Below are 57,671 nucleotides of genomic sequence, written 5' to 3'. Positions count from 1 at the left end.
CTCGTCGGGAAACCTACAATTTGTAGACCGTTCCCTTTTAAATGCAGAGTTTAACATAGACCGCGACATAGGCCTCCAGCTAAGACATCACTTTTATACTGGGCAAAATTTTTTAATACGTGAAAAATTTGCCTTTTCCCAAGGTGAAGGAAGAAACGTGACCGTTGGAAATATAGGCGGCTATCAGTATACGTCCAGAATCGAACTTTTGCCTTTTGGTGCTTTTGAAGGAAACAACGAATACCAGGGCTCTGCTTTAAAACGGGAAAATAAACCCAAGTTAATGATAGGTGCGACATACGACTTTAACGACGATGCCATAAAAACCCGAAGCAATATGGGCACTTTTATGGAAACCGATACAAAACCTTATGAAACCGATATTTCTACCCTTTTCCTCGATATAGTTTTTAAATATAAAGGCTTTTCGTTTTTAAGTGAATATGCCAACAGAAATGCAGACGACCCTATTGCAAGAAATTCCGATGGCACCCCAACAGGCGACGTAGTTGAAGTTGGAAATGGCTTTAATGTACAGGCAGGATATTTATTTAATAGCAATTGGGAAATAAGTGGGCGTTATACCAATCTGGACATGGACGAAATAGGTGAATATAGAAAAAGTTATGAAGACCAATATACATTTGGCATTTCCAAGTATATTGTCGGGCATAAATTAAAAGTACAAACAGATGTAAGTTATTTGTCTGCCTTTCAAAGTGGCAACGAGATCATGGCAAGATTACAAATGGAATTACATTTTTAAATTAAAAAACTGAATATTAAATAGTTATATAAAAAAGAATAATTTATATTTAAAGTTATGGAGAATATCTATTTGTTAATGATCTTCGCACTGGCCATTCTGGCAATTGCAGATTTAGTTGTCGGTGTCAGTAACGATGCCGTTAATTTTCTAAACTCGGCCATTGGCTCGAAAGCTATTTCTTTCAAGTCGATTATGGTTATCGCAAGCATAGGGATTTTTATTGGAGCTGTATTTTCCAGCGGAATGATGGAAGTAGCCCGTAAAGGTATTTTTGTGCCAAAAGAATTTATGTTTAATGAGATTATGATCATTTTTATGGCGGTCATGATTACTGATATTCTCTTGTTAGACTTTTTCAATACCTTGGGAATGCCAACATCTACTACGGTTTCCATTGTTTTCGAACTTTTAGGTGCTGCCGTGGCATTGGCACTTATTAAAATTGCAGGTAACGATGGGGAAACGGTTGCCGACCTCTCAAAATACATCAACTCGGACAAAGCCTTGGAAATTATAATGGGCATTCTCCTATCTGTAGTAATTGCATTTACAATAGGTGCCATTGTACAGTTTCTATCCAGATTGATTTTTTCTTTCCAATACGAAAAGAAGATGAAGTATTTCGGAGCACTTTTTGGCGGAGTTGCACTTACAGGAATTACATATTTTATCTTCATGAAAGGGCTCAAGGGAACTCCTTATTATGAAAATCTTAAGGGCGTTACGGAAGGAAACGAACTATATGTCCTCATTATTAGTTTTATTGTTTGGACCCTGTTCTCTCAACTATATGCTACCCTTTTTAAAAAGAATGTGCTGGTTGTGGTAATTGCCATGGGAACATTTGGACTGGCATTGGCATTCTCCGGCAACGACCTTGTAAACTTTATAGGCGTTCCAATGGCTGCATACCACTCGTATGAAGCCTGGGTGGCCTCAGGTGTTGCGCCAGATCAGTTTGCCATGGGGTCCTTGGCACAAAAAGTGCCTACCGAGCCTATGTTGCTCTTTATTGCCGGAGGCATTATGGTTTTAACCCTTTGGTTTTCTAAAAAAGCAAGATCTGTAGCCGAAACAGAAATTGGACTATCCAGACAGAATGAAGGAAAAGAAAAGTTCCAGCCAAATTTACTGTCAAGGGCAATTGTACGGGCAGCAACCAAAACAAGCCAAGGCATTAACTTTTTTTTACCGAAAACCGTACAACGTAAAATTAATGCGCAATTTGAAAAACCTGTTGTTACCGTTAATAAAAGTAAAAGCCAAGACCTTCCAGCATTCGACCTCATCAGGGCATCGGTCAACCTAATGATTGCCGGGATATTAATATCCATTGCCACATCAAACAAACTACCTCTATCTACCACTTATGTAACTTTTATGGTAGCTATGGGTACCTCTTTGGCCGACAGGGCTTGGGGACGCGAAAGTGCCGTTTATCGTGTTGCGGGTGTGTTTAATGTAATTGGCGGATGGTTTTTTACCGCTATTATTGCCTTTGTTGCCGCCTCTATCATGGCATACCTTATTTATATAGGCGGCCCAGCCATTATAGCCGTTTTACTTTTCTTTGCCGTTGTATTATTGGCGAGAAATTACATTAACTATAAGAAAAAATCACAGGTCACAAAAGAAGAAGACAGCTTAAGCAGGGCCGAAAGTAGTTCCATTCAAGGTGTTATTGAAGAAAGTGCCGATAACATTGCCGCTGTAGCCAATCGCGCACATAAAATATACACCGGAGCCATTACAGGGCTCTCCAAAGAAGACCTTAAGCAACTTAAAAAAGCCAAAAAAGGGGAAGCCAAGCTTACCTCGGAGATTGACGAGCTTCAGGAAAGTGTATTCTATTTTATTAAAAATCTAGATGAATCAAGTGTAGGTGCAAGTCATTTTTACATCAACATATTAGGGTATCTGCAAGACATGGCGCAATCGCTCGAATATATCGGGAAAGCTTCCTATAAACACGTAAACAATAATCACAAAAAATTAAAATACAATCAAACACGCGAATTACTGGACCTTCAAAATGAAATGCAATCGCTCTTCAGCAATATAAAAAAGAGTTTTGATGCACGTGCCTTTGAAGACATCCATATGCTCCTTCAGGAAAAACAAGGTCTGATGGAAAGTGTTAGCAAGAAAATTGAAAAGCAAATTTCAAGGACCAGAAGCGAGGAATCCAGTCCGAAAAACACCTCCTTATATTTTAGCTTGCTTACCGAAACCAAAGACTTGGTAGTCGCTACCATGAACCTTTTAGAGTTGTATCACGATCAATACGACAGCTCTGTACCAAAAGCAGAAATTACGGCCACTGAAGAAGAATAAGTGGTTTGTTTATAAGCACTTTTTTATAAATCGGGTAGTTTTTTAACATGTTACCCGATTTTTTTTATGGGCATACGTCTCGTAATATCTTTTCTTTTGACTTATTTCATAGAGGAGTAAACCTCTTTATATCTGGAAACAATTAATTATCCAAAAAAAAGGAAGCTGTAAAACAACTTCCCCTTTCCTCAATTATTATATAAATGAAAAGATCTAAGATCCGCACATAAGGCAATCGTCGTCTTCTGCATCTCTCGATTTTGCCAACATTTCTTTTAATTCCTGTGGCGATAAAGGTTCTACCGCAACGGGGGTTGCCGCTGCCGGTTTTGCTTTTACCTCGGCTGCTTCGGCTGGAACTTTTTCGGTCTTTTTGGTATTGTCCAATGTAAATTTAATGGCATCTACCGCCGATTTTGTCCTTAAGTAGTACATGCCCGTTTTTAAGCCGCTTTTCCATGCATAGAAATGCATCGAGGTAAGCTTCGCATAATTGGCGCCTTCCATAAACAGGTTAAGCGATTGCGACTGGTCTATAAAATATCCTCTGTGGCGTGACATATCGATAATGTCTTTCATGCTCAACTCCCAAACCGTTTTGTAAAGGTCTTTTATATCTTGTGGAATAATCTCTATATGCTGAATAGAACCATTGGCACGCATTAATTCCTGTTTTAATTCTTCGGTCCATAAACCGAGGTTCACCAAGTCTTCCAACAAGTGTTTGTTTACAACTATAAACTCGCCCGAAAGCACCCTTCGCGTATAGATATTGGACGTATATGGCTCAAAACATTCATTATTACCCAGTATTTGCGATGTAGAGGCCGTTGGCATTGGTGCTACCAACAGTGAGTTTCTTACCCCGTGTTTTTTTACGTCTTTACGTAGCTTTTCCCAATCCCAGTTTCCAGAAAGCTCTTTGTCTTTAATCCCCCAAAGGTTGTGTTGAAATTCTCCTTTGGAAATTGGCGATCCTTTGTACGATTCGTATGTGCCCTCCTCTTTGGCCATTTCCATAGAAGCTGTAACTGCTGCATAATAAAGGGTTTCAAAGATATCCTGATTAAGTTTCTTAGCCTCATCCGAAGTAAAAGGCATGCGTAATTTAATAAACGTATCTGCTAGCCCCTGAACTCCCAATCCTATTGGCCTGTGGCGGAAATTGGAATTCCTGGCTTCTTCTACCGGATAATAATTTCTGTCAATTACCCTATTTAAGTTTTTGGTAACCCTTTTGGTTACTTTGTAGAGTTCTTTATGATCAAACTCGTTGTTTTTTACAAACATTGGTAAAGCAATAGAAGCCAAATTACAAACCGCAACTTCATCTGGTGAAGTATATTCAAGGATTTCCGTACAAAGGTTGGAAGAACGGATGGTCCCCAAATTCTTTTGGTTCGATTTTCTGTTGGCAGCATCTTTGTATAGCATGTACGGAGTTCCTGTTTCTATTTGAGATTCCAGGATTTTCTCCCACAATTCACGTGCTTTAATGGTTTTTCTTCCTTTACCTTCTTTTTCGTATTTGGTATAAAGTGCTTCAAATTCTTCGCTGTGCACATCGCAAAGCCCCGGGCATTCGTTAGGGCACATTAGTGTCCACTCCCCGTTTTCCTCTACCCGTTTCATGAACAAGTCTGACATCCACATGGCATAGAAAAGGTCGCGTGCACGCATTTCTTCTTTTCCGTGGTTCTTTTTAAGGTCTAGGAAATCAAAAATATCGGCATGCCAAGGTTCAATATAAATAGCAAACGATCCTTTACGTTTTCCCCCACCTTGATCTACGTAACGTGCGGTATCGTTAAATACTTTTAGCATGGGCACGATCCCGTTGGAAGTACCGTTGGTTCCTGCGATATAACTTCCCGTTGCGCGTATGTTATGTATAGAAAGCCCAATACCGCCAGCCGATTGCGATATTTTGGCCGTTTGTTTAAGCGTATCGTATATTCCGTCAATACTGTCTTCTTTGGCTGTAATTAAAAAGCAGGAAGACATTTGCGGTTTTGGGGTTCCAGAATTAAATAAGGTAGGAGTAGCGTGTGTAAAATATTTTTTAGACATGAGTTCGTAAGTCTCCAAAGCACTGTCTATATCGTCAAGGTGAATTCCAACAGAAACCCTCATTAACATATGCTGTGGGCGTTCGGCAATCTTTCCGTTTAATTTTAACAGATATGAACGCTCCAATGTTTTAAATCCAAAATAATCATACCCGAAATCGCGGTTATAAATAATCATGGAATCCAGTTTGTCGGCATTTTTCTGGATTACTTCATAAACCTCGTCTGAAAGTAGCGGTGCTTTTTTCCCAGTTCGCGGGTTCACGTATTCATAGAGATCGGTCATGGTTTCAGAAAACGATTTCTTCGTGTTTTTGTGAAGGTTGGACACAGAAATCCTAGCGGCCAATCTTGCATAATCCGGATGTGTTGTGGTCATTGTTGCGGCAATTTCTGCTGCAAGGTTATCCAGTTCGGATGTGGTAACACCATCATATAGCCCTTCAATAACTCTCATGGCTACTTTTACGGGGTCTACTAATTCGTTTAGCCCATAGCAAAGTTTACGGACCCGTGCCGTAATCTTATCGAACATAATGGGCTCTTTTCTGCCGTCTCTTTTAATTACATACATACGCTACAAAATTTTATGGTTAAAGGATAGTCAATTGCCTTGTGGTTCGCCCCAAGGCACATACTAGGAAAACTATTAAAACATTTCGATACTGTGCCTGCCATGAATATCGGGCAAGTAAGCACCGGAATTTTTGTCCCGAAACTCCCAATGGTTATCGGGCAAGCCCACTATGTGAGCCAATCCAGTCCGTGTTTTCCTAAATCCGGACTTTCTAAAAATTATTATTAAACGGGGGTTCCTTGATTTTCTTTGTTTGCTTCAATATAATCTAGAAATCTGCGTCGAAGCTAATTTTTTGGTCTTCGTCGTCTTTGTTAAGCACGCCTGCTTTTTGGTATTCTGACACTCGTTTTTCAAAGAAATTTGTTTTTCCCTGTAACGAAATCATATCCATAAAGTCAAACGGATTCGTGGAGTTGTACACTTTCTCGCATTCCAATTCCACCAAGAGCCTATCTGTCACAAACTCCAAATACTGTGTCATTAAAGTGGCGTTCATCCCAATTAAGCTTATCGGGAGCGATTCGGTAATAAACTCGCGCTCGATATCCAGGGCATCTATTATAATTTCTTTGATACGCTCCTTGCTCACTTTATTTTTTAAGTGATGGTTATGAAGGTGTACCGCAAAATCACAGTGCATCCCTTCATCACGGGAAATCAGCTCGTTTGAAAAGGTCAATCCCGGCATTAAACCACGTTTTTTCAACCAGAAAATAGAACAAAATGCCCCCGAAAAGAAAATTCCTTCAACGGCCGCAAAAGCAATTAACCGTTCGGCAAAACTTGGGGACTCGATCCATTTCAAGGCCCAGTCTGCTTTCTTTTTAATAGCAGGAAAATTTTCAATAGCCTTAAAAAGAGTACTTTTTTCCTTTTCGTTTTTCACATAGGTGTCTATTAACAACGAATAGGTTTCAGAATGGATGTTTTCCATCATGATCTGGAAACCATAAAAGAATTTAGCTTCAGAATACTGCACCTCATTCACAAAATTTTCGGCCAGATTTTCATTCACGATACCATCTGAAGCAGCAAAAAATGCCAATATGTGTTTTATAAAATATTGCTCGTCGGCGTTTAATTTACTGTTCCAATCTGTTAAATCCTGATGTAGATCAATTTCCTCCGCAGTCCAAAAACAGGCCTCTTGTTTTTTATACCACTCCCAAATATCGTGGTGTTGTATTGGAAAAATAACAAACCGGTCTTTATTTTCTTGCAAAATTGGCTCTACTGCTGCTGACATTTCTTCTGATTTTTAGCGTTTTATTATTTGATTTTTTATTGTGACTTGGGACTAACAAAGATTGAAAAATGACGGCGAAAATGAAAGGTTATTAACATGAATTGTTGTAAAAGTTTTTAACATGAATTGTTGAAATCTATCTTCAACACCCATAAACAGGGGCGTGTTAAGATATTGTTAATCAATTTGTTGAAACTGAAACTCAACCATAAAAAACATCGCTAAAAAAACGCGCAATATCCCGATAAAACACCCAAAATACTGAAAGCAAGCAGTATGCGATGTAAAAAAATATCGCTAGAGGAACTTTTCCTAAAATCTCTTTTTTTAATTTTACCGAGAAAGTCTTTTTACACAGGCAACGGCTAAAAACACCCGCTTATGAATGCCCCAGGTCTTTGGCGACCTGCTCTAATTCTTCGTACCATTCTATGCCGAACTTTTCTATGAGCGCATTTTTAACAAACTTGTATACGGGCACTTGAAGCGTTGTGCCAAGCGTACATGCATCGTCGCAAATATGCCATTTATGATAATTTACAGCTGCAAATTCTTGATACTGCCTAATACGCACCGGATACAGGTAACAAGAAATGGGTTTTTTCCAATTAACCCCCCCCGCGTTATAGGCTTGCTCAATACCGCAAAGCGCCGTACCATTTTCGGCAAAAGTAACATAGGCACATTCGCTGCCGTTAACCAAAGGGGTCTCCCATTCGCCATCCAGTCCTTTTACATACGTGCCCTGCCTTTCAATGGCCTCGATGCCTTCTTTTCTTAAATAAGGCTTCACTTTGGGGTAAATTTCTTCCAGTATTTTGGTTTCATCATTTTCAACCGGAGCCCCGGCTTCCCCATCAACACAACAGGCCCCTTTGCAGGCCGAAAGGTTGCAAACAAAATCGTTTTCCAGTATCTCTTCAGATACAATAGTTTTCCCTAATTGAAACATGCTGCAAATATACTTTTTTTAAAGACACAGGTGCGACCTGTTCATGGATATTCGAAGATTTTCCAACGATTCTGAGAAATAAAGAGATAGAAAAATTTTCCTGCTTTTTTAATAAAACTATTCGTTAGAAATCAATTAGTTATTTATAGCTTTGCACCGATTTTTAAAGCCCATTTAAAATGAATTTTGATCTAAAGGAAATTATAACCGCCGGCATGATTTTATTTGCCGTAATCGATATCGTAGGAAGTGTTCCAATAATTGTAGATTTGCGAAATAAGGTAGGTCATATACAATCGGAAAAGGCCTCCATTGTGGCTGCCGTTATCATGATTGCCTTTTTGTTTATTGGAGAAACCATTCTTTCGCTTATCGGCATTGATGTAAACTCGTTTGCCGTTGCCGGATCTTTTATCATTTTCTTTTTGGCCATTGAAATGATTTTGGGCATTACCCTATATAAAGACGATGCGCCAGAAACAGCTTCCATAGTCCCTTTGGCCTTCCCGTTAATTGCCGGGGCGGGTACCATGACGTCTATTCTATCGCTTAGGGCAGAATACCATGTGGAGAACATTATAGTGGCCATTATTGTCAACATTATTATAGTTTACCTTGTATTGAAATCTTCCAGTAAAATAGGTAAGATTCTAGGTAAATCGGGTTTGGCTGTGATACGTAAAGTTTTTGGCGTAATTTTGCTGGCCATAGCCGTTAAGCTGTTTGCCACCAATGTAACCGGCTTGTTTTAAGGCGATTTTTTAACGGTATTAAAAAAAATAAATCTATTTCAAATGAAAATTTTAACTATAATCCTCATTCTATTTGCCGTTGCCATGATTGGCTTTAATGTAACCATGTTGGATTTCGACAGCCCGTTTCAAGGAGACAGCTTAATTGCGGTTATAGGAATTATAGCCTCGTTATGCGCGATTTTATTATTGTCGATATTCTATCAGTCTAAAAAAATTCAAGACAAACTCAAAGAACAGGAAAAATAATGTTTGATGCGCTTATAATTGGCGGAGGGGCTTCGGGAATGCAGTGCGCACTGGTTTTGGGCTCTGCCCATAAAACAGCATACGCCAAGGACAAAAAAATAGGGATTGTAATGCACCAAAAAGCTTCGCACCTCCAATCGGCATTGCTCAACAATGTTCTAGGAATTCCACCGGGGACCAGCGGGCTCGAAATCCTGAATGAAGGAAAAAAGCAACTTGCAAATCTTTATCCACAGATTGAGCAAATTGAAAAAGAAAAAGTTCTTTCCGTACAAGAAGAAAACGGCATATACACTGTTTCCACCAACAAAAGCACCTATGTCACCAAAATTGCGGTTATTGCCATAGGATATACCAACTTATTTAATATTGAAGGCCTAAAAGGCTATATAGAGCCACATGCTTTAAGCCCTGCCGAAAAAAACAGGGTTCAGCTTAAAAATTACAATCATTTAATTAAACAAGGGCTTTATGTTGCCGGCACGCTTGCCGGATGGAGAAGTCAATTTGCCATTGCGGCGGGTAGCGGGGCACAAGTAGCAACCGACATCCTTACGTTTTGGAACGACGGCAAGCATACAAAAGTGCACGACAAGCTCGATGTTTGAGATGTAGTTTTTTATAGTTGAAGTTTATATCTCCGGAGAAATAACATATACCTGAGTTCGATTATTCTGTTTCTTGATATTGTGCCGTTTCCACATCAGCTTCATCAGCCTCCGCAACATGTAGGACGGCTTCAAGCATGGCATCATTTTGCTTTAGGATCTGCTGCTGAATGTTCTCGTCGTACAATTGCTCTGCCATAGTGGCTTTAATATAGAGTTTCAGGTTCTCCTTGTAAGGCGTTAAGTCGATATTCAGGCCACGGTCTTCGGCATAATACATAAAATCGTCTACCATTTCGTCGTTCACCACAAAGTTCAATATAAATTCGTTGGGTGAAATTTCATTGTAGGTATTTCTATGCATATCTAAATATTCAAAAACATAAAAAGACATAAATCCAGAGTCGAGCATACTGTTTACCCACGCTTCTTCCTGGGTAGCATTAATAGGCACAAAGATATCGGGGATAATGCCCCCCCCACCGTAAACTATTTTTCCTTTGGGAGTTTTAAAAACCAGGGAATCAGCTATTTTAATACTATCGGCCGAGCGCATTTCGCCGTTCTCGTACCTTTTATAAAACTGTTTGTAATAATCTTCGGTACCATTTTCGTAAGAGCGCTGAATAGACCTTCCTGTAGGGGTATAATATCTCGATACGGTAAGCCTCACCGAAGATCCATCGCCTAAGCCCATTTCGCGCTGCACCAGTCCTTTTCCAAAAGAGCGTCGCCCGATTATGGTCCCACGGTCGTTGTCTTGCAATGCACCAGCTACGATTTCGCTAGCAGAAGCCGATTTTTCATTGATAAGCACATAAATTTCTCCATCTTCAAAATTCCCCCTTTTAGAAGCATATGCTTTTTCTATGGCACCACTTTTGTTTTTGGTAAAAAGTATTAGTTTATCATCTTCCAGAAATTCATCGGCTATTTGTTCGGCTATGCCCAAATACCCGCCAGGGTTATCGCGCAAATCCAAAGCAAGTTTTGTTATGCCCTGTTTTTGAAGTTGGTTAAGCGCACTTTTAAATTCGCGGTACGTACTTTCGGCAAAGCGGTTAATTTTAATGTAACCCAGATCTGAAGCCAATAAATAATAGGCATCGACACTTTGTAGGGGTACCTCGGCCCGTTTTAGGTCTATTTTTAGTGTTTTCTTTTCAGAAGGCCGGTATACCAGTAATTTTATGGATGTTTTATTGTCGCCTTTTAATTTGCTTACTATTTCCCGGCTACTTAATTCCTTTCCGTAAAGGGTATCGTTATCGGCCATTAATATCCTGTCTCCGGCCCTGATCCCCGCCTTCATGCTCGGACCGCCCTCTATTGGCCTGATAACGGCCAGCGAGTCTTTGTACATGTAAAAGCTCACGCCCACGCCCACAAAGTCGCCTTTCATGTTTTCTGCAACTTTTGCCGCTTCCCTTTTTGGAATATACACAGAATGGGGGTCCAGCTTGTTTAATATATTGTTTACCGTTACGTCTACAATGCTATCTGTATTTACATCATCTACATATTCGTAATCTATATAATCGATAAGCCTGTTTAATTTGTCTTTTTTAGAATTTGTTGAGAAAAGTTTTTCGGGGGTATCGTTAAAGTTTAACTTTCCGCCAATAAAAATTCCAACCGCCAATGCAGCCGCAATAATGAGGGGCAATAAATAGTTTTTGTTTTTCAGCATTTAATCTTCTTCTAAGTTCTCCATATGGACCAGCTCTACGCCGGCCTTTTCTAAAAATTGTAGTCCTTCGCTATCTTTATATGCATGTATGTACACAACCCGTTTAATTCCTGCCTGGTGCACCAGTTTGCTACATTCCTTGCACGGAGACAGGGTTATATAGAGTGTTGCTCCATGGCATGACTGCGTAGACGATGCTACTTTAAGTATGGCATTTGCCTCGGCATGCAGGACGTACCATTTGGTAAAACCTTCTTCGTCTTCGCATACATTTTCGAATCCGGTCGGGGTGCCATTGTATCCATCAGAGATAATCATTCTATCTTTAACAATAATTGCGCCAACTTGTTTTCTTTTACAATGTGACAGTTTTCCCCATTCCTGAGCCATCCTTAAATAGGCCCTGTCGTATCTTGCCTGCTTTTTATCAATCATAGCATTTGTTGAAGCAACTGGCCCGGGCACGCCCAAAAGCCATCTCAATTAAATTATTTATTGGCAAGCCACCAATAAAGCATGGTCCCGCCGTGTTTTAAGTTTTTGAAAACCTCACTTAGTGAGTTAAAAAAAGCAACACTAATTGATAGGTTGCCTATTTCGAGACGAAGATAAAGGCTTTGAACCTTAATTACAACTTGAATACAGTTAATTTTAACCTAATTAAATGCACATGAGTCAATTAACATGGGAATTACAAATCCTATTACTATTGCTGAAATGACCATAATCCAGTCTCTTTTATTAAACCGAAAGATAGTCTGCACCAAAAATCCAATGATCAACACTATTATAACCACGATAATCTGCGAAGCCTCGATGCCCAATGCAAATTCCAGCAGTGGCACCAATTTGTTTGAAGCACTGGCCACTATTTGCTTAAAATATGTAGAAAACCCTAACCCGTGTATGAGTCCAAAAAACAAGGTAGCAAAAAATGCCAAGCCAAACTTTTCCCGTTTTGCCCCTTTTCCGGCAGTAAAAATATTAAACACGGCCGTAATAAATATGGTAATTGGTATTAAGCATTCTACAAGTCCGGAACTAACCGTAACAACACCATATGTGGCCAATATAAGTGAAAGTGTATGCCCCAACGTAAAAATAGTGACCAACCATAACACCCTTTTCCAATTGCTAAAGGTATAAGGCACCGTTAATACAATGAAAAACAATACATGGTCGTATGCATTGATATCGAGTACGTGATTAAGCCCGAGCTTAAAATAGAACCAAAACTGATCCATATTGCATTTAGATTTATGGGTTTGTCAAACTTACAATTATTTTAAAAAATCCGTTAAAATTCTAACAAACATTCGCTAAAATTTCACATTTCCTAAAAGTGCCTTTTTTAATTCTTTGATACACAGATAAAAAATAATCCAATCTTTATTTACATCCCCCGTTCTTTTTGAATCTGCTCGTAAGCCATTTGCACTTCCTTAAATTTATCCTCGGCCCCTTTTTTTATAGCTTCATCGTTTGTACGTACTTTATCGGGATGGTATTTTTTTACCATTTGCCTATAGGCGGCCTTTACATCGGCATCACTGGCATCTTTGTCGATTTCTAGAATTTTATAGGCCGTATCTGCCGATTTGACAAACATGGCCTTGATACTTTCAAAATCCCTGTAATGAATTCTAAAATAGCCCGCAATCTCACGAATTTTAAGCCGTTCCGATTCCGTTACGGCACCATCGGCTTGGGCAATCCCAAAAAGAAAGTGCAATAATTGCAATCGGACTTCATATCGTGTCCGTTGGTTTAAATAGCCACAAATACGTTCGGCAGAAACCTCTCTTTTTTTAACAATTTCATTAAAAGTTTTAAAAATGGCATTTGCCTTGTCTTTCCCATACGTTGCAATAAAGTAGCTGCGCACGTATTGCAGTTCGTTTTGGTTGACTTTTCCGTCGGCTTTGATTACAATCGAACAGAGCGAGAGCAGATTCAGCTCGAAATCGGCCGGGGAAACTTCGTCTCTATCATTAAAAATCGTGTCAATACGTATCCCGCCCTTTCTTTGGCTATCTATTAAACTGCCAATAATAAACCCGATAACAACACCTGGAATCCGCAAAAAAAAGTATCCGGCAAATGCCAAGACCCATTTAAACATAACATTTTTTTTATAAGCTTCAAATATAAGGCTATTTTGTTGGTTGCTATATGAATTGATGTTTATTAAAATTTACATGCAACCAGCGACATTCAGGTCAGCTTATAAAAAAATTAACTTAAGGCCATTTAACTTCAATAAAAACCGGCAAAATCATAAGCCTTAAATCAACATAAAAAGTGTATGTTTTTCTTTATCTTTGCGACTTAATTAGTTAACTGAAATAAAAATATTAAAATATAGCGATTATGTATCCAGCAGAATTAGTAAAACCCATGAAAGACGACCTTGTAGCTGTAGGTTTTGAAGAATTACTCTCGACTGAAGCCGTAGATGCCGCCATGAAAAAAGAAGGTACAACACTAGTGGTCGTAAATTCCGTTTGCGGTTGTGCCGCGGCCAATGCAAGACCCGGTGCAAAAATGAGTTTGAGAAATGCAAAAACCCCAGATAATTTATATACGGTTTTTGCAGGCTTTGACAAAGAAGCTACCGACAAGGCACGGGAATATATGTTGCCGTTCCCCCCATCTTCACCTTGCATGGCTTTGTTTAAAGACGGCGAATTGGTACATATGCTGGAAAGGCACCATATTGAAGGGAGACCAGCAGAAATTATTGCCGATAACCTTACCGAAGCATATAACGAACATTGCTAAGCAAAATAGTATGCTTTTTAACCGTATTCAAGCCACGTTTTTACACGTGGTTTTTTTATTTTTGCCAATAAATACCATTACACATTTGGAACATAGAATACTATTTATTTGTACCGGAAATTATTACCGAAGCAGGTTTGCAGAAATTTTATTCAACGAGCTCTGCCAAGAAGAAGAGATTCGGTTTCGGGCTTTTTCAAAGGGACTCCGGTTATCCAGCAACAACAAAGGGCCCCTTTCCATACATACCAAAAACTATATGGAAAAGTTACGCATAGACATATCCCACCAGTTACGGATGCCCATTCCTGTTACTGCTGATGACTTTGACTATTACCATACGGTTATTGCCATGGATGAAAACGAACACCGTAACTTGATGAAAGAAACTTTTCCAGAAATGGAAAATAAAATATCGTACTGGCTTTTTGCCGATGATTATATAGAAGCCCCCGAAAAAGTACTTCCGCTGTTGGAAAAGAAAACCCGGGAATTTGTAGAACAATTAAAAGAGGAGCTCCATACAAAAAAGTAAGGTTAAATGAAAAAGATACTTTCCTATCCATTGTCTGTTATTTATTTTATATTCTTTGGGCTGTTACTCGTTATTTTCCATCCCATTCAATGGATATGCCATAATTTATTGGGTTATCAGGCCCATAAAAAAAGCGTCGACATACTAAATTGGTTTTTAATGCGGAGCCTGCTATTGTTGGGAACGACCGTTTCGTTTAGAAACCCTCATAAAATTGCAACAAACCAGCCGTGCATCATTGTTACCAACCATCAAAGTATGTACGATATTTCTCCCATTGTCTGGCATATGAGAAAACATCACCCTAAATTTATCAGCAAAAAAGAACTGGGCAAGGGCATCCCGAGCATTTCATACAATTTAAGGCACGGAGGGTCTGCTTTGATAGACAGGAAAGACAAAGAGCAAGCATTTAAGGAGATACTAAAAGTGGCCAATTATGCCAAGGAAAACAACAGGTCGGTTGTTATATTCCCCGAAGGGACACGCAGCAGGGACGGCAAGCCAAAACGTTTTCAAACAGGAGGGCTTAAAATATTGCTTAAAAAAATCCCCAATGCAACCGTTGTGCCCATAAGCATCAATAATTCATGGAAAACCCTGCGCTACGGTAAATTTCCAATGGGCATAGGCACCCATATAACTTTTGATGTCCATACGCCTATTGGGGCCAGGGACCTGCCTCCAGATGAGCTTATTGCCAAAATTGAAGAAACCATTAGCAGCCATATAAATTATTAATATGACCAATACAGAAACCATTGAACACACCATTGCCTTTGTAAAGGAGGCCCTAATAAATGCTGAAGGTGGCCACGATTGGTTTCATATACAACGTGTTTTTAACAATGCCCTGCTTATTGCCAAAGACGAAAAAAAAGCCGACCCACTGATAGTTGGGCTTGGTGCACTTTTGCACGATATTGCCGACGCCAAATTTCATGATGGCGACGAAACCATTGGGCCCAAGACCGCCGAGACTTTTTTAAGAAGCATTAAAGTAGACGAAACCACCATTGAACACGTAAAAAAGATTATAGAGAACATCTCTTTTAAAGGAGGTAATTTCAATCAGCAGTTCAAATCCTTGGAACTCGATATTATTCAGGATGCAGACCGGCTGGATGCCATTGGCGCCATTGGCATTGCCCGGTGCTTTAATTACGGTGGGTTTAAAAACAGAAAACTGTACGACCCCGAAATTGCTCCGAAAATGAACATGAGCAAAGCCGAATACAAAAAAAGCCAATCCCCCACCATAAATCATTTTTACGAAAAACTATTGCTTTTAAAAGACCGGATGAACACTAAGACCGGAAAAAAAATTGCCCAGAAAAGGCATGAGTACATGGAAGGTTTTTTAGAAGAATTTTACAACGAAGTTAATGGCCGATTATAACTTTTTAACCATAGAAGATCAATGGCATGGAACAGGTGATTGATGTAGTAATCAATCCAAGTTGCGTAAAAATTCTTGCAGTTTGTATTCGGGCGATATAAGTGCGCTTTCAACCGTACATAATGTTTTTCTGGATAAGAATGTGTACTTTACGGAACAATAACCTCATCGCAAGGAGATTTTGGGGGCGATTTAAAGTGGCATTTAAAAAATGTAATTATAGGTTCCATGCGAAATTGGAGCAAAAATGCCCTTGAATGGAATTTGGCCAACAACGAATATTACGAGCCTCATACCAATGGGGGGTGTACTGTTTGCAAAGGTGGATTAACTATAGACAACGCCGGAAATATTACCCGAAATGTTGGGTATTATATTGTTGGGCATGCCTCTAAATTTGTTCCGCAGGGATCTGTTAGCATTGAAAGCAACATAAATGGAACGCTACAAAACGCTGCGTTCTCCACCCCAAATGGCAAAATTGTGCTTATTGTGGAAAACGATGGCGGCAACGACGAATCTTTTAATGTAAAATACAATGATAAATGGTTTACAATAGCGCTTCCAGCGGGGGCCGTTGGAACCTTTATTTGGAAATAAACAACAACATAATGAAGAATTTAATTAATATCTTATTTCTGGCCATAACAGCAATTGGTTTTTCACAAAACCTGCATACCGATGGTCAAAAAATTGTAAACGAAAAAGGCGAAAATATATTGCTGAAAGGAATTGGCCTTGGCGGACACATGCTCCAAGAAGGTTATATGCTTAAAGTTCCCTTCTCAGGTCAGCAACATGTTTTTAAACAACATATTGAAGCATTAATTGGAAAAGAAGCTACGGCAGAATTTTACAACCGTTGGCTTGCCAACCATACCCAAAAAACCGATATCGATTCGTTAAAGAGCTGGGGGTTTAACTCTGTTAGGCTTCCCATGCATTACAATCTTTATACGCTCCCCATAGAAGACGAACCCGTAAAAGGCAAACAAACATGGCTGGAAAAAGGTTTCCAGATGACCGATTCTTTATTGCAATGGTGCAAAGGGAATAAAATGTACCTCATTCTAGACATGCATGCCACTCCGGGCGGACAAGGACACGACCTAAACATATCCGACCGCGACCCCTCTAAACCTTCCTTATGGGAAAGTAAAGCCAATCAAGAGAAACTCGTTGCGCTTTGGCAAAAATTGGCCGAAAGGTACAAAGACGAAGCATGGATTGGCGCCTACGATATTATTAACGAGCCCAATTGGGCATTTACCGGAAAACATAAAAACGGGATAGACGAACAGGAAAACAAACCGCTTAAAAAATTAATGGTAGAAATCACCAAAGCCATTAGGAAAGTAGATAAAAAACACATCCTCATTATAGAAGGAAACGGCTGGGGAAATAATTACAACGGCGTTCTTCCCCCATGGGACGACAATATGGTAATTAGTTTCCACAAATACTGGAACTACAACACCCAAGCTGAAATTCAAGGTTTTTTGGATTTTCGGAAAAAATACAATACCCCTATTTGGTTAGGCGAAACCGGGGAAAACTCGAATGTATGGTTTACCGATGCTATTACTTTAATGCAGCAGAACAATATTGGTTGGTGCTGGTGGCCGCTAAAAAAGCTGGGCTTCAACAATCCATTGGAGATTAAGGTAAACCCGGGCTATCAAAAATTGTTGGATTATTGGGCTGATAAAGCCGATAAACCCACTCAAAAAGAAGCTTATGACGCACTGATGCAACTCGCCGAAGATGCTAAAATTGAAAACAATATTTTCCATAAAGATGTTGTAGATGCCATGATGCGCCTACCATTAACAAACGGAACAAAACCATACAAAGCAGTAAATATTGATGAAGATACATTGATAAAGGCAGTAAATTACGACCTTGGAAAGCTTGGCATTGCTTATTTTGATACCGATTATGGAAATTATTACGTTTCTACCGGAAAAGAGCGCACAGGATGGAACAATGGCCGCACCTATAGAAACGACGGCATTGATATTTACAAAGACGAAAGCGGGTATTATGTAGGCGATACCCAACGTGGCGAATGGCTTCAATATACTTTTGAAGCTTCAGAAGAAGGGGATTATGAAATTGCATTTACTACAAAAACTACTTCGGAATGTTCTGTTTTAATAGAAAACAAGGATGGATATTCTGAAGTAATTACAATTGCCAAAAACTTATCTTGGAACACTTCAGAAGCAAAAAAAATAACGCTTAACAAAGGTTTCAATCAACTCAAAATTACCGTTCTTAAAGGTCGGCCGGACCTAAAGGAAATTCTTATCAAAAAATAAAAAATGCTACAAAAATATAACTTACTGTTACTGGGAATTGCTTTTATTGCATTTTCTTGTTCAACTAAAAAAGAACAACAAAACAACGATGCATCGTTATGGGTTACTTCCCTGGATAAATCTGTATTGTTAAAAAAAGTCCCGATTGAAAACCATTCTGAAAAATCCCCCGGAAATGCAGTTATTATAAATATCGATACCACAAAAACCTACCAAACCATGGATGGGTTTGGGTACAGCTTAACAGGCGGTAGCGCCATGCACCTTTATAAAATGAGCGATTCTGCCCGGATAAAAATCTTGGAAGAGCTTTTTGGCACGGGCAAAAACAGCATTGGAGCAAGTTATTTGCGGATAAGCATTGGTTCTTCGGACCTTGATGAGAAACCTTGGTCTTATGATGATATTGCCGAAGGAAAAACCGATGAAAATTTAGAACACTTTTCTTTGGCTTACGACACGCTTTATTTAATTCCGGTATTAAAGGATATTCTAAAAATAAATCCCGATATAAAAATAATGGGCTCGCCATGGTCGCCCCCAAAATGGATGAAAACCAATAACGATACCCGTGGCGGAAGCTTAAAAGAAGCATACCATGAAGTATATGCCCAATATTTTGTAAAGTATCTCAAGGCGATGGAAGAACACGGGATTACCTTGGACGCCATTACCGTACAAAACGAGCCCCTGCACCCCGGCAACAACCCCAGCACGCTTATGCTGGCGGCACAACAGGCCGATTTTATCAAACACAATCTGGGACCTGCTTTTAATAAAAATAACATTACGACCAAAATTGTGATTTACGATCATAATGCCGACCGGATTGATTACCCTATTTCTATTTTAGACGATCCCGAAGCTGCCAAATATATAGATGGCGCTGCATTTCATTTATACGGCGGGGAAATTGATGCACTTTCCAAAGTACATCAAAAGCATCCGGATAAAAATCTTTATTTTACCGAACAATGGGTGGGTGCACCGGGCGATTTTGAGAAAGAAATGGAATGGCATACCGAAAATCTTATTATTGGCGCTACGCGAAACTGGTGTAAAACGGTTTTGGAATGGAACTTGGCCGCTGATGAAAAAATGGACCCACATACGGACAGGGGCGGATGCGATATTTGTCTGGGCGCCATAACCATTAAAGGCGACTCTGTAACACGAAATCCGGCATATTATATTGTAGCACAAGCTTCTAAATTTATACCCCCTGGTTCGGTAAGGGTTGCCTCCAGCACCAATGATACGGTTCCTAATGTAACTTTTAAAACCAAAGAAGGAAAGATTGTTTCTGTCATGTTGAATAAAACCGACCAACCTCAGCAAGTTCAAATAAAAATAGGCCATACAAATATGTACGTTCAAGTTATGGCAAGAGCTGTAGCAACACTTGTTCAATAAAATTATTCCCTAACCTACATCTTTTTATGCAGAAAAGAGGCCAATTGGCCTCTTTTGTTTTATTCCCCAGGGAAATCCGCTTTTCGTTTTTCTAAAAATGCGGTGGTGCCTTCCTTAAAATCTTCGGTGCCAAAACATTCGCCAAAAGCTTCAATTTCTTTACGGTAACCATTACTGCCAAATCCTGCGTTTATGGAAGCTATGGCCGATGAAATTGCCATAGGGGAGTTATTGATAATTTTTCCGGCTATTTTTTCACAAAAAGGAATTAACTGCTCCTGGGCAACCATATGGTTGATGAGCCCGGACATCAAGGCTTGCTCGGTACCAATCATTCCGGCAGTTAAAATCATTTCCATGGCCCTTCCTTTTCCTACCAATTGCGGAAGTCTTTGCGTACCTCCATAACCGGGGATAACGCCCAAAGAAGTTTCCGGAAGCCCCATTCTAGCATGGTCGCTTGCCACTCTAAAATGGCACGCCATTGCCAATTCCAAACCACCCCCCAATGCAAAACCGTTAATGGCAGCAATTACCGGGGTGCTAAGGTTTTCTATTAAATTAAAAAGCAGCTCTTGGCCTTTTGCGGCCAATTGCGACCCTTCATACACCGAAAAGTTGGCAAATTCTGCAATATCGGCACCTGCAACAAATGCCTTTTCCCCTGCTCCGGTTATAATAATAACCCGTACATCGGGGTCTTCTTCAAGGTTTTTAAAGGCTTCGTGCAGTTCTTCAATAGTAGCTTTATTAAGTGCATTTAATTTTTTAGGGCGGTTAATGGTAATTAAACCAATATGTCCCTGAATATCGATTAAAATATTTTCAAAGCTCATAGATGTCTTATTTATATTTTTTATTCTGATTTCTCTTTAAATTTAGGAAAAGATACGGTAAAAACAGTTCCTTTTCCCAAAACAGACGACATACATATATGCCCGTTGTAGGTTTCAACAATATTTTTTACCATTCCTAGACCAAGCCCCATTCCGCTGGTCTTGGTGGTAAACTTCGGTTCGAATATTTTTTCTTGGTTTTCGGGGGCAATGCCAATACCATTATCGGCTACAGAAATTTTTACCAGGTCTTTATCAGAGTAGACGTTCACTACAATTTTAGGTTCCCTGTCTGGTGCCAGTGCCTGCGTTGCATTTTTTACCAAATTTGTAATTATCCTTATTAACTGGGTCCTGTCCAGTTTTGCTATAATTTCTTTTTCTTCTGAAAAAAACGTTATATAGTCTTCGTTGAAAATATCGACCGACAACCGCACCACCTCAATAACATTTAGTGTCTCGTTTTGCTGTGCCGGCATCTTGGCAAAACTTCCAAAGGCCGAAGCAATATTGCTCATGGTATCGATTTGCTGAATTAATGTTTTTGAGAATTCGTTTATTTTATTTGATGCATTTTCGTCGTCCGGGTCGAATTTTCGCTGAAAGTTTTGCACGCTCAGGCGCATGGGGGTAAGCGGATTTTTAATTTCGTGGGCCACTTGCTTAGCCATTTCGCGCCATGCCTGTTCACGTTCGCTTTTGGCCAGCAATGTAGCACTGTTTTCAAGTTCGTCTATCATACCGTTGTAGGCATTTACCAAAGCGCCAATTTCTTCACTGGGATCGTCCAGATAAATTTTTTGGTTCTGCTTGCTAAGCCTGGTCTGGTATAGTTTTTCGCTAATGGCTTTTAGGGACCGTGTAATATATTTAGAGATAACATAGGCAAGCATTACCGCAAGGGCAAGTAAAATAAGGTATACGGCACCGAGCCTTAGCAAAAACTCTTTTAACTCGCTGTTATTAAAAGTATCGTCTTCGTAATAAGGGATATGAAGGATGCCGATCGGTTTAAATTTAGGGTCTAAAATATAACTATAAGAAGATTGAAAACGGTCGCCGGCCGCTTTGGTCTTTTCTATATAACGCTTGGTAAAACTGGAAGCCAGTCCGTGAATAATGCTTTGATCCAATTGATTATTGGTTTCGTCCAGGCCAATTCTAGGTTTTGAGCTTATTATTAGGTTTCCTTCCAGGTCGTATACATTAAAATTGATGTCCAAAACATCTGAAGCCTCATAAATGGCATTTTTATATTCCAGAATATACATAAGGTTTTCGGTTTTAACCTCCCAAGTAGTATTCTTCAACATATAATCTATTTGAGCGTTGAGCTGGTCTTCTTTTCTTTCAAGGTATTCTTTGTGGTAATCTTCGGCCTGTTCTTTGTATTGATAAATAGTAACCCCGGCGATAAGCACAGATGCCAGCACCACTATAAAAATCATGGTAATGAATATGCGTGTCCGAAGCGAAAGTTTATTATACACAATTGCAATTTTTCAATTTTAAAGATAACAATAATTACACCAATGTTTTTATAAATATCCAACCTTTAAATACGTCAGGCCTCCGGATTTTTATCGCGAATACGTTTATACAAACGTATGCCCAGCATGAGCAAAATTGCCAAAATAAAAATACCGACAACGCCAAACACCCAATTAAGGCTATCTTTTAAAATTACTAGAAAAACTACCGAAAACAAGATGATGGTGGATCCTTCGTTCCAAATACGCATAGATTTGGAGGTGTATTTTACCTCGTCCCGCTGTAGTTGCTTAAAGATTTGATGTGTTTTTAAATGATATAAAATCAGCAAAAAAACAAAAAGGAGCTTTATGTGCATCCACCCCTGTTGAAGCCATCCCGGCATTATTACCAGCAACAATATTGCAAAAAAAAGGGCTAAAATAGCCGACGGCCAGGTAATGATGAACCACAAGCGCTTGGCCATTAATTTAAGTTGTTTGCCCAAAATTTCCTTTTCGGGCGATGGTTTGTGGAATGCTTCAATTTGATAGACAAACAACCTTGGAATATAGAACAATCCTGCAAACCAAGTAATAACAAAAATTAAATGTAATGCCTTTATGTAGTTGTAATATTCGGCCATCTTGCTTTAAAATTAATTATTCTCTGTAATAACCAGTTCTTTTCGCACTTCTTTATTCAAAAAATATCCAGTAACGATGGTAGAAAGAACATCTGCTATAGGAAAGGATATCCAAACCCCGATTTCACCGTAAAACTTGGGCAAGATCAATATCAACGGTATAAAAAAGAACCCCTGCCGTGTCAAGGTAAGCAACAATGCCGGTTTGGCTTTTCCAATGGCTTGAAAATAAGCCGACCCTATTAATTGTATCACCACAATTGGCGTAGCGGCAAAGACCCAACGCATGGCTCCGGGTGTCTCGGCCAAGACTTCCTTGTCGTGTGTAAACACATTGGTTATTGCCTCGGGGAACAACATTATCAATATAAAAATGGCAAAGCCTAAAATTACGGCATATTTAATAGCCGTATTAATAGATTCCCGCACTCTTTGGTATTGCTTGGCCCCATAATTAAATCCTGCAATTGGCAAAAAACCTTGGGTAATACCCAGCACCGGAAACAATGCAAACATAAGCATGCGCCCAATAATGGCATATACCGTAACCGACGATTCGCCGCCCAGTTCAAACAGGATATTGTTTAAAAATAAATACGTAATGCTTACCACGGCCTGTCTTGCAAGGGTAACCCCGCCCAATGAAGCAATTTCGAAAACAATACTTTTATTTAGCCCAAAATGGGACCAGTTTATTTTAAGCTCGGAATTTTTTGATAAAAAATACCAAACTATGTAAATAAAGCAGCACATATAAGATCCCGTCGTGGCCCATGCCGCACCATACATTCCGTAGTCCAGCACATTTATAAATATATAATCGAAGATTAAATTACCCGCCGATGGGATAATCATGGCGATCATGGCAAACTTTGGCCGTCCTTCTGCCCTTATTACATTATTCCCCAGCATGCACAATGCCAAGAAAGGAACCCCATAAAGTACTATTTTGTAATAGATCTTTGCCGGATCGAATATTGCACCCTTTCCACCAAAACTTGGTATTATGGTATCTACAAATACCAAACCAACAATTACAAAAACCGATGTTAGAAGAAAAGTAAGCGTAATTTGATTTCCAAAGGTTTTTAGTGCCTTTTTTGGTTCTTCGGCACCTAATGCCCTGGAAATTATGGAAGAACCGCCAATCCCGATTGCCATTCCCAAAGCGGCTATAAAAAACGAGACCGGGAGCACCACATTAATGGCCGCAATAGCTACAGAACCAATCCAGTTCCCCACAAAAATGGTATCGACCAATATATTTAGCGACATTACCAGAATACCAATGGAGGCCGGCACTGCTTGACGCACCAATAATTTGCCTATGGAATCTGTTCCCAATTCTTTTGAAGTAGCTTTTGCCATATTTTTTTAACTTACTAAGTAAGGTTGATAGGTTCCATGCTTTCTTGTGCAACATATGTTTGCCAGCAAGCGCAGGACATTTATTCTTTATTTTTCAATGGGGCTAAGTGCCCATTCATCGATCCAACGGGATAATACTTTTACCCATGCTTCATCATCGTTCAAGCAGGCGAGCATATGAAACGTTTTGCCTCCATTTTGTTGAAATTCATGCCGGGCCTCCATTCCAATTTCTTCTAAAGTTTCTATACAATCTGACACAAATGCGGGGGTAACCACGGCAAGCTTATCGACGCCTTCGCTTGCAAATTTATTAATTGTTTTGTCGGTAAAAGGTTGCAACCAAGGATCTATACCCAATCTTGATTGAAAAGAACTTGAGTATGTCCCTTCCTTTAACCCTAAATAAGCGGCCACCTGCCTTGTGGTTTCCAAACATTGGTGACGGTAACAAAATTGATGCGCAGGAGAAGCGGTTTGGCAACATTGCCCGTCTATTTTACAATGCGACTTTGTAATATCAGACTTTTTGATGTGCCTTTCCGGAACCCCGTGGTATGAAAACAGCAAATGGTCCCACTCCTTATTTTCCAATTGCGATTGAATGGATTCGGATAACACGCGCACATAATCCGGGTGATTGTAAAAAGCCGGCACATTGGTAAACTGCATTTCCGGAAAATGCCTTTGCCGCAATTCTTCGGCCTTGACCAAAATGGTTTCCGTTGTGGCCATGGCAAATTGTGGGTATAGGGGTATTAATAAAACATCGGTTACGCCTTCGTTATAAAGTGTTTGCAAACCGTTTTGTATGGATGGGTTTCCGTAGCGCATGGCCAAAGCCACGGGAACCTGTGTTAAATGGTCTATTTTTTCCTGCAATCTCTCTGAAAGGACAATTAACGGGGATCCTTCCTCCCACCAGATTTTTTCATAAGCTGCCGCAGATTTTTTTGGCCTGGTATTTAAAATTATTCCTTTTACAATGAAAGTGCGTAGCCATAAAGGAAGGTCTATAACTCGTTCGTCCATTAAAAACTCTTCTAAATATCGCTTAACATCTTTAGGGTCTGTTGAATCTGGAGAACCCAAATTAACCAATAATACTCCTTTCATTCATTCTTGCTTTTCTGCTCTGTGCCAAGCAGGTTTTTAAATTTTTTGCAAAGCTAATGCTTTAACATATTAATTTCTTCTTTTTCCCTGTTAAGGTTTTATGCCGTTATAAATAATATTGATATTAATCACGCCCCAAGCAATAGGTAAGACCTCCCAATACATGCGCTACAAAAAGGGGTTCTGAATAAGACTCGATGGTATGGCCCCCACCGGTATAAAAGGCCCGGCCACCATCAAACTCATGATACCATGCAATTGGATGGTGCTCGCCGTTTTCTCCGCCATCATATGAATTTTCATCTAAATTAAGCAACACATGTATATCGGGGTTAATATCTTTAAAGTTATACCACTCGTCGTTCCTTTTCCACGTTTTTCCGGGCAACATTTGTGTTGAGACATGTGATTTATCTAGAATCTGTATTGTGGCCTTTCGTACATTTGGGTTATTAGGGTGACTTACAAAATAAGCCCCGACCAGTTTTCCGTACCATGGCCAGCCATATTCGGTATCGCTGGCGGCATGGATGCCCATAAAACTGCCTCCGTTTTGAATGTATTTTTTAAAGGCCTGCTGTTGTTCGTCCCCAAGTACGTCCATGGTGGTGGAAAGAAATAAAACTACCTTGTATTTTGATAGGTTCGATGTGTTAAACTGCAACGAATCTTCTGTATGCACAACTTTAAAATTATTTTCATTTCCCAGTTTTTTTATCAGTTCGACACCTGTTTCAATAGATTTGTGCCTATATCCATTGGTTTTTGTAAAAACAAGCACCTGTTCTTCCTGCGGCACTTTGCCCGTGTTATCTTTTTCTGAATCTTGTGCGGTACAAAATAAAAAGCAATTGAGGAACAAAATAAAAAAGACTTTGCAAGTTGGTTTTAAGCTTATCATAATTTAAGTGTTTAATGACATTATGTATTTTTTTGGTGTGGTTCCGTACTTTTTCTTGAAAGCGGCAATAAAATGACTTGCGGTGCTATATCCTACGCGCAAACCGACTTCGTTTACATTAAGTTCGCCCGTTTCGAGCATTTTTCGCGCATATCCCATTTTATAATCAAACAAAAAACTATACACCGAATCTCCATAGACCTGCTTAAACCCTTCTTTTAATTTTTTTAAGTTTAACCCTATTTCATCCGACAGTTCTTGAAGCGAGGGCGGTTCAGCCATTCTGGAAATAACAATGTCTTTTGCCTTTCTAATGCGGCGGACATTGTCTTCGTCTATTAAAAACGGACATTGTTCTATATCGGCGTCTTCCGGTTTGTTGAAATAAAGGCTCAATAGCTCGTATATCTTCCCTTTTAAATAAAGCGGCTTTATGGACGGGTGCAGATTATAATTCATCATCTGGCTTAAAACCACAGACATCACCGGGGTTATTATGGCATTGTTGTAATATTTCTTATCTATATTTTCTTCATTTAAAAAATGAATATAATCTGCTTCCGAAGAAAAAAGCGAGTGAAACTTCTTTATGGGTATCAATACGGAGATAAGCCAGGTTTTCGAGTTGAGCTCCAAATTAATGGGTAAATCCCGTTGTGGGTTGTAAAGTAGTAAAGCTTGGTCTTCTTTTAAGTCAATGGCATAATTTCCCTGGTTAAAATGAAAAATCGAACTTCCCTTTAAACAAAAGTGGAACTGGATAAAACTACTGTCAATTTGTTTGCTAATATGCTGAATGTCATTACCTTCATTTTGAATTTTCAACAAAGTCAGCCTATCTTCAATTATAATTTCTTCCATGAGCACTTACAGCGTTATTTTTTTATAAAATCAAGCACTTGTAATTTCCGTGTATTATTTAGAATTGTTCTAAACAAAAAACCCGAAAAGGGTTTATTTTACTTCAAAAGTACATTATTTTAAGCTATAAAAGTCCAAAAAAACACTGTTTTTCTTATAACGACATAAAAAGTTCTTCTAGCGTTATTTTTTTACTTTTATAAAATTTATTTTTGTCACCGATTTCAGAAAACACTGAATGGAAGCTTATAATATATCAAAACATAGTTCTTTCTACGCCATTGGCATTAGCTACAAAAAAGCCGATGCCGCACTTAGGGGGAAATTCAGTTTGGACGAGACAGCAAAAAATGCACTTTTGGACCAAGCGAAGTCTGCCGGGATAGATGGTATTTTAGTAACCTCGACCTGCAACCGGACCGAAATATTTGGTTTTGCACAGCACCCGTTTCAACTTATACAACTGCTTTGCGGCAATTCCAACGGTACCGTGGAAGAGTTTCAGAGTATTGGTTATGTATATAAGAACAACCATGCTATTTCTCATTTATTTAGGGTCGGGACCGGTTTGGACAGTCAGATTTTGGGCGATTTTGAAATTATCAGCCAGATAAAGCAAAGTTTCATAGCTTCAAAAGAAAAAGGGGTAACCAATCATTTTATGGAGCGTCTTTGCAATAGCGTAATACAGGCAAGCAAGCGCATTAAAAACGAAACCGAGATTTCATCGGGGGCAACTTCGGTTGCATTTGCTTCGGTACAATACATTTTGGCCAAAGTGCCCGATATTTCCAATAAAAACATTTTGCTTTTCGGAACGGGGAAAATAGGCCGGAACACCTGTGAAAACTTGGTAAAACACACCAAGAATGACCATATTGTACTCATTAACAGGACCAAGGATAAGGCAGAGAAGGTTGCCGGGAAATTCAATTTAATAGTCAAGGAATACAGCAACCTACCGGAAGAAATTAAAAAGAGCGACGTTCTTATCGTTGCAACGGGCGCCCAAAAGCCAACCATTTCAAAAGAACTTATTTACACTTCAAAAGATTTATTAATTTTAGACTTATCTATCCCCCAGAATGTCGATCTTAATGTGGAGGAGCACAAAAACGTTACCTTGGTACATTTGGATCAGCTGTCTAGAATTACGGACGATACTTTAAAGCGCAGGGAAAAATTTATTCCGCAGGCTGAAGCAATCATCCAAGAGGTAGAAACCGATTTTAAACATTGGCTGGAAACGCGAAAGTTTGCCCCCACCATTAAAGCATTGAAAAAGAAGTTAAAAACATTAAAAGATGCCGAAATTGATTTTCAGCGTAAAAAAATAAACGACTTTAATGACGAACAGGCAGAAATTATAAGTAACCGCATCATTCAAAAAATCACGACGCACTTCGCCAATCATTTAAAAGAAAGTTCAAACACCTCAGACGACAGCATCGAACTTATAAAAAAAGTGTTTCAATTAGAAACTTCAAAATGAATAAACTAATAAAAATTGGAACTCGCGATAGCGAACTGGCGCTATGGCAGGCTAACCACGTAAAAGATTTATTAATCCGCAATGGCCATGAAGCAACGATTGTTCCTGTAAAATCAGACGGGGACCTTGTTCTGGACAAGCCCTTGCACGAATTGGGGATTACGGGCATTTTTACCAAAACCTTGGACGTTGCCATGCACAACGGCTCCATAGACATAGCCGTACACAGCATGAAAGATGTTCCAACGCAGTTGCCTTCGGGCATAGTAAAAGCTGCCGTACTGGAAAGAGCAAACACAAAAGACCTGCTTATACACAAAGAAAAACCTCAAGAGTTTGGCAAAAAAGCAACCATAGCCACCGGGAGCCTTAGGCGCAAAGCACAATGGCTTAACAGATACCCAAAGCACACCATTGAAGATCTTAGGGGCAATGTAAATACACGTCTTCAAAAATTAAAGGACAATGCTTGGGACGGTGCGGTTTTTGCCGCAGCAGGTTTGGAACGGATCAACCTAAAACCCAAACATTATACCGAACTGGACTGGATGATCCCTGCACCTGCACAAGGAGCCATGCTTGTGGTTGCCATGGAAAACGACAACTATTCCCGAAAAGCACTGGAAAAACTAAGCCATTACGAAACCGATATCTGCACGAGCATCGAAAGGGACTTTTTAAGGACTTTAGAAGGTGGCTGCACGGCACCTATAGGAGCATTGGCAACTATTGATATTGATTACATAAGCTTTCTTGGCGGTGTTTTCTCTTTGGACGGAAAACAAAAAGCAACCGTTGAAAAGAGAGTACTTATTGAACATTGCGAAGGTTTAGGTGCTTTATGTGCCAAAGAAATATTAAGTTTGGGTGGAGAAGAAATAATGAAAAAAATTAAAAAAGAATTAAGTGTGTGAGAAAAGTTAGTCCGCAACGGTTATTTTTTTTAATAATTGACTTTATTGTCATTAGTTTTCTCATTTTTGATTTTGGGTTTTTTATTTACGAAAAATTCAGGGCCCATAAACTCATTATCATAAGTGCATTAATATTAATCTTACTTGGCACCAATATATACCGCTATTTTATTTTAAAAGACAAAACCCGAAAACTCCTTAGCCTAACCTATGTCAGCATTTTTTCGGCAGTGGTGCTTTTAAGCATAGGGGTGTATGTTTTTGCATCCCAACATATTTTGCAACAATACCTTTTTAAAATAAAACCGTTTTTAGAAGGGTCTCTGCTGCTCTACCTTATTTTAAGGCTTACCATTGTAATACGTTATTTGTACAGTATTTACTTTAACCCTGCAATTCTTTTTGCGGGAAGCTTTTTTATATTCGACCTCATAGGTGCCTTTTTATTAATGTTACCAAAGGCAACAACCGTTGGGGAATTGCATTTTATAGATGCCTTTTTTACCTCGACAAGTGCCGTGTGCGTTACCGGCTTGGCAGTAATGGATACTGCTACCGATTTTACCGTATTTGGGCATACCATAATATTGTTCCTTATACAACTGGGCGGTTTGGGAATATTAACCTTTACCTCTTTTTTTGCTTATTTCTTTAAAGGCGGTTCATCGTTTAAGGAAACGCTCTATGTAAAAGATTATGTTGCTTCTGAAACCTTAAAGGACACTTTAAAATTTGCCATGAACATTGTTGCCTTTACCTTTGCTTTAGAAGGTATAGGCGCTATTTTTATTTATTTTTCAATTGAAGACCTCTCTAAAATAGACAACCCCATCTTTTTTAGTATTTTTCATTCCATATCGGCTTTTTGTAACGCTGGGTTTTCAACAGCTCCCGATGGGCTGTTTAATGAGGCATTGAGGTTTGACTACCCTTTTCAATGGGCCATTATGACACTTATTGTTTTTGGGGGCTTGGGTTACAATATCGTTTTTAATTTCTTTAGCTATTTAAAAACATACATTTTTAATTTGTTCAACCGCGAACATAAAGCACAATTGGTAAGGCTAATAACCCTTAATTCTAAAATTGTAATGACAACAACCATGCTCTTGCTTATTTCGGGGTTTGTATTTTTCTATTTTAACGAAAGCAGCAATACACTTGTAGAACACAATTCTACCTTTGGAAAAATTACCGCGACCGCATTTCAATCGGTTACCCCAAGAACAGCAGGTTTTAACACAATAGATTATGCGCATTTAACCATGCCATCTTTATTGTTTGTAATTTTGTTGATGTGGATAGGTGGCTCGCCAGCATCAACGGCCGGTGGTATAAAAACCACTACTTTTGCTTTGGCTACACTTAATATTTTTGCCATTGCCAGAAATAAAAAGCAAATTGAAATTGGAACCCGCAGTATTGATAATGCTACTTTAAACAGGGCTTTTGCCATTTTGTGCATTTCATTAATAATTATTGGTATTTCCATTTTATTGCTATTGTTTTTCGAACCCAAAAGAGACCTTATCTCACTTGCATTCGAGTCTTTCTCTGCATATAGCACCGTTGGGCTCAGCTTAAATTTAACCCCCGTGCTGAGCTATCCCAGCAAGGTGGTAATAATTGTTGTAATGTTTATTGGACGGATAGGAATGCTCAACATCCTTATAGGGGTTTTAAGACAAATGAACACTCAATTCTATGAGTATCCAAAAGAAAATATACTAATCAATTAAAAATTGGTATTATCATGAAAATAATAATCTTTGGTTTAGGAAATTTTGGGACTTCGCTCGCCATGAAACTTACCGAGTCGGGCAACGAAGTTATTGGCGTAGACCTAAAAATGGAAAAAGTCAATCTCTTAAAGGACAAAATCGCCCACGCCATCTGCCTTGACGCGACCAATGAGCTGGCATACGATTCGCTTCCTTTAAAAGATGCGCATATTGCCATTGTAGCCATTGGCGAAAATGAAGGGGCCGCAATTATTACCACGGCAATTTTAAAAGATAAAACCGAGGCAAAAATTATAAGCAGGTCCCTATCTCCTGTGCACGACACGGTGCTCAAGGCCATGGGCATTAAAAATATTATCCACCCCGAACAGGAAGCAGCGGCAAACCTTACGGGAAAAATCAACTTAAAGAACGTTCTGGACAATTTTAATCTGGACGACGAGTATTCCATTTCCGAAATTCAGGCGAAAGATTCTTTTGAAGACAAAACACTTCAAGAACTGGACTTCAGAAAAAAATACAACCTCAACGTGGTTACCATTATACGCCCTTGCAACAAAAAGAACTTCTTGGGCAACAAAATCAAAAAAAAGGAAGTTATAGGTTTGCCCGACAACAACACACGTATTCAAAAAAATGATCTTTTAATAGTTTTTGGAAGAAACGAAGACATTTCCAATTTTGGAGAAGAAATTTCTAAATGATAAAAAGGATTGTAAGAAATGATCGAAATTTTAAGTACGAAACGACTTAGCGTTACACAAAAAAATATTTTAGAAGAAGCAGCCATTCAATGTATTGAAGAAGATTTTATTGAAATAGCCCCGATATCGTTTAAGGCTCCCGAAACCATTGAAAATGCAATCTTTACCAGTAAAAATGCAGTAAATGCAATTCTGGACCGTTCCATAAAAATAAAAAATTGCTTTTGTGTAGGCGATAAAACCGAAGCCCTGCTTAAACACCATGATTTCAATGTAGTTGAAAAAGCATATCAAGCTGGGGCACTGGCAAACAAAATTGTGGCAAAACACCCGGACAAGGATTTTTACCTGTTTTGCGGCAACCTCCGCAGGGAAGAACTGCCAAAAATGCTCCGGAAAAACAATATTAAGCTCAACGAAATTCAGGTATACAAAACCAGGCTTACTTCTAAAAACATGATTCGTCAATATGATGGGATTTTATTTTTTAGCCCCAGTGCCGTAGAAAGCTATGCACAGCGGAATTTATTTGAAGACACCACCGTTTTCTGCCTTGGAAAAACCACTGAGGCTGAAGCCAGAAAACACACCAACAATATCATTACCGCCAACAGGACCACTATTGAAAATGTGCTTGTTCAGGTAATCAAGCATTTTAAAGAACATTAAGCTTCCTGCAAGGTTTCCAAAAAACCTTGTAGGTGTAAAAAACAAAACGTTGGGATTCAACAAAAACTCAACCTTGTAGAAAAATAAAAACATGATAAAAAACGACCTTTTTTTAAAAGCCCTGAAAGGAGAAACCGTGCAAAGGCCCCCGGTTTGGATGATGCGCCAAGCAGGAAGGTATTTGCCCGAATTTATGGCGTTGAAAGACAAATACGATTTTTTTACCCGCTGCCGAACACCAGAGTTGGCCGCCGAAATTACCGTACAACCCATTCGTATTGTTAAGCCCGATGCGGCTATTTTATTTTCAGATATTTTGGTCATTCCACAGGCCATGAACATTGAAGTGGAAATGAAACCCGGCCTGGGGCCATGGTTGCCAAATCCAATCCGGACAGCCAAAGACGTCGATCAGGTAATTGTTCCCGATATCAATGAAGAACTGGGCTACGTTATGGATGCCATTAAGCTTACCAAAGAAATGTTGAACAACGAAGTTCCGCTAATCGGTTTTGCCGGTTCCCCATGGACCATTCTTTGTTATGCGGTTGAAGGAAAAGGCTCAAAAAGTTTTGATACTGCCAAGGGTTTTTGCTTTTCGCAACCCGAAGCTGCCCATGCTTTGCTCCAAAAAATAACCGACACTACTATTCTTTACCTCAAAGAAAAAGTGAAAAACGGGGTTAATGCCGTTCAGATTTTCGATTCTTGGGGCGGAATGCTTTCTCCTGTTGATTATCAAGAGTTTTCCTGGAAATACATCTACCAAATCGTAGAGGCCTTGGCCGGTGAAACCGAAGTAATTGTATTTGGAAAAGGCTGCTGGTTTGCTTTAAATGATATGGCAAAAAGTAAAGCTTCTGCTTTGGGCATAGATTGGACATGCTCGCCTAAAAACGCACGGTATTTAACCGGCGGGAACATCACTTTACAGGGGAATTTCGACCCATCCCGATTGCTATCACCCATTCCGACCATTAAGAAAATGGTACACGAAATGATCGATGCCTTTGGGAAAGATAAATATGTCGTGAATCTGGGGCACGGAATTTTACCAAATATTCCCGTAGACCATGCCAAAGCCTTTATCGAAGCGGTCAAAGAATACGAACACAAATAAAATGAATCTCGGACGCATCATAAAGTCGCTTTCATGGAAACAGCTTATTAAGTTGGTTTATTTTGCATTAATGCGGCCTATTTTTTTTTACTGTTTTGTAAAAGCCACTAAGCAATGCATAGGCATGTCTACCAGCTATTTTGGCAAGACACACCATAAAAACAACAAAGCCAATGCATACAGGCATGCACTGTGGAACATGTTAATTGCCTATCGTTCAACCAAAGCAGGAAAGAGCCTTTCCAAGGCATTGGATTGGGCAAAAACCATAACCGATTGGCATGAATCGGCTTTTGCGAATAAAGACTTAGAGAAAGCAATGGACTTGCACAACAATAAAATGGGACGCATTTGGTTTGAAGAAATATATCGGCAAAACAATGCTTTATCGACTACAGACCTTCATCATAAGTTGATGAAAGAGCTAGACCTGAGCGAAAAAGTTTCAACCGTCAATTCCTCAGCATTTGTTTTAAAAACCTTAGTTTATATTAATAATTGTATAGATGTATTCACGTTTGAAAATTATCAGTTTAAAATGGATGATCAAGGGTTCATTCCTTTATCCGAATTTGCCGACCCATTATTCGAGAATGATGTTGTAAGCCTTGCCCGAATTGTCACCGAACAACCGGACGATGTCCTGTTCAAGAAAAAAAATGTAAAGCATAACATCCGCTTTAAAAAAGTAGAAATTCCACCAGAACCTATGTTTCCGGACATAACGCATAGAATAGCATGCCAAGGTGGCATCCACAAAGATTCCTTTGCTGATTATACTGAAATTATGCGATCGCTTCAAAAGCAATCCAGTGAATGGTTTGAAAAATTTGTAGACGATTATAATGAAGAAGTAAAAAAACGATTTCCAAAAAGATAATTCTTAAAAACACATCCCATTTTCAACATGCATAAGCTCATCATTTTTATACTATTATTTTCCGTTGTTAAAGGATTCGGTCAAGAACTGGAATTCAATCCTAAAAAAGATCATCCTTATTCCTTTGAAACCGAATTTCTTATTTTAAAAGAATCCGTTATTGAACTAGCGCTTAAAACAGATATCGAAGCCACTTTCTTAAAGGACGATGCAAGTTTCAACATGAAGGTCAACAGGTTTCAATTGAATTCTATGGGGTTTAACATCGACAGCAGAAACCCTAAAAGTTTGGGAAGGGATAGCACAAAAATTCGACAATTAACATCCAAACCATTTATCTTTCAGATTGATGAAGGAACTATGAAACTGGTAAGCCATAAAAATATGGAGGATGCTAATAAAGTACAAGATATCTTAAAAGAATTGGGGAAGTATTGCAATCCCACTTACAATAAACTATACAAAGACATTGTTTTAAAAAAAGGATATTCTTGGAGTACAACCGATTCAATTTCAAGTAAATTACTCGATGCCAAAGCACAACCCGTAACGTTTCACTATACAGTTGAAAACATCAATAGGAAAGAAGTCATCATATACGGAAAGAGTACTTTGGAAGAAAAACACGGCACCATCTATATGGCCGTAAAATACATTTTGGACAAGAAAACAGGAATACCTCTTTACACCAAGTATATATCGTATGGTGACGACGTAATCACCTTAATGATAAACAAGGCCGAAAATTATGAAGCCCCAAACATGTATGATGAATACATGGCAATAGAACCTGCCCTGAATTATCTCAGCTATATGAAATATAGCAACTTAGGCTTTGACCCTATAACATATACTTATAAGAAAAACCCTTTGACAACCGATAAAGAAAAACTCGAAAAAATTATCGGGCAATCTTTAGATAGCTTAACCATTGATAGTCCCGGTCTCAGCAATATGTATTTTCTTTCCGGATATAGAAACAAAAATGCAGCTGTTTTAGATTCTCTTTTAACCGGAACATATGCAGAGGTAAATGCTATTCGTTTTATAGATAAAAATGGAGAAACCATGAATATAAAGCCCAATACCAATATAAAATACTACACACCAATGTATATGGGGCCTTATCATCCAGGTTTGTACCAAAAGGAAAAAGAAAGTATGGTAGCAAAAGTCAAACTGGATATTACCACAAATAGCCCCACCAAAAGGGAAACCGTTCATCTAACATCCTCCGTAGAAGAGGATGCCGATTACCATTTTAAATTATCTGATAGTACGGCCATTATAAGCTTTAAAAACTACCTCAATATTGATTATAAGTCCTTTAGATTTTATGACAAGGATGGCAACGAGCTAACTGCTGAGTGGGTTCCTAATTACATGAATGAAAGTTTTATCGTAAGCCATGACGCTTTTACACAAAAATTCATTGAGCAAGTGCCGGGCGAAAAGAAGATTCTATACAGTATGAAATTTATTGTGAAAAATGCCATAAAAATGACATTCGATGTTCTTACTGGGGATATAAAATTCAGGTACAAAAAAACAATTTCTAAGAAACACTCATAAAAATGCCGGTTAGGATCATTGAAAAATACGACAGACAATTTGAATATGCTGGTATTTTAATGAATACATTTATTGTATACCAATTTTTGCAACTCTGGTTTTTCCCACAACTCAACCAAGCAGAAAAAATCTATTCCATGTCGTCGTTAATGGCCTTTGAGTTTGTGTTGGTACATTCGGGTGTTTTTATGGCATTGATGCCCAAAAAATGGTCGCTTATCGTCTTTGTCCCCTTTTACGGTCTTTTCGCTTATGCTTTTAATAAATCGATGCCCAATAACGTTATTTTAATTACCTATATGTTTGTAATTTTAAACAGAATGCGTTTTGCCTTTTTTAATGTCGATAAAAAATTAAAAGACCGAACTATTCTTTTTTCTATTATTGCCCTTATTGCCTATTTCGTATTACTATTTATAGTAGCCTTTAGCTCAAAAATACTTCCCCCTTTTGGACTTACAAACGAATTTTTAAACACCTCGGGGTACAACGAGCTTAAAAACAGCTCGGGAGGCTCGGGAGGTTTGTTTTTAGATGCCCCGCAAACAGGATTACTTATGGGGGTTTTATATTACAGCGTGCTCACCATTATTGAAGCCAAATTAATTTCATATAAAAAATGAAATCAACATGAAAGAAAAGTTTTATCAATACATACAAAACCTGCAAGACACCATTACGTCCAAACTGGAAGCAATTGATGGGAAAGCCTCTTTTCAACAAGACCTTTGGGAACGTGCCGAAGGCGGTGGGGGAAGAACGCGGGTTATAGAAAACGGCAACGTTTTTGAAAAAGGCGGCGTAAATATCTCGGCTGTTCACGGTCCGCTTGCCCCGGCCATGCAAAAATATTTTAATATGAATGATTGCGATTTTTTTGCCTGCGGACTGAGTTTGGTGCTACACCCCCAAAATCCATTTGTCCCGACCGTTCATGCCAATTGGCGTTATTTTGAAATGTATAATAAAAAAGGAGAAGTCATCGATAATTGGTTTGGCGGTGGTCAAGATTTAACCCCATATTATTTATTTGAAGAAGATGCCAAACACTTCCATCAAGTATGCAAAATAGCCTGCAATAAGCACGATGCAGCTTTTTACCCCGATTTTAAACAGAAATGCGACAACTATTTCTGGAATGCTCACCGAAATGAAGCCCGCGGAATTGGCGGCTTGTTTTTTGATTACTGCAAAGCTGAAAACGGCATGAATATGGAAGATTGGTACAATTTTGTAACCGAAGTTGGCAATAGTTTTTTAGAGGCATATGTTCCTATTGTTGAAAAAAGAAAGGATATCCCTTTTTCAGATGAAAACAGAAATTGGCAGGAAATACGCCGTGGACGTTATGTAGAGTTTAATTTGGTGCACGACAAAGGCACCTTGTTCGGGCTCAAAACCAATGGCCGTATTGAGAGTATTTTAATGAGCCTGCCGCCACATGTACAATGGGTTTACGACCATCATCCGGAAAAGGGGAGTAAGGAAGAAAAATTGGTCAATGCACTAAAACAACCAAGAAAATGGGTATAAAAAAGGAACTTTTTATTTGTTTTGTTTTTGCGGGTTCTTATTGTTTTGCGCAAGTAGACAGTACGGCAAGCACTAACTATATTCAAAAATATCACGATAAAATTGCCCTAAAACTATTGTTTATCAATGCCCCAAACAATTTCTTTTTCACCAATGAAAACGACGATATAAAATACAACATTATCCCCAATAAAAAAGAACGAATCGCTCTAAATGTACAATACCGTGCAATTGAATTTGGCGTGGGCATCTCCCCTAACTTTCTGCCCGGAAATGACCCGGACAGCAATGCCGAAATCTATAACCTTAATTTCAGGGGCTTTTACAAAGGCTGGGTCTGTAATTTAAGCTTTTATCATCAAAAAGGATTCGACATTAGCTATGATGGTACCCGAACAGAAGCTCCAAAATTTGAAACCAATAAAATTGGTGGCTCTATTGCCTATTCCTTCAACGAAAACTTCTCGTACAGGGCAACCATCGGGCAACGCGAATGGCAGCGTAAAAATGCCGGGAGCTTTATGCCGAGCGTATATTGGTTTTATACAAACTTTGTCATGGAATCCAGCGGGTTCGACAATAATAACGGTGCCTTTAATATAGCCTTGGCACCTTCATATTTTTACAATTATGTAATAGGTAAAAATATTTTACTCACTGCGGGCACTTCTGCGGGATTTGGTTTAAATTACAACAATTTTGGCGATGAAACATCCATAAAACCCTTGTATGAGTTTGCCCTTAATGCAGGCGTAAGCTTTAATTACAACCGCTTTTTTTATGGCGTACAGGGCAATGTTATTTTTTTAAAACAAAAACTGAACAACTATATGCGTTTAAGCGATAATATTACCTATGTAAATGTGCATGTAGGCTATCGCTTTCCGGCCCCCAAGGCACTTACCAAAACAGCAGACAAAATCAACGAAAAACTTAACTTACCTAAAGAAGATTAAATTAAAACTAGTAAATTCGACAATTATGTATCCGCTAAAAAGAAACAGACGCTTAAGAAGCAATGAATCCATTAGGAACCTAGTTCAAGAAACTGTTATTACCCCTAACGATTTTTTGGTGCCGCTTTTTGTGGTTGAAGGAAAAAACACAAAAGAAGAAATAGCTTCCATGCCCAATTATTACCGGTTTAGTCTGGATTTACTTGAAAAGGAAGTAAAAGAATTATGGCAACTTGGGTTAAAATCGGTGTTATTGTTTGTAAAAGTACCCGAAAACTTAAAAGACAATAAAGGCACCGAGGCCCTGAATCCAAACGGATTGATGCAACGCGCCATTAAAACCATAAAAAATGCCGTTCCAGATATCCTGGTAATGACCGATGTTGCATTAGACCCCTACTCTGCTTATGGGCACGACGGTATTGTGGAAAATGGCGAAATTTTAAACGATGCCTCTGCCGAGGTACTGGCAAAAATGGCACTTTCGCACGCTCAGGCCGGCGCCAATTTTGTGGCTCCAAGCGATATGATGGACGGAAGGATCTTAACCATGCGGCAAACACTGGAAAACGAAAGCTTTTACAATACCGGAATAATGAGTTATAGTGCCAAATATGCATCCGCTTTTTATGGTCCGTTTCGCGATGCCTTAGATTCGGCTCCCGTAGACGCAAAAGATATTCCAAAAGATAAAAAAACCTATCAAATGGACCCTTCTAACCGGACAGAAGCCATAAAAGAAACCCAGATGGACATAGATGAAGGCGCCGATATTGTAATGATAAAACCGGGCTTATGCTATTTAGATATTGTACGCGACCTAAAAAATGCTTTTCAAGTGCCCATTGCCGTATATCAGGTAAGTGGCGAATATGCTATGATTAAAGCAGCGGCCGAAAAAGGATGGCTCGATCACGATGCGGTTGTTTTAGAACAAACCATGGCCATAAAAAGAGCCGGTGCCGACATTATTGCCTCCTATTTTGCCAAAGATGTGGTGAAATTAATCTCATAAAAATTCAAACAATACGTCATATCGAACAGATGTGAGATATCTCATTTTACTTGATATGGTGTATTTTACATTGTAATTTATTCAAGGCCTAAATGAAAAAACTGATTTTTATTACCCTTGCCCTATTTTCTTTTATAATGAAAGCACAGGATACACCCATAACAGCATTTTTAGAAAAATGGAACAATTCGAAAGATTACCTGTTAAAAATTGCCGAATTAATGCCCGAGGAAAATTATACTTTCAAACCTACCGAAAGGGAAATGACCTTTGAGGAACAATTACTTCATATAAAACAGAACATGGATTGGCTGGGGAATGCCTATTTTAATGCCCCAAAAATTGATGCTCACAAAAAATACGCCAATAAAGAAGCCTTGATTAATGCCTTGATTGCCTCTTTCAACAATGTCTACAATGCAATCGAAAAAACACGGGAAACCGACCTAAAACAAAAAGTCGATTTCTTTGCCGGCGAAAAAACCAAACTACAAACCCTTAACTTATTGCAGGATCACGTAACACATCACCGGGGTCAACTTATTGTTTACCTTAACCTTAACAACATAGAGCCTCCAAAGTATATAGGTTGGTAAAATGCCGCTTACAATTAAACTAAAACGGCCGTCCTAAAACCGTTTCTTGGTTCTTAACAGATATATACTTAAATTAGCCATAAATCACTCGTATGGGATTACTTATTTTTTTTGCCCTTATTTCTATATTTTTCTCTTTTTTGTGCTCTGTTTTAGAGGCTGTTTTTTTGAGTGTAACCCCAACATACATCAATGTTAAAAAGCAAGAGGGAAAAGCTTATGCCTTTACTTTGGAAAAATTAAAGCACGATGTCGATAAACCGCTTATCGCTATTTTAACCATCAATACCATTGCACATACGGTTGGAGCTATTTTGGTAGGTGTTCAGGCCGAAAAACTTCCTTACGACATCAATATCTATGGCGTCAACTTTGTTGGTATTGTTTCGGCTATTATGACTTTTTTAATTTTGGTACTTTCCGAAATTATCCCAAAAACCATCGGGGCAACCTACTGGAGACAATTGACCAATTTTACCTCCAAGACCTTGACCATTATGATTTTTGTATTGAAATGGACAGGCATTATCTGGGTGCTTCAACTTACCACCAAAGTAGTTGGCGGAAAAGACGCACACGGCTCGGTCTTTAGCAGGGAAGATTTTACGGCCATGGCCGATATTGCTCATGAAGAAGGCGTTTTTAAGGAGTCTGAATCGACCATGATTAAAAACCTGATGCGCTTTGACCAAATTCTGGCCAAAGATATCATGACCCCCCGAACAGTGATGAAAGCCGCTTCGGAAGATACTTCCATCGAAACGTTCTTTGAAAAGAATCCCAAGCTACGCTTTTCCCGTATTCCCGTTTATAAAAACAATGTAGACAATATTACCGGGTTTGTTTTAAAAGATCAGGTCTTGGAAGCCATGATCGATGGGTCGGGAAAAGAAAAACTCAGCACACTCCGACGCGATATTTTAGTTGCAAGACGAAGTATTCCGTTACCGGAACTGTTTCAAAAATTTATAGGAAATCAAGATCATATTGCTTTGGTTGTTGATGAATATGGCTCCATAAGTGGCTTGGTTACCATGGAGGACATTATTGAAACCATGCTCGGACTGGAAATTGTGGACGAAAGCGACAATGTAGAAGACCTTCAGCTATTGGCACGCCGAAACTGGCAAATACGTGCCGAACGTATGGGTATTTTTGAAAAAGCTATTGAAGAAGGAAAACAAGATGATACAGGCAATAGTTAATACTCCCTTGGGAAAGACCAAAATTACCGGAGATACTGCCGGGATTTCCTCCATTACCGTATTAAATGATGAAGCACAAACTTCAAAAACCATCCCTGATGAATTAAAAAATGCCGTTGAGCAACTTTTAGCCTATTTTGAAGGAACATTAAAAGATTTTGATTTTCCACTCGCTCCAAAAGGCACCGAATTCCAACAAAAAGTATGGAGCGCCTTACTGGAAATTCCTTACGGAAAAACCACCAGTTACCTAGAATTGTCCAAAAAGTTAGGCGATGTAAAAGCCATTCGCGCGGTGGCCGCCGCCAATGGTAAAAACCCGTTATGGATTGTTGTTCCTTGCCATCGTGTAATTGGTAGTGACGGTTCGCTTACGGGCTATGCCGGTGGCTTATGGCGTAAAAAATGGCTTTTGGAACACGAAAACCCATCGGCACAGCAATCTTTGTTTTAATAGAAATATTACTATATTTAGCTTAATTTCATCAAAATTTCATGAAACTAGTCGTCAAAACTTTTAGAGCTATGCTCTTTATCGTTGGAATAGGGTTGATTTTCTTGTATATTTTTGGGTATGCTTACATGATAAAGGCCGTTCGTGTAACCTATTTAACAGGACATTCCACTGCTTTTATTGACGATTACAGCTATTTCGACAATGAAATCATTCAGAAAGGGAATAATCCGCAACCGTGGCCGGAAGCAGCTTCATATAAAAACTCTTTGTCCGAAAATCTTGACAAGCTTCATCAAGAATACGGAACGGCTGCATTTCTTATTATAAAAAACGACACTATTTTAAGGGAAAAATATTATGATGATTACGACCAAGATAGCCAAACCAACTCATTTTCCATGGCAAAAACCCTGGTGGTTTCATTAATGCAAAAAGCCATTCAGGAGGGCTATATAAAAAGTCTAGATCAGCCTGCAACCGATTTTTTTGAAGAATTTAATACCGATTTAGGTAAAAAAATGACTGTTGGCGACCTTGCGTCCATGGCTAGCGGCCTTAATTGGGACGAAGCCTATTACAGTCCGTTTTCCATTACAACCCGTGCCTATTTTGATGACGACCTTGCTAAAATAATTCTAGGCCTAAAAGTAGTGGACGAGCCCGGTAAATCGTTTAATTATTTAAGCGGCAACACCCAATTATTGGCCATGGTCATTGAAAAGGCAACCGGGCAAACGCTTTCCAATTATTTATCACGAAGCTTTTGGCAACCCATGGGCGCCACCAATATGGCATTTTGGCAATTGGACAGTAAAGAGCACGGCCTTGCAAAGGCTTATTGTTGCATTGCCGCCACTGCCAGGGATTTTGCCCGTTTTGGCAAACTATATAAAAACAATGGGGAATGGAACGGGAAGCAACTGTTGGATTCAACTTTTGTGGCAAAAGCTACAAAACCAAGGTTTCAAGACGGCCCCATGTACGGTTATGGGCTTTGGCTTTTACATTATAAGGAAAAGGACTTTTTTATGCTCCGCGGACATTTGGGGCAATACGTAATTGTACAACCGGAAGACAATTTCATCATTGTTAGGTTGGGGGACAGGACTTCAAATAACAGCATAAATTCTTTCAGCAAGGATATATATCAATATATTGACGAATCGTATAAAATTCTTAACGATGCTAGATAAAATAAGTCTTGAAAACATTCTTTTTCTAGATATTGAAACGGTTCCCCAACACAAAGAATACCACGAACTGGACGATGATAAAAAAATGCTTTGGGAACAGAAAACACAGTACCAGCGCAAAGATGAGTTTACTGCCGGTGAGTTTTATGACCGTGCCGGGATTTGGGCCGAATTTGGTATAATTATATGCATTTCGGTAGGCTATTTTACATTTAAAGGCAACAAACGCAACTTCCGGGTAACTTCTTTTCACGGAGAAGAACGTCAAATTTTAACCGACTTTAAATCGCTTATGGAAACACATTACCAAGAGCCCTACAAACTACTTTGTGGACATAATGCCAAAGAATTCGATTTTCCTTTTATTGCCAGACGGATGATTATTAATGGAATAAAATTACCTTCAAAATTGAACCTTTTTGGTAAAAAACCATGGGAAATACCACATTTGGACACCATGGATTTATGGAAATTCGGCGATTATAAACACTATACTTCATTAAAGCTTTTAACCAATATTCTTAATATCCCATCGCCAAAAGACGATATTGATGGAAGCATGGTAAAACACGTTTTTTATATTGAAAATGATATCGACCGAATTATTACGTATTGTGAAAAAGATGTTATTGCCGTAGCTCAAATATTTTTGCGCCTACGTGGAAACGCCCTTTTGGATGAGCAGGAAATTCTACATGTCTAGATCGGCCATTATTCATGCAGATCAAATAGGTTGATGCCCTTATTGCTTTAAAAACTTCGCTCCGGTCATTTTTCCATTTTCCTGAACAGCTACAATATAAAGTCCCGCTGGGAAATTAGATACGTCTATTTGCTTTTTATAACCATTTCCCTGGTCCACCAACGTTCCGGCGGCATTAAAAATCTGATAATCGCCATTGGTTTCTGTAAGCCCGTTTATGGTTATGTTGTTTATCGTTGGGTTAGGGTATACGTTTATTCTTTTAATATCATTTTTAGTAGCAAGCAGCTCGCTTTGCTCCATTGCGGCAAGTTTGTCTAAAGAACTAACTCTATTTGCGGTGTTAGCATAACCCTTAATACTTACATTATCTATATAAACACTGGTGGTTTCATTGTAAATTTGTGTTTCAATCTTTATTTGGGTATTTTCAGAAAATTTAACCTCTTTGTTGTCTATAGACAATGTTGCTCTATAAAAATAACCGTCCTCTACTTCTTTATTAACAACATATGTTTCTATTTCGTTCCAACCGGTCCCGTTATTGTAATACACCACCACTTTGTCATTGTTCTTTGTAGCAGTAGCCAGCAAATAAAAATCGACCGTAATTTTTTCGTAAGGCAGTATATTCATTTTAGGAGTTTGAATAGCAGCAATTCCCGTTTCCCTACTGCTGGCCGCAATAGATTTATCCAAGGCATATTTACCCTTGCTTGCTCCCCAAATTCCTGCTGCTCTCCATGTCCCGATTCCGTTTTCAAAATTGTTGAATGCAATTTCATCGGAAAGGCTTTCTTCCGAAAGGGTGTTTATAGCCAAGGCCGTACTTTTTTCTGAAGGGTTCCCGGCCGCATCAATCGCTATTATTTCTATTTTATAAGAAGTATCTGCCTGTAACCCGCTAACCGAAATGGTGTTATTTGATGTTTCCTGTATTTTAATATCATCTATATAAACTTCATATTTAACTGTGGCAACATTATCATCAGACTTTGCCCATTGTAGGTTAAAAGAAGTTTGCGTCAAGGCAGAAACAGCTATATTTACAGGCTTACCAGGCGCCTCATTATCTAGAAGCTTGGTTTTAAAGCTTTTAAGCAAACTATATTCAGATTCGGCCAACTCAGAGCAAAGGGTTCTTACTTTCCAGTCGTAAACCGTGTTTTGCGACAATGACTCGAGTTTGTAATTATTTTCGGTAACCAAAGCAGTGTTCCAGTTTACGGCTGTACTTTTATTGTTGGTATGCTCACGGTAAGCAATTTCGTATATGGCATCGGTTACATGTTCCCATTCTATGGTAGCAGAATTTTCGTTTATTGCAGAAGTTGTTAAATCTTGAGGGGTGTCAAGTACACAATCGCTTCCTTTTGTTCCGGTAACAACCAAGGAAAAATCTTGAGATACAGTTGCCAAATTACCCTTGTGGGTTACCGTTATTGTGTAGGAACCCGATGCTTTGGGGATTTCTATTTTTTCAAATGGATCTACATTGTTCACCCCTTTTTGAGCCGCGTTGTTTACATTTGATGCCGATAACTTCCATGGATAATACACAACATCTTCTTCCCCGTCTTTAGTAATTGCAATATCAAGGTCGTTTACCAATACTGCGGTTTGGTCGTTTAATTTTCCTTCATTTTTATTGGCATTTGCAGGATCTGTCCAGGAAATGGAAGCCATTAAATCCTGTCCTTCTTCTGCATTAACGGTAAAGGTGTACACGCCTCCGTTTTTTATATTCTCTTCTTTTATTACCGATTCAAACCCGGCTTTTGAAATTGTTTGGGCCGCTTTTTTTGTGTTGATAATCCCCCAACCAAATTTATAATCGGGACCGGGAAAATCACCTGCTTCGTCGGCAGTATGCAAAGCCAACCCCTTAAGCGTGGCTGCTTTCATGAAATTTCCATGCGTTTCTTTGTAATATTGCTGAAGTAATAATAATGCTCCGGTAACGCCGGGAGCCGCCATAGAAGTTCCAGATTGCGATAAATAGCTTGTGTCGTTATCATTATAAGCCGAATATACATCGACACCCTCTCCGGTAATGTCCGGTTTGATCCTTCCGTCGTCGGTAGGGCCGAAATTACTAAACGATGCTATTTCGGCATTCAATAAATTACCTTCGTCATCCAAAACTATTTTATCGGCCGCGGCAACCGTCAATCCATTTTTGGCAACGGCATATCCCAATAAAAGATCATATGCGTCGCTGGCCGTGCCCACTATTGGAGTTTCGTTGTATTGATATTGCTGTGTATTTCCAGCGGCAGTTACCATTAAATAATAGGGGGCATTGTACATAATCTCATCCCAATCTTGAGCTTGATAAATGTATGCACCAAAATACCAATCTGGAATTGTTTTGGCACTAATCCCGTATGAGTGGTTTGACAATAACATTCCGTTTGCGGCGGCTTCTGCTACTTCGGCTTCATCGTTGGACCAATCAAAAGTAACACCTTCAGCATTAAAGGCCACTCCTTTTGCCTTGGTGTCTACCCCCGCTGCCAAAATGGTTCCCAAAACATGGGTAGCATGCCCGCTCGACCTTTTGGAATTATCTCCCGACTGAACCCGGCCCGTAAATTCCTGATGTGTCATTAAGGCATTTCCACTATCCCAAACCCCAACATACATTCCTAAACCGTCTACATCCAGGTGAAGGGCACCTGTTTGATACAAAGAATTAGACCTAGACGAAGTCACAACATTATCGTTGTGTGTAGAAAAATATATTGGCGCTCCGTCCGGTCCAATTTTTTCCAACTCCATAAAACCTCCGTTGGGAAGTCTCTTAGAGATTTCCCACCCTTTAGATAATGCTATTCTATGTGCTTCTTGACGGTGTAACAAAGCACGTTTTTTTAATCTTGAGGAAATCGACTTAAGGACTTTGCCCTGCACTTCATTTACATGGGAATCTCTTCTAAATTGCTGTTGCGCTATTGTAGTTTGAATACTAAAAAAAAGAATAACTGTAAGTACAGTTGAAACGGTCGGGTTAGTTTTAATACTTTTCATAGTAATTGCGATTTGGTATTTCTAAAGTAAGAGTAATTCCAAATCTACCCGATAAAATGCGCGATTTATTCGATGAAATGCATATGATTTTTCGATGAACTACATAAAAAAGCAATATTTGAAATCATATTACTACTTTTTATGTAGTATTTTTCTGTATATAAAAGTGTATTTCATCGATGTTTTTTGCATTTAAAAGAAAAAATAGCTTGTAAGTAGTAAAAATTAAGGTTGGCACACTGATAAATTCCCAAAAATTCCCACAATTATTTTTCCTTCAGTAAAATATAAACAGGAAAGTGGTCGCTGTAGCCTCCCAAATATTTTTTCCCGACATACGTCCTAAAGGGAAATCCTTTGTATTTTTCGTTCCATTCTTCTAAAAAATGTATATCGAGGATATCGGCTTTCAGAAATTCCAAATTGCTGTTCGATACGTCAAAAAAATTGGTAGAGATCATAATCTGGTCAAAGAGATTCCAGTTTGCCTTGTGTGTTAAGCTTCCTCTTTCAAGGGGAATCAACAGGGTTTCCATTGGGTTGTACAAATCTGGCTGAAGCAAATGCTCTTTAATGCTTGGGGAATTAGGGTCGTCGTTAAAATCGCCCATAATGATAAGTCTAGGATTTTCTTCCTCTTTTTTTATTTGATCTATTCGTGCCGTTACCCTATTGGCTGCGGTTATTCTTTTATACGAAGTTTCTTCGGCTCCTTGTCGCCTGGACGGCCAATGATTAACAAAAATATGAACCGTCTCGTTGTTTAACTTGCCAATAACGTACAAAATATCCCTTGTACGGTCTCTTATATGGCCCTCGTTGTACACCAAAAGCGGAATGGGCTCCGCATCGATAAACTCAAAGTATTCCTTTCTGTAAAGCAGCGCAGTATCTATTCCCCTTTCGTCTGGCGAATTAAAATGGGCAAAATTATAAGCATACTTAACTAGCGGACCGGCGTTAACAAGGTCGTTAAGTACCTTTTTGTTTTCAACTTCGGCAAGCCCGATTACCACAGGCGGGGCTTCGTTGCCTTCCTTGCCTATTTTGGAAATGGCCATTGCAAGTTTATGAATTTTATTTTCATAACGCTCTTCGGTCCAATTAAGTCGGCCGTCCTCGGTAAAATCATCGTCCAGAATGTGCGGATCGTTCAGGGTATCAAAAAGATTTTCTAAATTGTAGAAAGCGATGGTATGCAAATTGTTCTCGTTCATGTTATAAAAATAAAAAAATCATTTATGTACCTTTGCAATATACTTATATTTTATGCTAGAGAAGAAGACATTAGAACTTGAAAAAGTGGTGCTTGTTGGTATTATTAACCAAGAGCAGGATGAGGAAAAGTCGAAAGAATATTTAGATGAGCTGGAGTTCTTAGCATATACCGCCGGTGGGGAGGTAGGTGCCCGCTTTACTCAAAAAATAGATATTCCAAATCCCAAGACCTTTATTGGTTCGGGGAAAATAGAAGACATAAAACATTATGTTGATGAAAATGATATTGGCACGGTTATTTTTGATGATGAACTTACGCCTGCACAACAAAAGAACATTGAAAAAATACTGAAAGCCAAAATACTGGACCGAACCAGTTTAATTCTCGATATTTTCGCACAGCGTGCACAAACCAGTTATGCCAGGACACAAGTAGAACTGGCCCAATACCAATATTTATTGCCCCGATTAGCCGGGCTTTGGACCCACTTGGAGCGCCAGCGCGGGGGTATTGGAATGCGCGGGCCGGGGGAAACTGAAATTGAAACGGATAGGCGTATTGTTCGCGACCGCATTGCCCTGCTTAAAAAGAAGCTTGAAAAAATAGACAAGCAAATGGAAACACAGCGCGGCAACCGTGGCGCATTGGTACGTGTGGCATTAATAGGGTATACCAATGTTGGAAAATCTACGCTGATGAACGTTATTAGCAAAAGCGATGTTTTTGCAGAAAACAAGTTGTTTGCCACGCTGGACACCACCGTAAGGAAAGTAGTTATTGGTAACTTGCCTTTTTTATTAAGCGATACCGTTGGTTTTATAAGAAAACTGCCTACCCAGTTGGTAGAATCGTTTAAAAGTACTTTGGATGAAGTCCGTGAAGCCGACCTGCTTCTGCATGTGGTAGATATTTCCCACCCCAATTTTGAGGAACATATTACTTCTGTAAATCAGGTTTTAGACGAAATAAAAAGTGCCGATAAGCCAACAATCATGGTTTTCAATAAAATAGACAACTATGAGCATCAAACCATTGATGAGGATGATTTGGTAACGGAAAAAACTACCAAACACTTCACTTTAGAAGAATGGAAAAACACTTGGATGAACAGAATGGGTGACACTATTTTATTCATCTCGGCGCTCAACAAAGAAAATCTAGAAGAATTTAGAAAGAAAGTTTATGAGGAAGTGCGTAAAATACACATTACACGTTTTCCTTACAACAACTTTTTATACCCCGAATACGAAGAGGGGTTTTAATAAATTAAAGCCCGAAGTTCTATTAACTTCGGGCTTTTAAATAGCTTGAAATAAGTTAAGTTTCTATCTTAAAATCCTACATTTACCCCCAAACCAAATACTTCACGTACCTGCAATGCACTTACCGCATTATCATCGTAAACCAATTGCAAGTTAAGGTTTGTAGAAAGGTATTCGTTAATCTTCATAACCACATTCATGGTATAATCCATATCTACATTTTGAGGGTCTTCCAAATAGTTGGAATACAAGTTTAAAATATTTTCAACCGAGACGTTTTCCATCAAATTAAATTTATAATATCCCGAGGCATAAAAACCCAATTCGTATCTTGTTTTATCGCCTGGATCAATGCCATAAGCAGAAAGTGCATTTACATTGTCTGCCCCACTATGCTGTACAAAAGTATCCAGCTCGTCATCATAAACCCAAAGGTCATCGCTTATAAATGTTATTTTAGACGTGGCAGGTGCCAAATTGAACTTAAGGTTTTCGTTTTTCTTCCATTGCAAACCGGGGCCAAACGTCAAATATCCAGGGTTGAACAATCCAGATGTATGAAAATCGGCATCTGGATCATTACTGTAATCAAATCCATTGGTAAATTGTGTCCTTAGGTTTAAAAAAAACGAATAACTCCAGTTTCCAAAAGCTTCCTTTCCCACAATGGAGTTAAATTCAAATCGGTCGTCGGTTTTACGTGTTCCTTGGTCTTTTGTATTATTCAAACCATAAGAGGCAATTACTTTGTTGTCCCAGGACCATTCACCCCTTAAATAATTAAAGTCGTAATTAACTCCCAAGGTTGCCGATATGTTATTATCCCCCCCGGAAACCCAATTACTAAACGCTGATTGATTTAACAAAAATGTAAATGTCCCGCCTTTGGTCCACCCTTCTTTTGGTGTTTCTTCTTCGGTTGCATCCTGCGCATAGCTATACGTTGCGCTAAACAATAAAGCCCCAATTACTAATAATTTTTTCATTGAATTCTTTTTAAGTTAACTGGTTATACATAAAATTGATGTAAAAATAATACATATAGTAGATACAGAAGGGTTTTGTGTGTATTATTTTCTCTTATATAAAGGAACGGATGAACATGCTTCACCATACATGACGCTTTTGGCAATTGGTAAAAGTTTGTTCGTTATCATAATATATGCATTTTGCGGTACTGGTTTTTTTGAACATCCTTTTATTATTACGGGTTTATCATTATAAAAAGAAACATCTATGTCTTTAATTATATCTTGATAAATAGACGACTCCAATTGTTCTAACGTTCCAATAATGACTTTATTGGCATAAGGCGATACATAAGTTGTTATCAACATAAAGGCCCATGCCGGTATAATAGCATCGGTTGAGCAGGTCAGGGCAATATAGGTGCCTTGAAATTGCTCCCAATCATGGTTTTTGGCCTTTTCACGAAAATCCTTTTCTTTTAGCAGAAACCCTTCCAAAAGCCAATCTTTGATATCGAAAAGCACGCGCTCTCCTTCTGGATAATAATCTTCCAGATTGAAGGTTTCCAGTTTACTTTGTGCGACTCTGTTTATAATTTCTTCCTGCATCAATTATTTATCATTTTCGGCTAAACAATACTTACCAAAAGTATCGATATGCGTTATTAATTCTTTATTCTGAATTTTATTATAAGACACAATATTAAATTTAAGGTAGAATTAAGCCATCTATTGCCGCTTCTATTCTTATTAAATCATTATAGGAAACATTTCCTTTTAGGGCTAGGTCAACATCTGATGAAGCCCTGTAATTTCCCGTGGCCCGTGAACCAAAAACAAGGGCTTTGTTTATATTGTTGTTTTTATGAAAAGTCCCGGAAAGCTTCTCGACCGTGCTCATTTTCAAAGCGTATTTGTGTTCAACTTCAAGCATCCTTTTCAATTAACTCGGTCTTTTTTGGGTCAAAAGTCATTAATAACGGACTGTATTTCTTTAGAATGTTTTATAACAACCCAAGTTCCAGTTTTGCTTCTTCGCTCATTAAATCTTGGCTCCATGGCGGGTCGAAAGTAATTTCAACCTCGGCATCCTTTACATCATCAATTGTTTTTATTTTTTCTTCGACCTCGACGGGAAGCGTTTCGGCTACGGGACAATTGGGCGTTGTAAGCGTCATTAATATTTTAACTTCCTGGTCTTCGTTTACAAAAACATCGTAAATCAACCCGAGTTCGTATATGTCCACGGGAATTTCCGGGTCGTATATGGTTTTAAGGACTTTTACAATTTTTTCTCCCAGTTCTGTTGTATCTATGGTTTCGCTCATTGGTTTCTAATTTAATTGTGTTTGGTATGCCACCGCATACAGTTTTAATTGCTTTATCATACTTACCAAACCATTGGCTCGTGTGGGCGATAAATGCTCTTTTAAGCCTATTTCGTCTATAAAATCGGTGTTGGCTTCCATGATGTCTTTTGGTCGTTGGTTAGAAAATGCCCTTACTAATATAGCGATAATTCCTTTGGTAATAATGGCATCACTATCTGCTGTGAACACCAACTTATCATTGACCAGTTCTGCATGTACCCATACTTTGCTTTGACAGCCTTTAATGATGTTGTCTTCGGTTTTATATTGATCTTCAATGAGGGGTAACGATTTTCCGAGTTCAATCATATACTCATAACGCTGCATCCAGTCATCGAACATGGAAAACTCGTCTACAATCTCATTTTGAATTTCTTGAATTGTCATATGTTTAATTTTTTTTGCAATGGCTAAATGTGCGTAAAAATGTTGCCCATGGGTAACCACTGCGTTCTCACATGAATTTATTTTTCAACAAAAATACAACAAGAATATGGGCTATTCAACTGTTTTTCTATATGTTATTACAGGGCTTATCGCTAGCTGTGCTCTTTGGCAATTGTAATATTTATTATGAAAGCATCATTTTTGCTTTTTTCACGGCATCTACCAAAGCGTCTATCTCTTCTTTGGTATTGTAAAAAGCAAAACTAGCCCGGACGGTCCCGGGTATTTTAAAGAAATCCATAATGGGTTGTGCACAATGATGGCCTGTTCTAACAGCAATTCCCAGTTTATCTACAATGGTCCCTATATCGTATGGATGGATGCCTTCTATGTTGAAAGAAATAACGGCTGCTTTTTTGCTGGAATTCCCATAGATTTTCAACCCGAGAATCTGACTCAATTTATCGGTACCGTAGGTTAGCAGCTCATTTTCATATGCCAGTATATTCTCGAACCCAACGCTATTCATATAATCGATTGCCGCTCCAAAGGCTATTCCGCCACAAATGTTGGGCGTTCCTGCTTCAAACTTATGAGGCAGCTCTGCATAAGTGGTTTTTTCAAAAGTAACTTCGGCAATCATTTCGCCCCCGCCTTGGTACGGTGGTAATTTTTTTAGCCACTCTTCCTTTCCGTAGAGCATGCCCATACCGGTTGGTCCACACATTTTATGTGCCGAAGCTACGTAAAAATCGACATCCAGTTGCTGTACATCGGGTTTTATATGCGGACAAGCCTGCGCACCATCAATAAGTACAGCGGCCCCTACCTTATGTGCTTTCTCGATAATTTCTTCAATGGGGTTTACAACACCCAATGCATTGGATATATGGTTGCAAAACACCAGCTTGGTTTTTTCTGATAACAGTTTCTCATATGCATCCATTAAAAGCATTCCTTCTTCGTCCATTGGAATTACTTTTAATTTTGCGCCGGTGCGCTCGCACAGCATCTGCCAAGGCACAATGTTGGAATGGTGCTCCAAGGCCGAAACAATAAGTTCGTCCCCTTGTTTTAAAAGTGTAGAAAATCCATTGGCTACCATATTGATGCCATGCGTGGTCCCCGAAGTAAAAATGATTTCGTGCGAACGCTTGGCATTAAAATGCGACTGGATTTTCTGGCGTGCCTGCTCATATTTATCGGTTGCTTCTTGCGAAAGCGTATGCACCCCACGGTGAATGTTGGCATTGTAATTAGAATAGTAATCTACAATGCAATCTATTACCTGCCGTGGTGTTTGCGAGGTAGCGGCATTGTCGAAATACACTAAAGGGTACCCATTTACTTTTCGCTGTAAAATAGGAAAGTCGGCCCGTATCTTCTTTATATCGATCATAACTATTCTTTGGTACAAAAATAGGTGAAAGTTATAAGCTTAAAAAGTTGAACGTTATAAAGTTTTTTAGTCGGCTTATAGACTATGTTTATGGTTGTTCAAGTATTTTACACCAAAAAAATGATTAGCTATGGACGTATGTTTAATCACTCCTTTCCCCACAAACCCCAAAATTTATGTATTTTTAAAGTATAAACTGATAAAATTAGTTTCCTTGTGAAAAACTTTAAACGCTTTGCACTTTACACCATCCTTCTTATTTGTTTTGCCTTTGTGGTTGTTGTTTATTTTAATTACCCAAAACTGAATATCATTAGTGGTTTTTCGGCTAAAAACATGTGTTCGTGCATGTTTACAGACCACCGTATTCAAACCTATACCGCCAATAACGATAATAATTTTGCCCCGGTAAAACTTGCCAAAAACCAGGTAAATTCCACTACAAGACAAGCCACTGCCACTGTATTTGGACTCAAACCACGAACTGCCGTATATCGAAAAGGCCTTGGCTGCGTATTGCTCCCTAACCAAATGGCTCCAACTGACGTATTGAACGCCCGGGCGCCCGTCCGGACCACCACCAATGCACTGCTGCCTTATCCATATGGAGATGCCGAGCAAAAAGATACTGTTTTTGAAAATGTAGATTACAGCAAAGTTGAAAAAACCGTTGAGACTGCTTTTGCCAATAACAGCACCCAGAAAACACGTTCGGTATTGGTGATCTACAAAGACCAGATTATTGCTGAAAAATACGCCGATTCGTTAAATAAGGACAACAAAATGCTTGGTTGGTCAATGACCAAAAGTGTATTGGCTACGCTATACGGAATTTTACAATATGAAGGAAAGCTGGACATTGACGAACCCGCAAAAGTTGATGCTTGGCAAAACGATGAACGCGCCTCCATTACGTACAACGATTTATTGCATATGAATAGCGGTTTGACTTGGGAGGAGGATTACGCTACCATTTCAGATGTTACCAAAATGCTTTTTTTAACCGATGACATGACTAAAGTACAGGCCGAAAAAGAGGCTGCTTACCCACCCAACTCGTATTGGAACTATTCATCGGGAACCACCAATTTGCTTTCGGGACTGCTCCGAAAGGAATTTAATTCGTATCCCGAATACCTCAACTTTCCATATAAAAAATTAATCGACCGTATCGGAATGCACAGCATGGTTATTGAAACTGATGCCGCCGGAAATTTTATTGGTTCTTCTTACGGATGGGCAACCACACGTGATTGGGGCAAGTTTGGGCTGCTCTATTTACATGAAGGAAATTGGAACGACGACCGGATTTTTGATGAAAACTGGGCAACGTACGTGGCTACCCCCGCACCAAATTCTGACGGTTTGTACGGTGGTCATTTTTGGCTCAACACGCCTGAAAAACTGCCCGATGCGCCAATGGATGCCTATTTTGCCGATGGTTTTCAGGGGCAACGGGTTTACATCGTGCCTTCCAAAGATCTGGTAGTGGTACGTATGGGATTGGCCTCTGGAGATGCTTTTGATTTTAATGGTTTTTTAAGTGGGATTACAAAGGCCATTAAGTAAATTTATGAGATTCTTGAACCGGCGGCAATTATATAACCCGTTCAATTTCTCACCAATTTGAAGTTTTAAATAATACCGATTTTTATAATTGAATACACATGTGCATAAAATATAAAATATCCCTTTCCTCAATCCTCCTTGCAATATTACTTGTCTCCTGCAAGAATAAAACTTCCGAAGCAGACTCAGGGAATAATAAAAGTATAAAGGTTGAACGGACAGACATACAAAGTAGCGAAATAATCAAGCGTTTACAAGGTAGCTGGAAAGAAGCCGAATATCCATTCCGAAAAGTTGAATTTAAAAATTCCACGGTAAAATTTACGGAAGAAGGCCTGTCTGAAGCCCCAAGGTTTAAAGCGTTCAAAATTTATGCTGAATGTCCCTTTGACAACAATAACATACAAAATGTAAAGCCTACCGATACAATTATTTCCATAACAGAAGATAAGCATTGCGAAAAGCTGAAAATTTCCAATAATACATTAACGCTCAGCGGTTATAATGCCACTACCAAGAGCGATTATGAAATGGAGTATAAAAAACAGAATAAGTAATTCTACGTGTTCCTAATATTACCATTTAAACCCATTTCCCTTTTTTAACAGGAGGGAATCCCTAAAAAAGTACAACTTTTAAGCCAACCCACCTCTAAAGGACCCTCATCGGGCGGGTTGGAAAAAGTTTAGTGGTTTTTTTATAAAACAAACTGTATTTTTTAGTTTTGCCGCCAAAAAGCAGCAGGATGTTATGTAAAGCGGAAAAAAAAGAGGTTGATTGCATCAATCCAACAAACATATTGCCCCAAACCCCGTATTGGGGGAGAATAAAAAACGAGCAGGGATACATCCCCAACGGATTTGAAATTACCGTGTCTAAAGTACTGCTCGGCGAAACTTCGGGAAATTTAGGGACCATTCAAGACGATTTGTTGGTGCTTATTAAGTACATTAACAGCGAATTATGCTATGCATATGTACCATATGGGCCAAAAATAGAGCCTACCTTTGAAAATCAAGGTGTTTTTTTAGAAGAATTGTCCGAAGCCTTAAAACCTTCACTCCCCTTTAACTGTGTTTTTATACGTTATGATTTGCTGTGGAAAAACCAATGGGCCAATGAAGATGACTATTTTGACGGTTCGGGAAATTGGAACGGCCCCCCGCAGAGCAGGGTTCAAGAATTTCGTGTTAACTACAAAACCTCGCACTGGAACCTTTATAAAAGTCCGAGTGACATCTTGCCCAAAAACACTTTTTTTCTTGATTTAGCCCAAGCTGAAGACAACTTGTTATACAACATGAGGTATAACACCCGGTATAATATTAAACGTGCAAAAAAGAAAGGGATACAAGTAAAGGAGTATGGCGTGGAGCACATAAGCCAATGGTACAAACTATATTATGAAACGGCAAAACGCCACCAAATGCCTTTGCAAAATGAAGATTACTTTGCACATATATTAAACAATCAAGATAACTATGCTAAGGGTGTCAACGTAAAGATGCTCATGGCCGATTACGATGGGCAATTTTTGGCTTCCATGTTTTTGGTTTTGTCGCACAGACGCGCCAGCTACTTATATGGTGCTTCCCTGCCAAATAATAAAATGGCCAGTTATGCACTACAATGGGAATCCATAAAACTTGCCAAGCAATGGGGCTGTACCGAATATGACATGTTTGGTTCTGCACCCAATTTAAACGATTCTCATCCGTTAAGGGGCGTTCATATATACAAAAAAGGCTTTGGCGGCAACTTGTTTCACAGAATGGGATGTTGGGATTATCCGTACAGAAAAGAGGAATACGATCTTTTTAGGTTGCAGGAAATAAGTAATTAAGCACTATCTTACCGTTTATTAATAATCGAACTCAGATTAATAACGTATAATTTCACGAAAAGGCATCAATATTATTGAAACCCATATTGTTCCCAACATACAAAGCCGTGTACGGCTGCAAGAGTATGGTGTTGGTATATTTAAAAATATCGGCACAAAATCGGCTTTAAAAAAGGCACTTAAGAAAAAATATATATCCGTAAATGGCATCGTTGGAACCACGGCAACATATATAAAAGGAGGCGAAACCATTAGGCTTTCCATCCCTGATAAGCCCATCGGTAATAAAAAGCTTGTTTTCCCGCTCAGGGTTTTATATGAGGATGAATACTTGGCCCTTGTGCATAAACCCGCAGGCATTTTAGTAAGTGGCAATAAATTTAAAACCATAGCCAATGCTTTGCCACAAAATATCCGGCCTGGCCAACTTCCAGATGCAACCATTCCCCAACCTGTACACCGCCTAGATTATGCCACCACAGGAATTCTATTGGCAGGAAAAACAGACAAGTGCATTCGCTTACTAAATAAAATGTTTGAAAATAAAGTAGTTGAAAAAACGTATTATGCCGTTACTATTGGCAATATGCCGGCCCGGGGGAAGATTACAACCGAAATAGACGGCAAAGCATCGCAATCGGGTTACAGGGTTCAACAATCGGTTGTTTCCAAAAGATTTGGAAAACTTAATTTGGTGGAGCTATTTCCAAAAACCGGAAGAAGGCATCAATTACGGAAGCACTTGGCAAGTATTGGCAACCCGGTTTTAGGCGACAAGATATATGGTGCCGAAGGATTGGTTTTACACGGTAAAGGGCTATATCTACATGCATATTCGCTTGAGTTTACCCATCCTATTACACAAGAAAAACTTTTTATAAAAGATGAATTGCCAGAGCGTTTTAATAAGATTTTTGGGTGAAAAACAAAAACCCGAATAGTCATAACAACCATTCGGGTTTTTATAAAGTATAACA

The 57,671-nt window shown here is 38.9% G+C and carries 56 protein-coding genes (1 of these 56 running past the window's edge); 34 read left to right on the top strand and 22 right to left on the bottom strand.

What is annotated here, in order from left to right; genetic code table 11:
- A protein-coding gene (locus tag UXI14_RS14680) for a porin (protein WP_335966781.1) crosses the window boundary here: on the top strand, window positions 1-766 show its 3' portion. Its footprint begins 437 nt before the window's first position; 766 of the gene's 1,203 nt are visible here — the last part of the coding sequence; its start codon lies off the left edge, out of view; the stop codon is at window positions 764-766.
- Between the two features lie 57 nt (window positions 767-823).
- Window positions 824-3,103, top strand: coding sequence for an inorganic phosphate transporter (locus UXI14_RS14675; RefSeq protein ID WP_335966780.1), 2,280 nt, complete (start codon window positions 824-826; stop codon window positions 3,101-3,103).
- A 213-nt stretch (window positions 3,104-3,316) separates the two neighbouring features.
- Here UXI14_RS14675 and UXI14_RS14670 read toward each other — a convergent pair whose 3' ends face one another.
- From UXI14_RS14670 to UXI14_RS14660, 3 genes are all read right to left on the bottom strand, one after another.
- Entirely contained in the window at window positions 3,317-5,746 is a 2,430-nt protein-coding gene (locus UXI14_RS14670) for a ribonucleoside-diphosphate reductase subunit alpha (protein ID WP_277900423.1), read from the bottom strand.
- A gap of 271 nt (window positions 5,747-6,017) precedes the next feature.
- Window positions 6,018-6,998, bottom strand: coding sequence for a ribonucleotide-diphosphate reductase subunit beta (locus tag UXI14_RS14665; protein ID WP_277900424.1), 981 nt, complete (start codon window positions 6,996-6,998; stop codon window positions 6,018-6,020).
- Between the two features lie 379 nt (window positions 6,999-7,377).
- Window positions 7,378-7,950, bottom strand: a complete 573-nt coding sequence (locus UXI14_RS14660; RefSeq protein WP_277900425.1) for a DUF3109 family protein — start codon at window positions 7,948-7,950, stop codon at window positions 7,378-7,380.
- 179 nt (window positions 7,951-8,129) lie between these two features.
- On the opposite strand from UXI14_RS14660, the gene UXI14_RS14655 reads away from it, so the two are divergent.
- From UXI14_RS14655 to UXI14_RS14645, 3 genes are read left to right on the top strand one after another with little or no spacing between them, the layout of a single operon-like run.
- Entirely contained in the window at window positions 8,130-8,702 is a 573-nt protein-coding gene (locus tag UXI14_RS14655) for a MarC family protein (protein ID WP_277900426.1), read from the top strand.
- A 42-nt stretch (window positions 8,703-8,744) separates the two neighbouring features.
- On the top strand, window positions 8,745-8,951 hold the full coding sequence (locus tag UXI14_RS14650; protein ID WP_277900427.1) for a hypothetical protein: 207 nt from the start codon (window positions 8,745-8,747) through the stop codon (window positions 8,949-8,951).
- Window positions 8,951-9,559: an FAD-dependent oxidoreductase gene (locus UXI14_RS14645; protein ID WP_277900428.1), complete on the top strand. Its 609-nt coding sequence runs from the start codon at window positions 8,951-8,953 to the stop codon at window positions 9,557-9,559. Before UXI14_RS14650 ends, UXI14_RS14645 begins: the two co-directional genes overlap by 1 nt.
- 61 nt (window positions 9,560-9,620) lie before the next feature.
- On the opposite strand, the gene UXI14_RS14640 is transcribed toward UXI14_RS14645, so the two are convergent.
- The 4 genes from UXI14_RS14640 to UXI14_RS14625 all read right to left on the bottom strand — a co-directional run bounded on the left by UXI14_RS14640 (window position 9,621) and on the right by UXI14_RS14625 (window position 13,371).
- Window positions 9,621-11,249 carry a S41 family peptidase gene (locus UXI14_RS14640; protein ID WP_277900429.1) on the bottom strand — a complete coding sequence of 543 codons (1,629 nt, stop codon included), beginning with the start codon at window positions 11,247-11,249 and terminating at the stop codon, window positions 9,621-9,623.
- Complete coding sequence (locus UXI14_RS14635) at window positions 11,250-11,684, bottom strand: dCMP deaminase family protein (RefSeq protein ID WP_277900430.1); 435 nt, start codon at window positions 11,682-11,684, stop codon at window positions 11,250-11,252.
- A gap of 221 nt (window positions 11,685-11,905) precedes the next feature.
- Window positions 11,906-12,493: a HupE/UreJ family protein gene (locus UXI14_RS14630; RefSeq protein ID WP_335966779.1), complete on the bottom strand. Its 588-nt coding sequence runs from the start codon at window positions 12,491-12,493 to the stop codon at window positions 11,906-11,908.
- A 149-nt stretch (window positions 12,494-12,642) separates the two neighbouring features.
- Complete coding sequence (locus UXI14_RS14625; protein ID WP_335966778.1) at window positions 12,643-13,371, bottom strand: TerB family tellurite resistance protein; 729 nt, start codon at window positions 13,369-13,371, stop codon at window positions 12,643-12,645.
- A gap of 248 nt (window positions 13,372-13,619) precedes the next feature.
- On the opposite strand from UXI14_RS14625, the gene UXI14_RS14620 reads away from it, so the two are divergent.
- The 7 genes from UXI14_RS14620 (at window position 13,620) to UXI14_RS14590 (ending at window position 19,698) form a co-directional block, all read left to right on the top strand.
- The gene (locus tag UXI14_RS14620) at window positions 13,620-14,030 is read left to right on the top strand and encodes a BrxA/BrxB family bacilliredoxin (RefSeq protein ID WP_277900433.1); all 411 of its coding nucleotides are present in this window, start codon (window positions 13,620-13,622) and stop codon (window positions 14,028-14,030) included.
- A gap of 85 nt (window positions 14,031-14,115) precedes the next feature.
- Window positions 14,116-14,565, top strand: coding sequence for a low molecular weight phosphatase family protein (locus UXI14_RS14615; RefSeq protein ID WP_335966777.1), 450 nt, complete (start codon window positions 14,116-14,118; stop codon window positions 14,563-14,565).
- 6 nt (window positions 14,566-14,571) lie between these two features.
- The gene (locus UXI14_RS14610) at window positions 14,572-15,306 is read left to right on the top strand and encodes a lysophospholipid acyltransferase family protein (RefSeq protein WP_335966775.1); all 735 of its coding nucleotides are present in this window, start codon (window positions 14,572-14,574) and stop codon (window positions 15,304-15,306) included.
- Between the two features lies 1 nt (window position 15,307).
- The gene (locus UXI14_RS14605) at window positions 15,308-15,964 is read left to right on the top strand and encodes an HD domain-containing protein (protein WP_335966774.1); all 657 of its coding nucleotides are present in this window, start codon (window positions 15,308-15,310) and stop codon (window positions 15,962-15,964) included.
- A gap of 228 nt (window positions 15,965-16,192) precedes the next feature.
- Complete coding sequence (locus tag UXI14_RS14600; RefSeq protein WP_335966773.1) at window positions 16,193-16,564, top strand: glycoside hydrolase family 30 beta sandwich domain-containing protein; 372 nt, start codon at window positions 16,193-16,195, stop codon at window positions 16,562-16,564.
- Window positions 16,565-16,575: 11 nt separating this feature from the next.
- The gene (locus tag UXI14_RS14595; RefSeq protein WP_335966772.1) at window positions 16,576-18,285 is read left to right on the top strand and encodes a cellulase family glycosylhydrolase; all 1,710 of its coding nucleotides are present in this window, start codon (window positions 16,576-16,578) and stop codon (window positions 18,283-18,285) included.
- 3 nt (window positions 18,286-18,288) lie between these two features.
- Window positions 18,289-19,698, top strand: coding sequence for a glycoside hydrolase family 30 beta sandwich domain-containing protein (locus UXI14_RS14590; protein ID WP_335966771.1), 1,410 nt, complete (start codon window positions 18,289-18,291; stop codon window positions 19,696-19,698).
- 59 nt (window positions 19,699-19,757) lie between these two features.
- Here UXI14_RS14590 and UXI14_RS14585 read toward each other — a convergent pair whose 3' ends face one another.
- The 7 genes from UXI14_RS14585 to UXI14_RS14555 all read right to left on the bottom strand — a co-directional run bounded on the left by UXI14_RS14585 (window position 19,758) and on the right by UXI14_RS14555 (window position 26,896).
- The gene (locus UXI14_RS14585) at window positions 19,758-20,534 is read right to left on the bottom strand and encodes an enoyl-CoA hydratase-related protein (RefSeq protein WP_335966770.1); all 777 of its coding nucleotides are present in this window, start codon (window positions 20,532-20,534) and stop codon (window positions 19,758-19,760) included.
- Window positions 20,535-20,554: 20 nt separating this feature from the next.
- On the bottom strand, window positions 20,555-21,982 hold the full coding sequence (locus UXI14_RS14580) for a HAMP domain-containing sensor histidine kinase (RefSeq protein WP_335966790.1): 1,428 nt from the start codon (window positions 21,980-21,982) through the stop codon (window positions 20,555-20,557).
- Between the two features lie 116 nt (window positions 21,983-22,098).
- Window positions 22,099-22,650 carry a CopD family protein gene (locus tag UXI14_RS14575; RefSeq protein WP_335966769.1) on the bottom strand — a complete coding sequence of 184 codons (552 nt, stop codon included), beginning with the start codon at window positions 22,648-22,650 and terminating at the stop codon, window positions 22,099-22,101.
- Between the two features lie 12 nt (window positions 22,651-22,662).
- Window positions 22,663-24,018 (bottom strand): MATE family efflux transporter, encoded by a 1,356-nt coding sequence (locus UXI14_RS14570; protein ID WP_335966768.1) that lies wholly within the window; start codon window positions 24,016-24,018, stop codon window positions 22,663-22,665.
- 87 nt (window positions 24,019-24,105) lie between these two features.
- On the bottom strand, window positions 24,106-25,134 hold the full coding sequence (gene hemH, locus UXI14_RS14565) for a ferrochelatase (RefSeq protein WP_277900447.1): 1,029 nt from the start codon (window positions 25,132-25,134) through the stop codon (window positions 24,106-24,108).
- Window positions 25,135-25,258: 124 nt separating this feature from the next.
- Window positions 25,259-26,035, bottom strand: a complete 777-nt coding sequence (locus UXI14_RS14560; RefSeq protein ID WP_335966767.1) for a ThuA domain-containing protein — start codon at window positions 26,033-26,035, stop codon at window positions 25,259-25,261.
- Window positions 26,036-26,038: 3 nt separating this feature from the next.
- Window positions 26,039-26,896, bottom strand: a complete 858-nt coding sequence (locus UXI14_RS14555) for an AraC family transcriptional regulator (protein WP_335966766.1) — start codon at window positions 26,894-26,896, stop codon at window positions 26,039-26,041.
- A gap of 238 nt (window positions 26,897-27,134) precedes the next feature.
- On the opposite strand from UXI14_RS14555, the gene hemA reads away from it, so the two are divergent.
- From hemA to UXI14_RS14470, 17 genes are all read left to right on the top strand, one after another.
- A complete protein-coding gene (gene hemA / locus UXI14_RS14550; RefSeq protein WP_335966765.1) occupies window positions 27,135-28,388 on the top strand; it encodes a glutamyl-tRNA reductase in 1,254 nt (417 codons plus the stop codon).
- Window positions 28,385-29,302, top strand: a complete 918-nt coding sequence (hemC, locus tag UXI14_RS14545) for a hydroxymethylbilane synthase (RefSeq protein ID WP_335966764.1) — start codon at window positions 28,385-28,387, stop codon at window positions 29,300-29,302. Before hemA ends, hemC begins: the two co-directional genes overlap by 4 nt.
- Complete coding sequence (locus tag UXI14_RS14540; RefSeq protein ID WP_335966763.1) at window positions 29,299-31,041, top strand: potassium transporter TrkG; 1,743 nt, start codon at window positions 29,299-29,301, stop codon at window positions 31,039-31,041. The genes hemC and UXI14_RS14540 overlap by 4 nt, the downstream gene beginning before the upstream one ends.
- 14 nt (window positions 31,042-31,055) lie before the next feature.
- Window positions 31,056-31,748 (top strand): TrkA family potassium uptake protein, encoded by a 693-nt coding sequence (locus UXI14_RS14535; protein WP_277900453.1) that lies wholly within the window; start codon window positions 31,056-31,058, stop codon window positions 31,746-31,748.
- A gap of 18 nt (window positions 31,749-31,766) precedes the next feature.
- The gene (locus UXI14_RS14530; protein ID WP_335966762.1) at window positions 31,767-32,417 is read left to right on the top strand and encodes a uroporphyrinogen-III synthase; all 651 of its coding nucleotides are present in this window, start codon (window positions 31,767-31,769) and stop codon (window positions 32,415-32,417) included.
- A 91-nt stretch (window positions 32,418-32,508) separates the two neighbouring features.
- Window positions 32,509-33,537: a uroporphyrinogen decarboxylase gene (hemE, locus tag UXI14_RS14525; RefSeq protein ID WP_335966761.1), complete on the top strand. Its 1,029-nt coding sequence runs from the start codon at window positions 32,509-32,511 to the stop codon at window positions 33,535-33,537.
- A 124-nt stretch (window positions 33,538-33,661) separates the two neighbouring features.
- A complete protein-coding gene (locus UXI14_RS14520; RefSeq protein ID WP_335966760.1) occupies window positions 33,662-34,417 on the top strand; it encodes a hypothetical protein in 756 nt (251 codons plus the stop codon).
- Window positions 34,418-34,444: 27 nt separating this feature from the next.
- Entirely contained in the window at window positions 34,445-35,989 is a 1,545-nt protein-coding gene (locus UXI14_RS14515; RefSeq protein ID WP_335966759.1) for a hypothetical protein, read from the top strand.
- Between the two features lie 2 nt (window positions 35,990-35,991).
- Window positions 35,992-36,612: a hypothetical protein gene (locus UXI14_RS14510; RefSeq protein WP_335966758.1), complete on the top strand. Its 621-nt coding sequence runs from the start codon at window positions 35,992-35,994 to the stop codon at window positions 36,610-36,612.
- A gap of 7 nt (window positions 36,613-36,619) precedes the next feature.
- Complete coding sequence (gene hemF, locus UXI14_RS14505; protein WP_335966757.1) at window positions 36,620-37,522, top strand: oxygen-dependent coproporphyrinogen oxidase; 903 nt, start codon at window positions 36,620-36,622, stop codon at window positions 37,520-37,522.
- Entirely contained in the window at window positions 37,513-38,478 is a 966-nt protein-coding gene (locus tag UXI14_RS14500; protein WP_335966756.1) for a DUF4421 family protein, read from the top strand. The genes hemF and UXI14_RS14500 overlap by 10 nt, the downstream gene beginning before the upstream one ends.
- Window positions 38,479-38,503: 25 nt before the next feature.
- Window positions 38,504-39,493 carry a porphobilinogen synthase gene (gene hemB, locus UXI14_RS14495; protein ID WP_335966755.1) on the top strand — a complete coding sequence of 330 codons (990 nt, stop codon included), beginning with the start codon at window positions 38,504-38,506 and terminating at the stop codon, window positions 39,491-39,493.
- Between the two features lie 92 nt (window positions 39,494-39,585).
- Complete coding sequence (locus tag UXI14_RS14490; RefSeq protein WP_335966754.1) at window positions 39,586-40,089, top strand: DinB family protein; 504 nt, start codon at window positions 39,586-39,588, stop codon at window positions 40,087-40,089.
- 92 nt (window positions 40,090-40,181) lie between these two features.
- Window positions 40,182-41,294: a hemolysin family protein gene (locus tag UXI14_RS14485; RefSeq protein ID WP_335966753.1), complete on the top strand. Its 1,113-nt coding sequence runs from the start codon at window positions 40,182-40,184 to the stop codon at window positions 41,292-41,294.
- Window positions 41,275-41,748, top strand: coding sequence for a methylated-DNA--[protein]-cysteine S-methyltransferase (locus UXI14_RS14480; RefSeq protein ID WP_335966752.1), 474 nt, complete (start codon window positions 41,275-41,277; stop codon window positions 41,746-41,748). Before UXI14_RS14485 ends, UXI14_RS14480 begins: the two co-directional genes overlap by 20 nt.
- Window positions 41,749-41,819: 71 nt before the next feature.
- Window positions 41,820-42,944 (top strand): serine hydrolase, encoded by a 1,125-nt coding sequence (locus tag UXI14_RS14475; RefSeq protein ID WP_335966751.1) that lies wholly within the window; start codon window positions 41,820-41,822, stop codon window positions 42,942-42,944.
- Window positions 42,934-43,647 carry a 3'-5' exonuclease gene (locus UXI14_RS14470; RefSeq protein WP_335966749.1) on the top strand — a complete coding sequence of 238 codons (714 nt, stop codon included), beginning with the start codon at window positions 42,934-42,936 and terminating at the stop codon, window positions 43,645-43,647. The genes UXI14_RS14475 and UXI14_RS14470 overlap by 11 nt, the downstream gene beginning before the upstream one ends.
- A 39-nt stretch (window positions 43,648-43,686) precedes the next feature.
- Here UXI14_RS14470 and UXI14_RS14465 read toward each other — a convergent pair whose 3' ends face one another.
- Together UXI14_RS14465 and UXI14_RS14460 are read right to left on the bottom strand one after the other, a co-directional pair.
- Window positions 43,687-46,677, bottom strand: a complete 2,991-nt coding sequence (locus UXI14_RS14465; RefSeq protein WP_335966748.1) for a S8 family serine peptidase — start codon at window positions 46,675-46,677, stop codon at window positions 43,687-43,689.
- Window positions 46,678-46,943: 266 nt separating this feature from the next.
- Window positions 46,944-47,894, bottom strand: a complete 951-nt coding sequence (locus UXI14_RS14460; protein ID WP_335966747.1) for an endonuclease/exonuclease/phosphatase family protein — start codon at window positions 47,892-47,894, stop codon at window positions 46,944-46,946.
- 52 nt (window positions 47,895-47,946) lie between these two features.
- Here UXI14_RS14460 and hflX point away from each other — a divergent pair, with 52 nt between their 5' ends.
- Window positions 47,947-49,158 (top strand): GTPase HflX, encoded by a 1,212-nt coding sequence (gene hflX, locus UXI14_RS14455; RefSeq protein ID WP_277900470.1) that lies wholly within the window; start codon window positions 47,947-47,949, stop codon window positions 49,156-49,158.
- A 68-nt stretch (window positions 49,159-49,226) separates the two neighbouring features.
- Here hflX and UXI14_RS14450 read toward each other — a convergent pair whose 3' ends face one another.
- The 6 genes from UXI14_RS14450 to UXI14_RS14425 form a co-directional block, all read right to left on the bottom strand.
- Window positions 49,227-50,144: a DUF3078 domain-containing protein gene (locus tag UXI14_RS14450; RefSeq protein ID WP_335966746.1), complete on the bottom strand. Its 918-nt coding sequence runs from the start codon at window positions 50,142-50,144 to the stop codon at window positions 49,227-49,229.
- Between the two features lie 84 nt (window positions 50,145-50,228).
- Window positions 50,229-50,735: a DUF2480 family protein gene (locus UXI14_RS14445; protein WP_335966745.1), complete on the bottom strand. Its 507-nt coding sequence runs from the start codon at window positions 50,733-50,735 to the stop codon at window positions 50,229-50,231.
- Window positions 50,736-50,835: 100 nt separating this feature from the next.
- The gene (locus UXI14_RS14440) at window positions 50,836-51,060 is read right to left on the bottom strand and encodes a nucleotidyltransferase domain-containing protein (RefSeq protein ID WP_335966789.1); all 225 of its coding nucleotides are present in this window, start codon (window positions 51,058-51,060) and stop codon (window positions 50,836-50,838) included.
- A 70-nt stretch (window positions 51,061-51,130) separates the two neighbouring features.
- Window positions 51,131-51,454, bottom strand: a complete 324-nt coding sequence (locus tag UXI14_RS14435; protein WP_335966744.1) for an SUF system Fe-S cluster assembly protein — start codon at window positions 51,452-51,454, stop codon at window positions 51,131-51,133.
- Between the two features lie 6 nt (window positions 51,455-51,460).
- On the bottom strand, window positions 51,461-51,883 hold the full coding sequence (locus UXI14_RS14430) for a SufE family protein (RefSeq protein WP_277900474.1): 423 nt from the start codon (window positions 51,881-51,883) through the stop codon (window positions 51,461-51,463).
- 184 nt (window positions 51,884-52,067) lie between these two features.
- Entirely contained in the window at window positions 52,068-53,282 is a 1,215-nt protein-coding gene (locus tag UXI14_RS14425; RefSeq protein ID WP_335966742.1) for a cysteine desulfurase, read from the bottom strand.
- 216 nt (window positions 53,283-53,498) lie between these two features.
- Here UXI14_RS14425 and UXI14_RS14420 point away from each other — a divergent pair, with 216 nt between their 5' ends.
- The 4 genes from UXI14_RS14420 (at window position 53,499) to UXI14_RS14405 (ending at window position 57,616) form a co-directional block, all read left to right on the top strand.
- Window positions 53,499-54,851, top strand: coding sequence for a serine hydrolase (locus tag UXI14_RS14420; RefSeq protein ID WP_335966741.1), 1,353 nt, complete (start codon window positions 53,499-53,501; stop codon window positions 54,849-54,851).
- Between the two features lie 98 nt (window positions 54,852-54,949).
- A complete protein-coding gene (locus UXI14_RS14415; protein WP_335966740.1) occupies window positions 54,950-55,408 on the top strand; it encodes a hypothetical protein in 459 nt (152 codons plus the stop codon).
- A gap of 188 nt (window positions 55,409-55,596) precedes the next feature.
- The gene (locus tag UXI14_RS14410) at window positions 55,597-56,694 is read left to right on the top strand and encodes a peptidoglycan bridge formation glycyltransferase FemA/FemB family protein (protein WP_335966739.1); all 1,098 of its coding nucleotides are present in this window, start codon (window positions 55,597-55,599) and stop codon (window positions 56,692-56,694) included.
- Between the two features lie 340 nt (window positions 56,695-57,034).
- The gene (locus UXI14_RS14405) at window positions 57,035-57,616 is read left to right on the top strand and encodes an RNA pseudouridine synthase (RefSeq protein ID WP_335966738.1); all 582 of its coding nucleotides are present in this window, start codon (window positions 57,035-57,037) and stop codon (window positions 57,614-57,616) included.
- Window positions 57,617-57,671 lie beyond the last annotated feature (55 nt).

It is taken from the genome of Galbibacter sp. PAP.153, from assembly GCF_037029175.1.
GTDB classification, from domain to species: domain Bacteria; phylum Bacteroidota; class Bacteroidia; order Flavobacteriales; family Flavobacteriaceae; genus Galbibacter; species Galbibacter pacificus.
The sequence above is the reverse complement of the archived record's forward strand: the minus strand, read 5'-3'. Positions and strand labels throughout refer to the sequence as shown.

What these genes read in the sequence shown, in the direction of transcription:
- UXI14_RS14620 (WP_277900433.1), top strand. Translation starts at nt 13,620, where the DNA reads ATGTATCCAGCAGAATTAGTAAAACCCATGAAAGACGACCTTGTAGCT.
- UXI14_RS14485 (WP_335966753.1), top strand. Translation starts at nt 40,182, where the DNA reads ATGGGATTACTTATTTTTTTTGCCCTTATTTCTATATTTTTCTCTTTT.
- hemH (WP_277900447.1), bottom strand. Translation starts at nt 25,134, where the DNA reads ATGAAAGGAGTATTATTGGTTAATTTGGGTTCTCCAGATTCAACAGAC.
- UXI14_RS14500 (WP_335966756.1), top strand. Translation starts at nt 37,513, where the DNA reads ATGGGTATAAAAAAGGAACTTTTTATTTGTTTTGTTTTTGCGGGTTCT.
- UXI14_RS14475 (WP_335966751.1), top strand. Translation starts at nt 41,820, where the DNA reads ATGCTCTTTATCGTTGGAATAGGGTTGATTTTCTTGTATATTTTTGGG.
- UXI14_RS14410 (WP_335966739.1), top strand. Translation starts at nt 55,597, where the DNA reads ATGTTATGTAAAGCGGAAAAAAAAGAGGTTGATTGCATCAATCCAACA.
- UXI14_RS14675 (WP_335966780.1), top strand. Translation starts at nt 824, where the DNA reads ATGGAGAATATCTATTTGTTAATGATCTTCGCACTGGCCATTCTGGCA.
- UXI14_RS14530 (WP_335966762.1), top strand. Translation starts at nt 31,767, where the DNA reads ATGATCGAAATTTTAAGTACGAAACGACTTAGCGTTACACAAAAAAAT.
- UXI14_RS14655 (WP_277900426.1), top strand. Translation starts at nt 8,130, where the DNA reads ATGAATTTTGATCTAAAGGAAATTATAACCGCCGGCATGATTTTATTT.
- UXI14_RS14445 (WP_335966745.1), bottom strand. Translation starts at nt 50,735, where the DNA reads ATGCAGGAAGAAATTATAAACAGAGTCGCACAAAGTAAACTGGAAACC.
- UXI14_RS14560 (WP_335966767.1), bottom strand. Translation starts at nt 26,035, where the DNA reads ATGATAAGCTTAAAACCAACTTGCAAAGTCTTTTTTATTTTGTTCCTC.
- UXI14_RS14645 (WP_277900428.1), top strand. Translation starts at nt 8,951, where the DNA reads ATGTTTGATGCGCTTATAATTGGCGGAGGGGCTTCGGGAATGCAGTGC.
- UXI14_RS14435 (WP_335966744.1), bottom strand. Translation starts at nt 51,454, where the DNA reads ATGAGCGAAACCATAGATACAACAGAACTGGGAGAAAAAATTGTAAAA.
- UXI14_RS14415 (WP_335966740.1), top strand. Translation starts at nt 54,950, where the DNA reads ATGTGCATAAAATATAAAATATCCCTTTCCTCAATCCTCCTTGCAATA.
- UXI14_RS14440 (WP_335966789.1), bottom strand. Translation starts at nt 51,060, where the DNA reads ATGCTTGAAGTTGAACACAAATACGCTTTGAAAATGAGCACGGTCGAG.
- UXI14_RS14425 (WP_335966742.1), bottom strand. Translation starts at nt 53,282, where the DNA reads ATGATCGATATAAAGAAGATACGGGCCGACTTTCCTATTTTACAGCGA.
- UXI14_RS14590 (WP_335966771.1), top strand. Translation starts at nt 18,289, where the DNA reads ATGCTACAAAAATATAACTTACTGTTACTGGGAATTGCTTTTATTGCA.
- UXI14_RS14595 (WP_335966772.1), top strand. Translation starts at nt 16,576, where the DNA reads ATGAAGAATTTAATTAATATCTTATTTCTGGCCATAACAGCAATTGGT.
- hemE (WP_335966761.1), top strand. Translation starts at nt 32,509, where the DNA reads ATGATAAAAAACGACCTTTTTTTAAAAGCCCTGAAAGGAGAAACCGTG.
- UXI14_RS14585 (WP_335966770.1), bottom strand. Translation starts at nt 20,534, where the DNA reads ATGAGCTTTGAAAATATTTTAATCGATATTCAGGGACATATTGGTTTA.
- UXI14_RS14465 (WP_335966748.1), bottom strand. Translation starts at nt 46,677, where the DNA reads ATGAAAAGTATTAAAACTAACCCGACCGTTTCAACTGTACTTACAGTT.
- hemC (WP_335966764.1), top strand. Translation starts at nt 28,385, where the DNA reads ATGAATAAACTAATAAAAATTGGAACTCGCGATAGCGAACTGGCGCTA.
- UXI14_RS14570 (WP_335966768.1), bottom strand. Translation starts at nt 24,018, where the DNA reads ATGGCAAAAGCTACTTCAAAAGAATTGGGAACAGATTCCATAGGCAAA.
- UXI14_RS14515 (WP_335966759.1), top strand. Translation starts at nt 34,445, where the DNA reads ATGCATAAGCTCATCATTTTTATACTATTATTTTCCGTTGTTAAAGGA.
- UXI14_RS14580 (WP_335966790.1), bottom strand. Translation starts at nt 21,982, where the DNA reads ATGATTTTTATAGTGGTGCTGGCATCTGTGCTTATCGCCGGGGTTACT.
- UXI14_RS14635 (WP_277900430.1), bottom strand. Translation starts at nt 11,684, where the DNA reads ATGATTGATAAAAAGCAGGCAAGATACGACAGGGCCTATTTAAGGATG.
- UXI14_RS14650 (WP_277900427.1), top strand. Translation starts at nt 8,745, where the DNA reads ATGAAAATTTTAACTATAATCCTCATTCTATTTGCCGTTGCCATGATT.
- UXI14_RS14555 (WP_335966766.1), bottom strand. Translation starts at nt 26,896, where the DNA reads ATGGAAGAAATTATAATTGAAGATAGGCTGACTTTGTTGAAAATTCAA.
- UXI14_RS14605 (WP_335966774.1), top strand. Translation starts at nt 15,308, where the DNA reads ATGACCAATACAGAAACCATTGAACACACCATTGCCTTTGTAAAGGAG.
- UXI14_RS14510 (WP_335966758.1), top strand. Translation starts at nt 35,992, where the DNA reads ATGCCGGTTAGGATCATTGAAAAATACGACAGACAATTTGAATATGCT.
- hemA (WP_335966765.1), top strand. Translation starts at nt 27,135, where the DNA reads ATGGAAGCTTATAATATATCAAAACATAGTTCTTTCTACGCCATTGGC.
- UXI14_RS14670 (WP_277900423.1), bottom strand. Translation starts at nt 5,746, where the DNA reads ATGTATGTAATTAAAAGAGACGGCAGAAAAGAGCCCATTATGTTCGAT.
- UXI14_RS14460 (WP_335966747.1), bottom strand. Translation starts at nt 47,894, where the DNA reads ATGAACGAGAACAATTTGCATACCATCGCTTTCTACAATTTAGAAAAT.
- UXI14_RS14600 (WP_335966773.1), top strand. Translation starts at nt 16,193, where the DNA reads ATGCGAAATTGGAGCAAAAATGCCCTTGAATGGAATTTGGCCAACAAC.
- UXI14_RS14450 (WP_335966746.1), bottom strand. Translation starts at nt 50,144, where the DNA reads ATGAAAAAATTATTAGTAATTGGGGCTTTATTGTTTAGCGCAACGTAT.
- UXI14_RS14430 (WP_277900474.1), bottom strand. Translation starts at nt 51,883, where the DNA reads ATGACAATTCAAGAAATTCAAAATGAGATTGTAGACGAGTTTTCCATG.
- UXI14_RS14660 (WP_277900425.1), bottom strand. Translation starts at nt 7,950, where the DNA reads ATGTTTCAATTAGGGAAAACTATTGTATCTGAAGAGATACTGGAAAAC.
- UXI14_RS14665 (WP_277900424.1), bottom strand. Translation starts at nt 6,998, where the DNA reads ATGTCAGCAGCAGTAGAGCCAATTTTGCAAGAAAATAAAGACCGGTTT.
- UXI14_RS14630 (WP_335966779.1), bottom strand. Translation starts at nt 12,493, where the DNA reads ATGGATCAGTTTTGGTTCTATTTTAAGCTCGGGCTTAATCACGTACTC.
- UXI14_RS14480 (WP_335966752.1), top strand. Translation starts at nt 41,275, where the DNA reads ATGATACAGGCAATAGTTAATACTCCCTTGGGAAAGACCAAAATTACC.
- UXI14_RS14610 (WP_335966775.1), top strand. Translation starts at nt 14,572, where the DNA reads ATGAAAAAGATACTTTCCTATCCATTGTCTGTTATTTATTTTATATTC.
- UXI14_RS14640 (WP_277900429.1), bottom strand. Translation starts at nt 11,249, where the DNA reads ATGCTGAAAAACAAAAACTATTTATTGCCCCTCATTATTGCGGCTGCA.
- hemF (WP_335966757.1), top strand. Translation starts at nt 36,620, where the DNA reads ATGAAAGAAAAGTTTTATCAATACATACAAAACCTGCAAGACACCATT.
- UXI14_RS14625 (WP_335966778.1), bottom strand. Translation starts at nt 13,371, where the DNA reads ATGTTTAAATGGGTCTTGGCATTTGCCGGATACTTTTTTTTGCGGATT.
- UXI14_RS14535 (WP_277900453.1), top strand. Translation starts at nt 31,056, where the DNA reads ATGAAAATAATAATCTTTGGTTTAGGAAATTTTGGGACTTCGCTCGCC.
- hemB (WP_335966755.1), top strand. Translation starts at nt 38,504, where the DNA reads ATGTATCCGCTAAAAAGAAACAGACGCTTAAGAAGCAATGAATCCATT.
- UXI14_RS14490 (WP_335966754.1), top strand. Translation starts at nt 39,586, where the DNA reads ATGAAAAAACTGATTTTTATTACCCTTGCCCTATTTTCTTTTATAATG.
- hflX (WP_277900470.1), top strand. Translation starts at nt 47,947, where the DNA reads ATGCTAGAGAAGAAGACATTAGAACTTGAAAAAGTGGTGCTTGTTGGT.
- UXI14_RS14575 (WP_335966769.1), bottom strand. Translation starts at nt 22,650, where the DNA reads ATGGCCGAATATTACAACTACATAAAGGCATTACATTTAATTTTTGTT.
- UXI14_RS14470 (WP_335966749.1), top strand. Translation starts at nt 42,934, where the DNA reads ATGCTAGATAAAATAAGTCTTGAAAACATTCTTTTTCTAGATATTGAA.
- UXI14_RS14520 (WP_335966760.1), top strand. Translation starts at nt 33,662, where the DNA reads ATGTCTACCAGCTATTTTGGCAAGACACACCATAAAAACAACAAAGCC.